Here is a 47175-nt window from a genome sequence, read left to right as displayed (position 1 = left end):
CAAAATTAATCTGCGGTAATTTTGAATATTTTCAGAAATTTTTACAGTATTATTTTTTAACTTAAATGCAATACTTATTCAGATAGCCGCTATTTAAAACTCCCTTACCCAATAAAAAAAGAATTACATGTTGATGATTTGGCCGCCAATCAAATCAGAGTTTAATTCTTTTATACACACCTAAAATTAACACTTTAAACCGCCATTTACTTAATAGCCGGGTTTTAATACTAAATTAACTCACAATTATCCAGACCGGTCGTTTTTTCACTGTGGTTGAGGAACTTTCATTAGAAAAGGTAATATTTATCGCAACCGTTAAGGTCACAGGGTGCGAAGACGTTCCTGAAACATCGTTACGATGGTTCGCCAAGGAGGCAGTAAAATGGATCAACATAACAGGAAGGTTTTTGGTTATGTGATTGAAAGGGATATACAGGTCAATATTTTTCAAAACAGAGTCATCAATATCAGCCAGCTGAGTCGGGATAACTCGTCCGTGGTACAGATGAGAAAAACCATGATGCGGCTGTTTATTTATCTGTTGGAAAACTCTGAAGGAAAAATTATTCAACATGAAGATATTTTACTAAATGTCTGGGATAAACATGGCCTCAGTTCATCCTCGCAGCGCCTGTGGCAGGTTATGCAATGCTTACGCAATAAGCTTTCCCTTCTGGGGCTTTCGGATGATTTTATCACCCGAGTGGAAACAGGTCCTCTCCGGGGATATCAAATCGCCGAAAATAAAGTAAAAGCTATTTATTACTACGAATAGAAAATAATTTGCAGCCGTCTACCTGCAAATACCTCTCTGCGAGGAAAAATGTAGATTTCGTCCAGAAAAAATGGATTTACTTAAATCATCTGAAATTAAAGGATTGTCTATGAAATACGCAACGCTCTCGGCGGTCATTGTGGCTGCGCTCTCTTCAGTGAATATCGCTTCAGCCTCTGATGGCACCATTACCTTTAATGGTGAACTGCAGGCAACAACCTGTAATGTGTCTGTCGATGGGCTGGGTTCCGATGCCAACGTTACTCTTCCTGTGGTTGGCGTCAGCCAGCTTTCCACTGCCGGCGCTACCGCGGGTCAGACCAAATTCAGCATTGACCTGAGCAACTGTGAAGGCACGCAGAATACCGCCACGGCATTCTTTGAATCCGGCCAGAACGTGGACAGCAACGGCCGTCTGAGCAACACCGGCTCAGCTGGTACCAACGTATCCCTGCAGCTGCGCGACGGCAGCAATACCAATACACCGGTTATTATTGTTGGTAACACAAGCCAGGAAACCAATAACTTCTACGGTGATATCGCTAATGGCAGTTTAAGCCTGCCATACCTGGTTGAGTATTATGCCAACCAGGCGGCCATCCCAGGCCTGGTGAATAGCAGCGTAACTTATTCCATCATTTATAAATAACAGCAGTGGCAGAGGAGTTTATTCCTCTGCCTTTTTTACTGGATAAAGAAAAACGGCATGAATAAAATCATTTCATTCTCTCCCGCCCTCTGTTGTGCGATATTTTTTACGTTATTCAGTCCCCTGCTATCTGCCAGCATTGTGGTCAGCGGGACAAGGGTTATCTATCCGTCAGATTCCCGTGAAGTCAGCGTTAAAGTGACCAACATGGGCGAGCGTCCGGTGCTGATCCAAAGCTGGCTTGACGACGGCGATATGAAGAGCAAACCGGAAAATATCCACGTTCCTTTTGTTCTGACTCCCCCCTTTAACCGCATTGATGCCGGTAAAGGACAGACTCTGCGCATCAGCCAGACCGATCCAACCTTACCCGAAGACCGGGAGACTTTATTCTGGCTGAACGTGCTGGAAGTTCCGGCGAAGAATAAGCTGCTTAAAGAGACAAATTATCTGCAGATGGCCTTTCGTACCCGGATCAAGTTTTTTTACCGTCCTGCCGGGCTGTCAGGTCACGCCAGCGATACGGTGAAAACCATGAAGTGGTATTCCCGCGATGGACAAATTACTGCCAGTAATCTCACGCCTTATTACGCTTCGCTGGCGAGTATCACACTGGGCGGGAAAAAGGTTGACGGAAAAATGGTCGCGCCATTTCAGTCTCAGACCTTCAATTTGTCCGGCAAACAGGGCGATACAATTAACGGTGAATTCGTCAATGACTTTGGCGCAATCATCGATTTCAGCGCCACGCTGCAGGAGTAGCAGCCAGCATGATTTCTGTCCCAACGCCCGGTCACGGCAACGACTGACCTGGATGCTTTCTGAAAAGGATTTCAATGAAAACTTCCCTGCGAGGCAAGGGCAGAAAAGGAGCCCGGATGCTGCTTTTCTGTTTTCTGGTGCATTTTTCCTGCCCGGGCCCGGCGGCGACTGAACAGCCCTCCGTCCCCCCTGCAGATGCGGAAGACGTTGAGTTTGATAACTCATTTTTGTATGTCAGCGACAAAAGTTCCGTTGACCTGAGCCGCTTCGCCAAAAGCGCAGCGGCAATGCCCGGCACTTACCTCACGGCGGTCTATATCAATAACCGAACAACCGGACAATATAAAATCCGCATGGTCGCCCGCCCGGACGGCTCAATTTATGCCTGCCTTGATCAATCCCTGTTAAAAAAAATCCCCTTCGCCGCAAGCAGGATCCCGCCGGGTCTGTTCAGCGACGAAAACAAGCCCTCAGCCTGTAGCGATCTGCAGAAAAAATTCCCTCAGGCGCAGGTGATTTATGACAGCAATGAACAGCGGCTGGATATTAACGTGCCGCAGATTTACCTGACCAGAACCGCCCGTGGGGCAACCGATCCCTCCCTGTGGGACAGCGGTATCCCCGCCCTGCCGCTGGGCTATACCGTCAGTGCCTGGCGCAGTGAAAGCCGGGGAGAAGTTTATCAGTCCGCCTGGGGCACCCTTAATGCCGGGCTGAATCTTGGTAGCTGGTATCTGCGGCATAACGGCAGCGCCAGCTGGCAGGAGCATCAGCAAGGCAGCTACAGCTCGCTGAACACCTATGTCCAGCGGGATGTCCCTTTTCTGCAGGGCCGGATGCTGGCAGGCCAGACCTCCACGCCGGGTGAGATCTTCGATACCCTGCCCTTTACCGGAGTCCAGCTTGCCAGCGATGACCGCATGCTGCCTGACGCCCTTCGTGGCTACGCGCCAGAAATTCGGGGCATTGCGCGGACAACAGCCCGCGTCAGCGTCCGGCAGAACGACCGGCTGATTTATGAAACAACCGTCTCTCCCGGAGAGTTTCTGATTAACGACCTCTATCCTGCTGGCTATGGCAGCGATCTGGCCGTCACGGTCCATGAATCGGACGGAACGGAGCAAAATTTCAGCGTGCCTTACTCCGCCATTGCTCAGCTGTTGCGACCGGGCAATTACCGCTATGACTTCACCGCCGGAAAAATTCGCAGCAGCAGCCTGCGCAGTCATCCGGCCCTGTGGCAGGCCAGCTGGCAACAGGGTATCAGCAATGCCGTCACGGGCTGGGGTGGTCTGCAGCTCAGCGATCGTTATGCCGCGCTGCAGCTGGGAGCGGCGATAGGGACAGAGGTGGGAGCATTTGCGCTGGATGTCACACATTCCCGCGATACCGCCCCACTGCCAGGCAGCCAGCAGGCCTCCGGCGGTGAGAGCTATCGCCTCAGCTACAGCAAAATCATTGAGGCCACCAACAGCAACCTTTCCCTGTCTGCCTGGCGGTTCTCCACTAAAGGCTACCAGGATTTGCTGAGTACTCTGCAAGACCGTGAAGCGTTTGCAAGCGATCGGTTCTCCGCGCTGGCCTGGCGTGCCAGACAGCGGCTGATGCTGACCGCCATCCAGACGCTGCCGGACGGTTTTGGCCAGTTCACCTTCAGCGGCTACCAGCAGGATTACTGGAACCGGGATGGCAATACTCGTCAGTTCCAGCTCAGCTACAGCAACAGATTCGGCCCACTCAGCTGGGGGCTGAGCGCCAACCGGACCTGGTCCTCCACCGGGATTGCAGAAGATAACTATCTGCTGAATTTCAGTTTCCCTCTGGGCAGGAGCGACACGCATTCAGTGCCGCAGCTCCGGGTTGATTTGACCCGTGACGGCAGCGGGCGCTATGCCGAACAGGCCACTGTCTCAGGCTCGGTGGGCAGGGATAACCCCTTCAGCTATGGCGTAACCGCTGCCAGAACCGCTGCGGGTAGCAGTATGGGATCTGTTACCGGCAGCTATCGCAGCCAGCTGGCCTCCATCAGCAGTTCTCTCAGCAAGGGTACCGGCTATCAGAGCGGCACGCTCAGCCTCAGCGGGACGGTGCTGGCCCATGCGGGCGGCCTTACCCTGACGCCTTACACCTCAGACACCTTTGCCCTTGTCGAAGCTCGTGGAGCCGAGGGTGCCAGGGTCTCTTCGTATCCGGGCATTTACGTTGACCATGCCGGATTTGCCGCCGTGCCTTATCTGGATGCCTATCAGATTAATGAAGTCAGCATCGATCCCGTCGGCGCTTCCAGTGAGGTTGAGCTGGAAAACACCACCCAGCAGGTTGTCCCTCGCTCCGGCGCAGTGGTGGCAGTGAAGTACGCCACCCGCCAGGGCACTCCGCTGCTGATCAATGCTCTTTATGACGGAGAACCGGTGCGATTTGGTGCAGAGATCAGTGACAGCGACGGAACCCCTCTGGGGTCAGTGGGCCAGGCAGGACAGATTTATGTCCGGGTCAGCGAAATGCAGGGGCAGCTCAGGGTGAAGTGGGGAGAAGGTCAGGACGGCTACTGCACGGTGAACTATCTCCTGCAGCCTGCTGAAAAAGCCCGCTCTCCACGCCTGCAGCGTTTCGACAGTCCATGCGAAAAACCGGGACCGGCAGTCCGTTAACTACCGCCAGTTAACTAGCTGAATAAACGAGGAATTTAAGCATGAAAAACCTTATCAGACCTGAGATTCTGGTCCTCTCCGCCCTGCTACTGGCAGGCTATTCCTCCTCCCTGCTGGCGGCCTGCGGGATCAGGGATTCGGCGCTGCATGCCGCCGTTTTACCTCTGCAAAGCAGCGCTCTGACCATCGGTCCGGATGCCAGCAACGGAACCATTATTTATCGTCAACACTTCAGGCCCGGCAGCCCGATGATGATTGACTGTGACAACAGCGCCGGCCCCGATCAACCCGCGATCATTGGAGAATTCAGCGGTTCAGGCCGTGTCTCTGACTGGTCTGACAGCACTTTCCCTGCTGGAACAGTTTATCAGACAGAAGTACCCGGTATCGGGATGGCGGTGTATGCCTGGAACAGTACGCAATATACGGTCCCCTTTAATTACCCACTGACCAGTTTGCAGCAAAATAATGATTCCACATGGACACCCCAACCGGGAATTGAATTTGACATTGTATTAATTAAAACCGGCGTTATTATACCGGGCAGCATTGGCGGAGAACGTTTACCGAAGGTCAATTACAACTTTTATTCGGTTGGCCAGCCTCAGGTTAATATTGGCAGCCTGAGTTTTTCCGGCACTATTAACATTGTATCAAGAACATGTACCACACCGGATGTTTCCGTTCCGATGGGTAGCTATGAGATTTCAAACACTTTTAAAAGTAACGGCAGTGTCAGTCCGTGGCAGGATGCTTCTATTAAGCTGACTGGCTGCCCCCGGTTTTATGGCATGGTCGGCAGCGGCGTTGACGCGAATGGCCAGATGATACAAGGGAGGAAAATCAGTAACAGCATCAGCGTGACGCTTTCCCCTAATACCCAAATCCTCGACAGCGGGTTGGGCATTATGGGCCTCAGAAGTAGCAAGGAAAGCGCTACTGGCATCGGCATTCAGCTCGCATGGGGAGAGAAAAGCGATCCCTCACCCCAACCGGTTACCTTTGGTGTCAGCCGGTTGTTCACCCTGCCGGATAATGGCGCGGCTCAGCAGTCAGTACCGCTTGTAGCCCGCTATATTCAGACTGCACCGCAGGTCACTCCGGGTAAAGCAGAAGCGACCGCCACGTTCACTATTTATTATTACTGAACGAAAACCAGCAGCCCCACCGCATGTTTATGGATAATCAATAGCAGAGGGAATTATGTGCATCTATATTATTTCTGATGACAAATTTTTTGTCAGTGGACTCAAAAGCGTTATGGCCGCCAGCGGTACAGAGATGAAAGTGTTTAATTATGAGAGTGGCTTACTGCTTTTTTATTATTGCACTTTCAGACAAGAAGATATTGTTATTGTTGATGTGAATTACTCCTGTCATTTCCAGTCCCCCCAAATTACCTGCCATACCCGTTATTTCAACGTAAATGTTGTTTTTGTGGTCGATTTGCCTCTGCAGGGAGAATATAGCGGTTTTCATCCGTACTGGCTCATTTCTAAAAAATGTCCGTTTAAAAAAATCCTGCCGCTGCTGAAACAGTTGACCAGTAATGACCGCAATCAGACTGAGCATCTTTCCAGAAAAGAAAATATCGTGCTGCGGGAGCTGGCGGGCGGGCGCTCGCCCCATTTTATTTCCCGCAAACTAAACCTGTCGGCGAAAACCATCAGCTCCCATAAGCAGAATGCGTTTCGTAAACTGGGCATGTCCCGGCTCAACGATATGTCGCTGCTTTGCTACCGGCAGATCATCAATCTTTATGCCAGATTCAACTGTTTACCTGCGGGACCAGGCAGGGAGCGCTGACACCCGCCTGAGAAGGTCAGAAGCTATTCACTGACGCGATAACGATCCAGCCAGTGTGCATAAGGAGCAGGCAGCACCCAGGAAGCCTGCTCCTTTTTCAGCGCCAGCGCTGCCTGATAGGGCCAGTTCGGGTTAGAGAGGTGCGCCCTACCCACCATGACCAGGTCCAGCTCACCGTTTTCAATGGTCTGGTCAGCAATCAGCGGAGAGTCAATCCCCCAGGCTGAAGCCACCGGGATCTGGGCTTCACGGCGGACACGTTCAGCAATCGGAGCGAGAAAAGCCGGTCCCCAGGGAATAGTGGCATCCGGGGTGGAGAAGCCGACACTGACGCTGAGCAGATCCAGCCCACCGGCGCGGAACTGGCGGGTCAGCGTAATGGCTTCTTCCAGCGTCTGTTCATCGCGGCCATCATATTCAATTACGCCAAAGCGTGCGGTCAGCCAGCATATCCGGCATCTGGAACAGCAACTCGGGCCGCTGATCCTGCGCAGCAAACGGCCGCTGGAGCTGGTGATCCCACGCGGAGAGGAGGTGCATAGCTGGCAGGATCTGGAGCGTATCGGCTTTATCGATCACCCGGACGGGCATCCGATGGCCACCCGTCTGCTCAGCCGTCGGTTTCCCGGCAACCCTGGCATCCGCAATCTGCCTCAGCGCGGCTTCAGTAACCAGGTCAGCCTGTTCCTTGAACCCGTGGCCCGGGGGTTGGGTTTTGCGGTCATCCCTCAGTTTGCGCGTCTGGCCTTTTCACGCCAGCAGGAGATCAGCGTGGTGGAGTGCGGAGCACCGGTGATGGATACCATCTGGCTGATCCATCGCGCGGAGTGGCCTTTATCCAGCCGGGCAGTAGAGGCCGTCAGCTTTCTGAAGCAGCACTTCCAGACGCCGCAAGCGCTCTGAGACGTATTTCCGCCAGGGCTGACTCTGCCGCACAACAGACCGCTCATAATGACTCACCTTGTTACATCTTCAACAAATGTCACACTTTAACGGCCCGGGATGCATCTTTCGGGTCGTGATTTGTTGCGTAATCTTTATCATTAAGCAGGAAAATGAAAAATAATAACGCGATTGCCCGGTAATGAAATTCAGAGATTTTGAAGAAGAAGAGAGGCTGTTTGTTCGCAGGGCTTTAGTCGCCTTTGGGGTAGTACTGGCAGGATTCGTCACGTTGGTGGTGAATCTCTGGCATCTGCAGATCGAGCAAAATCAGTATTATCAGACACGTTCTAACCAGAACGACATCAAGATGATCCCTATTGCGCCAACGCGCGGCATCATCTTCGACCGCAATGGCATTCCACTGGTTAAAAACGTCACCTGGTATGACATCGAGATCCTGCCGTACAAAGTCCAGGATATGAAGGCATTGCTGGGCCAGCTGGCACCCATTGTCGATCTCTCTCCAGACGATATCGATACTTTTACCCGTGCGCTGCACGCCAACAGCCGCTACAAGCCAGTGGTACTGAAAACCGAGCTGACTGATGAAGAAGTCGCCCGCTTCTCGGTGAACCAGTACAAGTTCACCGGCGTGGATATCAACAGCTACGAAGATCGCCAGTATCCTTACGGTCCTGACCTGGCGCATGTGGTCGGCTACGTCTCTAAAATCAACGATAACGATTTTAAACGGCTGGACAAAGAAGGTATCGGTGAGAACTACGCCGCCGATCACAATATCGGTAAGCAGGGCATCGAGGGCTATTATGAATCGGTGCTGCACGGCAAAACGGGTTATCAGGAAGTGGAAGTGGATAACCATGGCCGGGTGATCCGCGTACTGAAAGAAGTCCCTCCGGTTGCGGGTAAAAATATTTATCTGACGCTGGATCTGCACCTGCAGCAGTATGTTGAAACCCAGCTGGTCGGGCAGCGTGCCGCGGTGCTGATCGAAAACCCCAAAGATGGCGAAGTATTGGCAATGGTTTCCAGCCCCAGTTACGATCCCAATCCGTTTGTGAAGGGCATCAGCTATAAGGCATATAAAGAGCTGCTGGGGAATAAAGATCTGCCGTTGATTAATCGCGTCACCCAGGGACTTTATCCACCGGCTTCCACCGTTAAGCCTTATATGGCGATGTCGGCGCTGTTAACCCACGTGATCACGCCTTCAACCTCCTTCTTTGGCGCTTCCACATGGACACTGCCGGGCACCCAGCGCAAGTATCGCGACTGGAAAAAATCCGGCCACGGCATGCTGGATGTCACCCGGGCGATTGAGGAGTCAGCGGACACCTTTTTCTATCAGGTGGCGTTTATGATGGGCATTGACCGTATTCACACCATGCTCAGCCAGTTCGGTTACGGTAAGTCTACCGGCATCGACCTGAACGAAGAGTACAACGGGCTGTTGCCAAGCCGGGAATGGAAGCAGAAAGTGCATAAAAAAGGCTGGTATCAGGGGGATACCGTCTCGGTGGGGATCGGCCAGGGCTACTGGATTGCCACACCGATCCAGATGGTGAAGGCGCTGGATACGCTGATCAACAATGGCCGGGTGATCCAGCCACACCTGATGTACGAAGAGAAACAGGGCAAAGAAGTGGTGCCGTGGAAGCAGACAATCCCTGCCCAGCAGATTGGTGATGCCAACTCGCCTTACTGGAGCCTGGTACGCCATGCGATGTTTGGTATGGCGAATGCGCCAAACGGCACCGGTTATAAGTATTTTCATACCGCGCCTTACGGCATCGCGGCGAAAAGTGGCACCTCGCAGGTATTTGGTCTGAAGCAGAACCAGGTCTATAACGCTAAGATGATCCCGCAGCGTCTGCGCGACCATATTTTCTATACTGCCTTTGCGCCGTTCAATAATCCTAAGGTGGCGATGGCATTGATCCTGGAAAACGGTGGAGTTAACGGTGTAACCGCTGCGCCGCTGGCAAGGAATATTCTTGACCATATCTTCCTGCCACCTGACGTCGCACCGATGCCGGTGACCGCCGATCCTTCCAGTAATATCACAGCACAGTAGCGGGCAGTTTCAGGCTGCCCGCCTGCATCAGACTCCACTTCACAACGCCTTTATCCTGCTCGTTTCGTGTTCAGCCTCACAGAACCCCGATCTGCTTTGCCTCGTTGCTTGACGTGAAAATCCGCCCCTTCTACGTTGTGTACAATTCATATACAAATTAAATGCAACACATTAACAATGCCACCAGGCGTTATCAGACAAGGGGTTCCGCTATGCATCAGCAGCAGGGTGACCAGAAAGTTTTTCCGCTGACGGAAGGCGCACTGACAGCAAAAAAGACCAATACCCGCTGGGTAGTGGTTTTTGTGCTGTTCTTTATCACGCTGATTAATTACGCCGACCGGGCCACCATCTCCCTCGCCGGCCCCAGTATGGCGAACGAGCTGGGCCTCAGCCCGGTGGATATGGGCTTTATCTTCTCCGCCTTCGGCTGGGCCTACGTGATTTTTCAGCTGCCCGGCGGATGGCTGCTTGACCGCTTTGGCTCGAAAAAAATCTATGCTTTCAGCATCTTTTTCTGGTCACTGTTCACCCTGATGACCGGGCTGGCAGGCTTCGTGACCGGCGCGGCGGCAGTGGCAGTGCTGTTTGTGCTGCGCTTCCTGGTCGGCGGCTCAGAAGCCCCCTCTTTCCCTGCCAACAGCCGGATTGTCGCCGCCTGGTTCCCTGCTGCGGAACGTGGCACCGCTGCCGCCATCTTTAACTCGGCGCAATATGGCTCCACCGTGTTCTTTGCGCCGCTGATGGGCTGGCTGATCCACAGCTACGGCTGGCACGCCGCCTTTACCGTGATGGGCCTGCTGGGGATAGCGTTTCTGCCAGTCTGGAAAAAGTGGATCCACAACCCGAAAGATCATCCCAAAGTCAATGACGCGGAGCTGGAGTACATGACCAGCGGCGGTGCGCTGGTGGACATGGATGGCGGCGGGCGTGCAGACCAGAAAGGCCCGCATCTGGGCTACCTGAAACAGCTGCTGACCAGCCGGATGATGCTGGGTATCTATCTGGCGCAGTACTGCCTTAACGCCATCGGCTTCTTCTTTATTACCTGGTTCCCGGTCTATCTGGTTCAGGAAAAGCACATGAACATTATGAAGGCGGGCATGGTGGCCGCGGTTCCGGCGATTTGTGGCTTCCTCGGCGGCTTGCTGGGCGGGTTTGTATCCGATCTGCTGATTAAGCGCGGCACCTCCGTTTCCGTGGCGCGCAAAATCCCGATTGTCAGCGGCATGGTGCTCTGTACGGTGATGGTGCTGTGTAACTATACCTCTTCCGAAAGCGCGGTGGTCTTTATTATGGCGCTCTCTTTCCTCGGCAAAGGTATTGGTGGCATGGGATGGACGGTCAACGCCGACACCGCGCCGTCGCAGATTTCCGGCCTGTCAGGCAGCGTGCTGAATACCTTCAGCAATGCCTCCAGTATCACCACCCCTATCGCCATCGGCTTTATTCTGCAGGCGACCCATTCGTTCAACGGCGTCCTGCTGTTCGTGGTCGCTCATGCGGTAGTGGTGGTGCTTTGCTATCTGTTTATGGTCGGCAAGATCCAGCGCTTTCAGTTGAAAGAGATCCCCCCTGAGCAAGATGCCAGATAAAAGAAGGAGTGTGACAATGTCTCCTGCCACAACGGGCAATATCAAAAAATCGCTGAGCTTTATCGCCTACGAGAGGATCAAAGAGATGATCCTCAATATGGAGATCGCGCCGGGCAGCTCGCTGACGGAAATGGGGCTGATTGAGCAGCTGGCAATGAGCCGCACGCCGGTACGTGAAGCGCTCTACCGGCTGCAGCAGGAGAGCTTCGTTGAGCTGGCCCCGCGCAAGGGCTGGTTCGTCGCGGAAATTAAGCTGCGGGATATTCAGGAGCTGTTTCTGATCCGCGAGGCGCTGGAGGGCATCGCCACCCGCAACGCCACTCACCGGCTGAGCGAAGAGCAACTGCAGCAGATGCAGCACTATCTCGCCTCGATTGAAACCAGCCTGCTGGCAGATGAGGCGGCGGTCAGCGATCCCGGCGATTCGCTGCACGAGATGATTTTTACCTGCATCGACAACCACTACATCAATACCATCATGACCAATTACATCGACCGGCTGCGGCAGTTTCACATCATCGCCAGCCGCCTGCCCGGTCGCAAATTGCAGTCCTATTATGAACATCGCGAGGTGCTGCTGGCGCTGATGGCACGCGATGAGAACCGCGCGGAAGAGGCAATGCGCCAGCATATTCGCAGCAGTATGAACAGCATACTGGACTGCATCATCAATAAAACGCCGCTGTATGGCCAGTCCGTTTCCATTTCAGTTTCTGCCCGCTGAAGGCACTTATTCAAGGAGAAGACATGCGTAAAGTCATCGTATTTGGGGTCGACGGGCTGACGATGCCCCTGCTGAAAAGGTACTCCGACGAGGGGATCCTGCCCCATATCCGCACTCTTTTTCAGCAGGGTGCCGCCTGCGAGCTGCTGCCGTTTATTTCCGCCTGGGGCGACGTGAACTGGGTGACATTTATGGCTGGTCAGTGCCCCGGAACCTCATGGATTGGTCAGGGCAGTCCGACCGACAATGCAGCGACCGGTAATCTGCTTTCACTGATGAAAAATAAAGGGCTGCGGGCATCTCTGGTGCATTTCCCGGAAACCGTCGCTGCGGACTCACCGCATTTCAGCTTTGCGCCCTACTGGGGACGCGCGGCGGCATGGCCTGCCGAGCAATTTAAAGCAATGGGCCACACCACCCTTTATGAACAGCGCACCGGCAATAAGCAGGCCCGGCAGCAGAAGCTGGGCTGGCCGCCCTCCTCCTCGCTGGCCTATCACGAAAAAGGGGCCTGGCAGCCGCTGGAGCAGCACGAGGGCACCACCCGCCTGACCATGCAGGCGCAGCAGGGGCTTTCGCTGGCATTTACCCTCGACGAGTCCGCCAGCCAGCCAGTGCTGCGCCTGGCAGATGAACATGTCACTCTGACTCTGGGCCAGTGGAGCGACTGGCTGCCGCTGAGCAACCACGGCGTGGAGGGCAGCGTGCGCTTCTTCCTCGGACGCTATCAGCCTGCGCTGAATGAGATTGAGATCCTGCAAAGCCAGGTCACCCGCAAGGATCGCCTGACGTCCGACCAGGCGTTGGGCAACGAGTTGCTGAAGAATTTCGGCCCGTTTTACAGCAAGTGGGTGGTGAAGGCATCCCCGCAGGAGAGCTATCTGTCAGCCACGCTGCAGGAGGGTGATGAGCAATCCCTCTGGCTGTGCGACACCGCCATCAGCCTGACACAGAAACATGACTTCTCCCTGTGGGCCACCGTGCACCGCCTGGCAGACGAGTCGCACCATAACTGCCTCGGCCAGGTGGATCCACAATCACCATTTTATGAGGCAGACAAGGCGCAGGCTTACGATGATGTGATGCGCGAGTGCTACAAGGTACTGGATAAGAGCATTGGTAAACTGCTGCAAGAGATGGATGACGAGACCACGCTGATGCTGGCTTCTGACCACGGCGCGGTGCCAAACGAATATATGTGTGACATCAACCGCTACCTGCAGAAGCATGGCCTGGTGACTCTTACCGATCGGGGCGACCCGATTGTAGAGCAGAGCAAGGTGTACCTGAAGGACGACCGGGGCGGGCTGGAGATTTTCGCCAATCTACAGGGACGGGAAACCCACGGCTGCGTGTCAGCGGAGGAGTATGACGCGGTTCGTGCGGAAGTGCTGCTGGCGCTGGGCAGCTGGAAGGTGCAGCACCACGGCAAACCGCGCAACGCAGTCAGCCTGGCCTTGCTGAAGGAGGATGCCGTGGGCATCGGCTTCTGGGGTTCCTGCGCCGGGGACATTGTTTTCGCCTATAACGCGGGCTTCGTCTGGGGCACCAGCCGTACCGGCGAAGATATCTGTCCGGTGGAAGTTCCGGGCGCAAACCACGGGCCGCAGAAACCGACGGCGGAAACCAGCATCGCTTCTAACTACGGCGTGCTGCTGGCTTACGGTGCCGGTATCCGCCAGGGCTATTACCGCGATCGTCAGCAAAAAGGGCCTTACCGCATGGTCGATCCGGCCGCCACCATCGCCCACCTGCTCGGACTTGAACACGCCTCGCTGGACGGCACCGTGATGCACGATTTGCTCAGCCCCAACGCTTAACTGGAGAACAGAATGAAGATTACCCGGATTACCCCTCACCTGCTTTCGGCCCGCCTGCGGGAACCGTTTTCCTACTCGCGAGCCTGGTATGACACCCGTACTGCCATGCTGGTTGAGATTGAAACAGACACCGGCCTGACTGGCTGGGGCGAGTGCTACGGCCCGGCACGTATGACCCGGTCGGTGGTGAAAGAGGTCGCCACCACGCTGATCGGCAGCGACCCGCTGCGCAGCGAATTTCTCTGGCAGGATGTTTATGCCCGCTATCGCGATCACGGGCAGAAAGGGCTGCTGATTCAGGGGCTGAGCGGCATTGATATCGCGCTGTGGGATATTCGCGGCAAACACTTCAACGCTCCGGCTTATCAGCTGCTGGGTGGAGCGCTACGTGAGGATGTTCAGGCTTACGCTACTGGTCTATACCGGCGCAAAGGTGGCGATCCGCTGCAGTATCTGGCGGAGGAAGCGGCTGGTTATGTGGCGGAGGGTTTCCGCGCCATGAAGCTGAAGGTGGGCTTTGGCGTGGCAGAAGATGTCGCCGTGACCCGCGCGGTGCGTGAAGCGATTGGGCCGGATGTCGCGTTGATGATCGATGCCAATCATGCCTACGATGCGGTTTCCGCCATTAAGCTGGGCCGTCAGGTGGAAGAGCTGGATATCAGCTGGTTTGAGGAGCCGGTGCCGCCGGAAGATCTGGCCGGGTATCAGGCGGTGAAAGCGGCGCTGACCATCCCGATTGCCGGGGGCGAATGTGAATTTACCCGCCAGGGCTTTCGTGAGGTGCTGACCCACCGCGCGATGGATATTCTGCAACCGGACATCTGTTCCGCTGGCGGCCTGTCTGAGTGCAAGAAAATTGCCGATATGGCGATGGCTTTCGGCATCCGGACTAATCCTCACGTCTGGGGCACCGGTATCGGCATCGCCGCCTCGCTGCAGTGGATGGCGCTGGTGCCGTCGCACACGCCGGTATCGCTGTCCCCCACCGAGCCTCTGCTGGAGTTTGACCGCACCGAGCACCCTATCCGTCAGGCCATCCTGACCACGCCGATAACCCATCATCAGGGACGGGTGGCAATCCCGACAGGTCCAGGGCTGGGTATCGAAATTAACCGCGATGCGCTGCATGATTTTAAAGTGGACTGAATAATTTCCCGTAAAAGAATGGGTTACCCTTTGCCGATAACAGACTATGGAGGAATGTCTTTACTTCATAAGAGCCTGATATCGCTGCGGGGAAAAAGATACCGGATCGCGCTGAATAATTTTGGCACCGGCTATTCCAGTCTGAATTACCTGACGCAGTTCCCGAAGATTAACCGCTGCTTTACCCGGATGCCCGGCATCCAGCCGAATGCCACCACCATAGTGGAAAAGGTGATCCGGCTTGGGCATTCGCGGGAGACAGATCGGTATCCTGCTTTTATCGCCGCAGGACGACTTGCGGCACTGCGTCCTGGCTGTGGTGGTGAACCTGCAGATCGGCCTGATACCAGCGGGTTAGCGTCTCTTCGGTCATCACCTCTGCTGGCGTGCCACTGGCCACCAGTGAGCCCTGATGCAGCAGTAACATTCTGTCTGACCACAAGGCCGCCAGATTCAGGTCGTGCAGGACGCAACATACCGCCAGCTGGCCCTTGCGGGTCAGTTGATGCAGCAGTCGTAAAGCGTGCTGCTGGTGATAGAGATCCAGCGCCGAGGTCGGTTCATCCAGAAACAGCCAGCCCTGTGGGCCATCATCATGCCACAGCTGTGCCAGTGCTCTGGCGAGCTGCACCCGCTGCTGCTCGCCACCGGAAAGATAGCGATAGTCGCGGTTTGCCAGATCGTCGCAGCCCGTAAGCTGCATCACTTCGTCGACCATTCGCTGGCTGGCCCGTCCCGGCCAGGGCGCACGGCCCATTGCCACAACGTCCCGCACCGGCACGGCAAACTCAACGTGGCTCTGCTGACGCATCACCGCCCTGCTGCGGGCCAGACGATCGCGCGGCCAGCTTTCAATCAGCCGGTTATCAAGGGTACAGCTCCCCTGGCTTGCTGGCAGAAATCCGGTCAGCATCCGCAGAAGCGTGGATTTACCTGCACCATTCGGTCCAATCAGCGAGACCATTTCGCCCGGCTGCAGCGTCAGTGACACATGGTCAATCAGCAACCGCTGCCCTGCCCGATAAGAAGCGCCAACCGCCTGTAAAATTCTACTCATCCCGACCTTCCTGGCGACGCAGGATCAGCCATAAAAACCACGGAGCACCAAGCAGGCTGGTCAACAACCCTACCGGCATTTCAGCCGGAGCCACCATCGTGCGGGCCAGGGTGTCAGCCAGCAGCATCAGAATAGCCCCGAGTAATGTCGCGCCCGGCAGCAGCCAGCGGTGATCGCCGCCCATGCACAGACGGATCAGATGTGGCACCACCAACCCGACAAAACCGATGATGCCACTGACCGCCACTGCAGCAGCAACCATCAGCGCGCTGAGCACCAGCAGGATCCGCTGGGTGCGGCGAACATCCACGCCGAGGTAATGCGCTTCTTCATCGCCCAGCTGCAGTAAATTAAGCCGACGCGCCTGCCACTGAGTCGCCAGCATGGCAGGCAGGATCACCGCAGCACAGGCCAGCACCGTTGACCACTGCGCCTGGCCCAGTGAGCCCATACCCCAAAGCGAAAGCTGGCGCAGTTGCTGATCGTTGCTGAGCCACGACAGGATCCCTACTGCCGCACCACAAAGAGCATTGATGGCTATTCCGGCCAGTAACAGCCGGGAAAGCGTGGCACTGCTGTGGCGGCTGAGGATAAAAATAATCACCGTTACCGTAATACTGCCCACAAAGGCGGCCAGCATCGGCCACCACAGTGCCAGCGCAGCGGGCAGAGCCACAGGGATAACAATGGAAAAAGCCAGCATCAGCGAAGCGCCGCTGCTGATCCCCATCAGGCCGGGATCGGCCAGAGGGTTACGAAACAGGCCCTGCATCATCGCGCCGGAGAGTGCCAGCGCGGCACCCACCAGCACGGCAAGGAGAACGCGCGGCAAACGGATATTCCACCAGATCTTCCAGATCATGCTGTCAGCCGGGGCGTGCCAGACCACGGGCAGGGACAGTCGCATCGCGCCGATATTCGCCGCCAGCAGTACCATCGCCACCATCAAGACCAGCATCACCAGCAGCCCGCGCTGCACGTTCACCGTTTTCATTGCGCCACGGCTTCTGCTGCGTTACGCAGTCTGGAAATCGCGCCCGGGGTTTGCAGACCAAAACCCAGCAGCGACATCTCGTCCACCACCAGCAGGTTGTGATTTTTTCCTGCCGGAGTCAGCGCCAGGCCAGGCAACTGCCAGATTTTATCTTCGTTGCCCATCGCCTTCAGCCCGTCTTCGCCAATCACCACCAGCTGTGGCGCACTCGCTACAATGCCTTCCTGGGTCAGCGCCTGATAGTGCGGAATGTTGCCCATGGCGTTCTGCAACCCTGCGCTGCGGATCGCGCCATCTGCGGCGGTATCCGTTCCGGCCGCCATCGCCTTCATGCCGGAGTGATTAAGGATATAGAGCACCTTAACCGGCAGCGGCTTGTCCGACACGCCAGACAGCTGGCTGTCCATCTTCGCTTCCAGCGCTTTGCCCTGTTCTTCCCGGTTCAGCGTGCTGGCGATGGTGGCAATTTTCCGATGGATGGCGTTCAGCGAAGGTTCGCCCGTCACCGTCACCACCTTCACGCCAGCCTGCTCAACCTGTTGCAGCGCAATCGAGGGTTTTGCCAACTCGCTGGCAATCACCAGCGTCGGCTTCATCGCCAGGATCCCTTCCGCATTCAGCTGGCGCATATAGCCTACGTCAGGCAGTTTAGTGGCCACGGCAGGCTGGAGGCTGGTGGAATCGCGGGCCACCAGGCTCTGCTGCGCATCCAGCGCGTAGATGATTTCCGTCACGTCACCGCCAATCGACACTACCCGCTGTTCCGCCATCAGCGATAAAGGCAGCGCCAGCAATGCTATCAGCCACGCTTTCATGCGGCGGCTCCTTCATCAGTCAGGATGGCGATCTGTTCGCGCCAGCGGGCTTGTTCCGGCTCACCTTCGGTGCGCTGACCGTACAGCTGGGCAATCTGCGTGCCATCGGCGGCAAAGAGTTCCAGACTGGTCACCGTGCCGTTTGCCGTTGATTTGCGGGTTACCCAGCTCTCGGCGATGGCGTCTTCCATCAGGTGCAGAGTGAATGTCGGGTTGAAGATGTTCAGCCAGTTCTCCATCGGCATCAGCTTCTCCACCACGCCGGTGAAGATCTGCACGCAGCCGCGGTTACCGATGAAAATCATGATCTCGTTGCCATCGTTCTGCGCCAGCTTCAGCAGCTCGCTCAGCGCGCTGTTATCCACCCTGATTGCCAGATCGCTGGCCACGGCACGAAATGCCTGCTGACGGGAAATGTTGTGGCGTTTTAACAGGCCAAAGAACTGATGTACGTCCGTCATGGCACGCCATTCCTGCTCGATCAGCGCGTTGTCCGGCTTCTGATTTAACGCCACCGGCTGCGCCGGAGTAACGGTCAGCGCAGAGGACTCTTTGGCGGTGAACTCCGCCACTAACGCCTGCCAGGCCGTCATGTTAGTTTCTGGCGTGGTGTAAATTTTCAGGATGGCATCACCGTGCGCATCGAAAATCTGGATGCTGTGGCGATCGCCACGCGCGGTTTGCTCCAGCAGCGCAAAGGCACTTTTCCACTGTGAAGGGAATATACGCTGGTCAAGCGCACGTGGGTTGAGGATCAGCCCGGCATGCCCGCCCAGATGTAAGTTTTCATAACGCCCTATCTGCTCATGCACGGCATACTCGTTACGGGTAATAGATTTGGTTTCACCCACCGCTTTCAGCGCCGGTAATAACGCGGTGAAATCGGGCTTCAGCGCCACTGCATCATCCTGAGTGCGGGCCTGAGTCAGCTCAGCTTCACTGACGCCAAGCAGGCCAGCCAGCTCACGGGCATATTTTTTCGGCTGCTCTGTCTTCAGCGCCTGATAACGTTGGTATAGGGTACTCCGCATTTGCTCTCCTTTGAGCCCTGCGAAGTGCGCAGGGCAACGTGTGGTTAATTAGAAGGCGTTACGATCAGAAGTCGACATTGACGCCCAGCTGGAAGGTGCGGCCGGGCATCACTGCCAGCGCTTTATCATAAGCATCCTGATTGGTGCTTTCTGTCAGGTTACGGCTGCTCAGATAATCCCAGTATTTACGGTCAGTAAGGTTATAGATCCCCCCGTTCACCCGGACATTTTTCGCCACCTGCCAGTAAGCCGTCATATCCACCATACCGTAGCCCGGCACGCGCATATACTCGCTGGTAGAGTCCGTCAGAGCAGTACCGTTGTTGGTATAGCTTTCACGGTTAGTGTCGGTGGCGCGCTTGCCTTTGACAAAGGTCGCGGTCACGGCAGCCCCGTAACGTTTGGCAGGATCGTCCCACGCCACGCCGACAATAGCTTTCACCGGAGCCACGCTGTCCAGGTCGACATAGCTGTCGCCGGAGTAGCTGGATTTAGACTTCCCTTCACTGTAGCCCAGCGCGAAGGTGGCGCTCAGGCCGTTGACCTCTTCAAACCAGGTGCCGAAGTTCAGTTTAGTGCTGAGCTGACCACCATAGATATAGGCCTTATCACGGTTCTCAGCCTGGTAAATAGTGTAGATATTCGACGGAACATTACCGAACATCGACGGGTTGCCGGAGCGGGTATAGCGGGTGTAGGCGATAAAGTTCTTATAGGTGTTATAGAACATCGCTGCGTTCAGCGAGACGCCCTCCACCGGCTCCCCTTTCAGGCCCCATTCGTAGTTGTCGCTGGTTTCTGTTTTCAGATCGCTATTGCCGATTAATGCGTACTGCTGCGATCCGGCATAGCTTGAACCGAGGTTCCAGGAACCATACAGCTGGCTGGCATTCGGGAACTGTGCGCCGCGCTTGTACATCACGTAGGTCATCAGCGTTGGCGTCAGATCGTAGTTAAAGCTCAGCGATGGCAGCAGCTGGGTATCGGTGTTCTCTTTGCCATACAGGGTTTGCAGCTGGTCTTCCGTCAGCACGCTGCTACCGGTGGTCAGGCTGCTGAGGTTTTCAGGTTTAGTGGACTGATGAGCCACACGAACGCCCGGCACAACGCTGAAGTCATGACCGTCGAGATCGAAGTGGATTTTATCCTGCACATAACCGCCCAGCGTGTAGCTGCGGCTGTTGGCGTCCGGCTGCATGATCACGCTGTACTGGCTGGCCGGCGGCTCCTGGCGGAATGGACGTTTGGTGTCGCTGATGCTGCCGTTCAGGCCGCCGCTCAGCTCATGACGCCCAAGCATTTTTGCCAGCTGGGTGTCAAAGCCCCAGGTATCGACATCATAATCGGAATAAACCCGCTCCATCGCCGTGGCGCTGGAAGGCATATAGGTGTTGTCGTGCGCCTGGGTCTGCTGCCAGAACACCCGTGAAGTCAGGCTGTCGATAAACGCATTGGCAGGCGTCCACTCATCCTTGAGGCTGACGCCCCAGCGGCGGGTGTTACTCTGCTGCTGCGCGGTGCCCCAGATGGTTTTGCCAGTGCTGTCCCAGGCGTCGTAATGGGTATGGTTGGTCTTGTCGTAATAGTCGACGGTGCCGGTCAGCTTGTGCTCATCGTTGGGCTGCCAGATACCTGAAGCCATCAGCGCGTTGGAATGCCAGTTGACCGGATACGCATCGATCGTTCCGCTGTTATTACGGGTTTCCTGACCGTCGCGGCGGCTGTAGACGAACACGCCACGCAGCGTTTCATCACCGGCTGCGGCAGTGATGCCGTTGTGCCAGCTACGGTTGGAGGAGTCATAATCCGACTGATAGCCAAAGTAAGTGGACTTATCCGGAGACAGATAATCATCCGCCGATTTCGGCACGAATGAAACTGCGCCGCCGATGGCGTTATTGGCCTTCGAGATTGAGGTGGCACCCGATTCGATATCCACCTGACCATACATATAGGGGTCAATGTAATCGCGCCCGATACCAAAGGTATTCAGACCGGCACGCCCGACATAGCTGCGACCGGTTGCAGCAGGTTGTGGAATGCCATCCACATCCAGCCCGACACGGTTACTTTCCAGACCACGAATGTTATAGCCAGTGTAACCACTACGGTCGAAGCCGCTCTTGCCTGCCGAAGAGCCGCCGCTGGTCCCGGTAGCGCTGATCAACGGTTCATAGCGCATGATGGAGCCAAAATCATTGGCACCTTTGTTCTGCATCTCTTCGGCGGTGACGGTGGTTTTGCTGCCCGCTTCTTGCTCCTGCCGTGGGGCGGTAACAACCATCAACGGTTCAGAAGGCGTGGTTTTTTTTGCGGAGACTTTTAGCGGCTTGCCAGAAGTGGTGGTCGCTGGGGTGGTATCGGTGGCTGTTTCAGCCCCGACGGAATAGCCGGAGGTCACCAGCGTGCCGAACAGCACCGTGGTGTGGACAATTCCCTGTGAGGAAAAGAGTTTACGCATTTTAGTAAGCCTTTATTCTTTATTAGTATCGACTCATACATTGCTGCCGCTGGCGTGAAAAACCGCGAAAAAAAAGCCTGCGCCTGCTGCGCGTTATGGATGTCGATCCCTGACCCAGAGTTACAAATGAGAATGATAATCAGATTGATTCTTTATATCAACGATCTCCATAATTTATTCACAATTCTGTAAACCACCAGGTTGACAGCCCTCGTTCGTCACCAGAAGATGAGGGCCTGATTTTTTGAGGACACCCACCATGAAAACGTCTCCCGCCTTGACTATTGAGTACTGTTCCCAGTGCAACTGGCTGCTGCGTGCCGGCTGGATGGCGCAGGAATTGCTGCATACCTTCAGCACCGATCTGGCCTCGGTTACCCTGGTACCGGGCACGGGCGGTATTTATCAGATCGCCATCGACGGACAGCTAATTTGGGATCGCAAAATCGATGGCGGTTTTCCGGAAGTGAAGGAGTTGAAGCAGCGGGTGCGGAATGTCTGTTTCCCGGAGCGGGATTTAGGGCATATTGATAAAGCCTGACGCCCTGATTTAGCCACAAGATAAGGAACGATATGTCCACGCCGCCCTCATGGACCGTTGGTGAACTGAAAATCACTAAACTCATTGAACAATCGTTCAGCCTGCCCGCAGCAAAACTCCTTCCGGACCTCGCTGAAAGCCAGCTACCGAAAGGTATGACGCTGGAAAGCCCGCTGCAAATGAGCGTCCACAGCTGGTTGGTGGAATCACCACAGGGGCACTTTCTGATTGATACCGCCACGGGAAACGGCAAATCGCGCCCGTTCAGCCCGCTCTTTGATCAATTGAACAGTCCGTGGATGGACAATCTGCTGGCAACCGGCCTGCGTCCGGAAGATATCGACTGTGTTCTGCATACTCACCTGCATACCGATCATGTGGGGTGGAACACCATCCGGAACGGCGAGCGCTGGGTGCCTTCCTTCCCCAATGCAAAATGGGTGATCCCTGCAGGGGAAATCGCATGGTATCAGACGGCTGAAGCAGCCCCGCGCGCGATCGTTTTTGCCGACAGCGTGCAGCCGCTGATCGATGCCGGGAAAGTGGAAACAATAGCCGAGGACGGTGGGGAATATTTGCCGGGTATCCGCTTCCTGCCGACTCACGGCCACAGCACCAGCCACATGAGTATTGCCTTTGAATCGGCGGGACAGGTGGCGTTATTTACTGGCGATGTGATGCACAACAAATTGCAGGTACCCCATCCCGGGCTCTCTTCAGTTTTCTGCCGCGATAAACCGGCGGCCTGCAGCGCCAGAGCCTGGCTGCTTGATTTTGCCTCACGCCATCAGGCCACCCTTTTCACCGTCCACTTCTCTGGTAGCGCTGTCGGCCAGGTCAACCCGGCTGCTGAGGGATATACCTGGACAGAATTTTCGCACAGCTGAGAGAAGTAGCCGACCGCAAGAATACTGCCGTCAGCTCCACTGATGGGATCTGACATGTTGGCCGGGCGAGTTTATTGTCCGACCAGTTCTCCCGCCTGGGGGCGAACAGTTCCCGCAGCCTGTTCAGGCGAATCTGAACACCCCTATCGCCTGGTTTACCGCATCCGCCTGCTGCTGCTGAAGCTGCGCCACCTGGACCGTTTCCGCCACGTGCTCAACGTTGTCCTGAACGCTGCGGTCGATGCTGGCAATACTGTCACGCATCTGGGCGATACTGCTGCGCTGCTGTTCGCTCATCTCTGACAGCTCACCGACCAGCTGAGCCAGCTCCTCAATACTGGAGATGATCTCCTCCATTGTTTTTCCGGCATGTTCGACCTGCTGCGAACCGTTATGGGTCGCTTCGACTGAGTTGCCGGTCGTCTGGCGGATATCCTTTGCAGCCTCTTCACAGCGAATTGCCAGCGTGCGAACTTCAGAAGCCACCACCGCAAAACCTTTGCCGTGCGTACCGGCGCTGGCGGCTTCTACTGAGGCATTCAGCGACAGAATATTGGTCTGGAAAGCGATGCTGTCGATCAATTCCAGAATGGCGTTGATGCGACGGGATGCGTCGCTGATTTGCGCCATGGAATCCACTGCATCGTAAATATTACTGCCGCCTTTTAACGCCAGTTTGCTGGCTCCCTTCGCCAGCTCACGAGCTTCCTGCGCTTTTGCACTGGTCAGTGTCGCAGCGGAATTCATCTGCTCCATCGCACTGGCGGCTGAGTCCAGCGCCCTCGCCTGCTCATCGGTTCGCGCTGACAGGGCCGCGTTACGTTTAAGGATGCTTTCCGATGCCGTCAGCAGTTCACCGACGCCGGAACTGACCCGACAAAGCGTGCTGCCCATGGTGCCGAGGGTATTGTTAAAGGTTTTGCCAAATTCGGTCTTTGTCGCCTCCTCATCCTGCGCCAGCGTCAGCTTGCCCGGCTCGCGGGTGATCCAGGAGGCCAGATGCGCCACTTCGCTGGCGGAGCGGGCATCGGCGGCCATATTCAGGGCGATGTAAATCAGAATAGCGGTCTGCGCCACCACAAACAGCGCATGGAACACCACCATATGAAATCCGGGATGCATAAACACCATCACGCCAAATAAATCGTGTTCCTGAAGATAGTTAAACAGCGCGTGATGAACTGCGGCGGTGGCAGCCCCCACCAGTAACGGTCTGTAATCGCGATAGGCCAGCAGCGCGGAAAGCAGCACAAAAATGGAGAAGTGATATTCGGTATCGCCCTCCCCCAGTTGGATCAGCAAAGCGGCGTAGGCCAGCAGGACAAAGGAAAAATAGAGGCGGGTAAACAGGCTTCCCGGCAGCAACACTTTAACAACAGTGGCGCTGAGCGTCAGGATCCCCCCCGCGATCAGGGCCAGCTGCAGTTCAGCAAAAAACCAGCCCAGGAGTGCCGAAACCAACAGCAGACCCCAACAGATAAACAGCATCAGCACATCTGCCTGGTGATAAATCCGGGCAAGAGAAACCCGGTCTGCCTGCTGCTGTCCAGCCAGCATTTTCGTTGTTGATACCATGATTTTTCCAGAAGTTATATCCACGTGATTGCCGGGAGAGTACGTGGGGCGTGGCTTGTAACCTCAGATTAGGTTCTCTTCACTATTATCGTCAACGTAAATTGCCGAAAGTTGTCAGACCAGCGGACGAGGATGCTCGGGGAAATTGCCTGTTAGGATAAGAGCAACGCCGGGAAAATGGTTTCCCGACGTTATTTTCAAGCGAATTAAGTATTGCTGGCCGCAGGAAATAGCCTTTCTGCTGGCCGCAAAATCAGTCGCTGTCGGCAGTACAGACGGAAGCGGTTTTCGGGCGTAATGCAGTCAAGATGATCAGCGTGGCCACCAGCAGCGCCAGCGCACTGCCCATAAATACGCCTTTAGCGCCGGTGGCATTGAACACCACGCCTCCTGCAGCCGCACCGACAGTAATTGCCAGCTGGATCGCCGCCACCAGCAGACCACCACCACTTTCAGCCTCTTCCGGCATGGTGCGGGTGATCCAGGTTGACCAGCCCACCGGGCCAGCGCCAAAGGCCATGCCCCACAGCGCCACCAGGATCGCGTCGCTGACTGGGGCAGCTCCCAATCCGACCAGCGCCACGCCAAGCAGCCCCATCGCCAGCGGCATGCCGATCAGCGTCAGGTGCAGATTACGCTCCAGCAGCATCCCGGCTATCAGCGTACCGGCAAAGTTGGCAACGCCAAAGCCCAGCAGGATCATCGATAAACCATTCACTCCCACGCCGGTGACGCTTTCAAGGAACGGTCGCAGATAGGTAAAGAAAGCGAAGTGGCCGGAGAAGACCATGATGATCGCCAGCAGTGCGGTCTGCATGCCAGGACGCCCAATCAGCGAGAGGATCGAGCTACCTTTGCTCAACGGATTCGGCGGCATTTTAGGCAGAGTGATCGTCTGGCAGACCAGCGCCAGCAGGCCCATCAGCGAGGCGGCGATAAACACGTTGCGCCAGCCAATCAGATGGCCAAAGTAGCTGCCCATTGGCGCGGCAACGATTGTCGCTACCGAGACGCCGCTGAAGACGATCGATAAAGCACGCGGGATCATCGCTTCGGGCACCAGCCTCATTGCCGTGGCGGCGGCCAGCGTCCAGAAGCCACCAATCGCAATCCCCAGCAGCACGCGGGCAACGAGGATAAAGGAGAGGTTCGGGGCAAAGGCCACCAGCAGGTTCGAGACAATCAACATCGCTGAGAAAGTCAGCATCACCCAGCGGCGATCCATACGACGGGTCACTGCGGCGCTGAAAAAGCTGGTCAGCAGCGCGAAGACGGCGGTCACGGTTACGGCCTGGCCGGTTATTCCTTCAGTTACGCCAAGGCTGGCGGCCATCGGTGTCAGCAGGCTGGCCGGCAGGAACTCTGCGGTGACCAGTCCGAACACGCCAAGCGCCATGGAAAAGACTGCGCCCCACTGGGGCTTTTCTTCAGCCGGTATGGCCTGTTGTCGTGTGTTCATCTGGAATTTTCCGTCAGGATTAAGTTAGTCTAAGCGTAAAAGGCTGGCACCGGATGGTCTATGATGTAAAATCCGCAATTATTGATTAATCGTCCGGAAGGTGAAAAATGGCTGCAGAAAACCACGATCTGGCCAGTGAGCTGCTGCTGGGCATGCGTCTGCTGGGTGTGCAATACCGGCGTATTGAACTGACCGCGCCGTTCGGCATCGGTTTTATCAATGCACCAGGTCGTGCCCAGTTTCACTTTGTCAGCCGGGGCCCGGTGCTGTTGCGCACCGGTACCGGCACCGTTTATTCCCTCAATACGGGCGATGCACTGCTGCTACCACAGGGGATCGATCATGTGCTGCTCTCTTCGCCAGATGTCCCCTGTAAGGACATTCGCGCCTTCGATACCACCCCGGTCTGCGGCAATGTCTGCTGCGTTAAATCCTGCCCGCAGGAACCACAGGAATTGCAGGGATCCACTACGCTGATTTTCAGCGGCTGCATGGAGTTCGACCTCGGCGGCATGCAGATGCTGGTCAGCGCCATGCCGGAGGTACTGCTGGCAGATACGCTGATGCGCAAATACCCGGAACTGCAGCCAATGCTGGAGGCGATGGAGCGGGAGTCGCTGGCGAGACGTGCGGGCTATGCGGGGATCCTCTCAAGGCTGGCTGACGTGGTGGCAGCATTTATCGTCCGTGGCTGGGTGGAATCTGGCTGTGGCGATGCCGGTGGCTGGCTGCAGGCGCTTCGCGATCCACGGCTGGGCAAAGCGCTGGTTGCCCTGCATCGCGAACCGGGAAAAAACTGGACCGTAGCGCAGCTGGCAGCTGAAATGGGCAGCTCGCGCTCGGTGTTTGCCGAGCGGTTTCTGGCGGTAACGGGTATGACGCCGGTGCGCTACCTGACCGAGCTGCGCATGCAGCTGGCAATGCAGTGGATTGGACGGGAAGGTGAAGCGATTGAAACCGTGGCATGGCGACTGGGTTACGGCTCGCTGGCCGCCTTCAGCCGGGCATTTAAACGCACGACAGGTTCCACGCCGGGTGCACTGAGGGTCCGGGAGAGTAAACGGACAGTAGCGAAGGCTTCGTGATATGGGACGCCTTTGGCTTCTTAAAAGGCTTTGCGTCCGGCGCGCATCACACACCATAACGGCAGTGGCAAAGTGGTCACCAACAGCACCCACAGCAGGGCATAGACGGAATCAACGCCGTCATTTTGCAGGTTGATAAAGAGTTTCACCGGGATACCCTGCGGGAAGTAACTGAACACCAGTACGATGCCGAATTCGCCAATCACCCTTACCCAGGTGATTGCCAGCGCAGCGGCCAGCCCTCTTGCCGCCTGCGGCAGGGTCAGTCGCCAGAAGATCTGCCAGGCTGAAGCACCCAGTGTCTGCCCGGCTTCTTCAATCTCCACCGGCACGTTTTCAAAAGCGGCCCGGGCTGCCAACACAAAATAAGGCAGCCCGCCATAAATCTGCGCCGTCACAAAAGCGCCAGCATTGTTATTCAGCGCCAGACCAATCGCGGAAAGCGCCTCACCCATTGACCCGTAAGGCCCGTATACCGAGACCAGCAGGATCCCCATAGCCAGAGGCGGTGCCAGCAGGGGGATCAGAACCGCCACCTCCATCGCCCCGCGCCAGCGGGAGTCGGTTCTTGCCAGCCATAACGCCAGCGGCAACCCCAGCAAAATAATCAGCGGGAGAGCAATCGCACTCATCCCCAGCGATGTGGCAACGGCCTGACCGTCGCCATAAGCAAGATGAAAGCCGGACCATGGCGTCAGCCATGCCAGGGTCAGAAAGGGGATGAGCAGCAGAAGAACTGCCGGCATCCCCAGCCAGAGCGAACGCAAATTACATTGCCCCGCCTTTTGGCGCGCCATAACCGTTTTTCTCAAACAGCGCCTGGCCTTCTTTGCTCTGCATAAACTTCACAAACTTCTGCGCCAGCTCCGGATGTGGCGCGTTTTTCAGCACTGCTGCATAAAATACCAGCGGCTGAGTGTGCAGCGTTTTTTTCTGGCCTTTAGCATCGGTAATATCAAAACTCACCTTGCTGTACCAGCTGGCATCCATCTCCGGATTGCTCAGGTTAATTTCATCCGGCAGCCTGATGTAGGGCAGATGGGCGGAACGGGTGGCGCTCTCATAACCGGAAGCGGCATCAACCTGTCCGGCTTCCAGCCGCGTCAGCAAGCCGCCCTCAGCAAACACCTGCTGCGGATTCTGTGTTTCACCCAACACTTTTTCCGCCAGGTCCGGCTGCTGGTAATAGCGGCTGGCCAGCATCATGGTGAAAATGATGTTCTGCCCCTGCGGATCGGTAGCCGGATCGGTGCGCCCAAAGCGCAGAGAAGGCGTTTGCAGCACTTTCCACCACGGCTCCGCGCCAGGCTTGTTGTCACGGATAGCGTTGAAGGCTTCCGCGTATTTCCCTTTGGGGTTATACGCAATCACCATGCTGGTGCTGGCAACCGGTTCAGCTTTCTCCACCAGTCCGGCTTTTTGCAGCACGGCAATCGGGCCTGGGGTGATAGAAACAAACACGTCTGCCACCACTTTTTTCGACGCAAGCAGGTTCGCCATCCCATAGGCACCCTGCCCCTGCCCCTGATAATTCACCTGATTGCTTTTGGCAAAGGCCGGACCCAACGCTTTGTCCATCACCACGCCCATTGAACCCGCGTAGGTGACACGGAAATCTTCTGCAGCATGGGCGTAGCCGGAAAGAGACAGGACAACAGCAACGGCACCCGCCAGGCGGGGCGGAGTTAATACATTGAATCTGGAGATCATGAGGTGCTCTTCGTTATATATCTGGTTACATTACGATAAGCAATTATCGGCTCCCGTCAATCAACCTTTTTACAACGAGCAGGTAATCAGTATCCAATCTGAAGTGCGGGCGTTAGAGCCAGTTAAATCCCCTTGCCATAATCCCGGCCAGCGTGACAGCAATGGAAATCAGATCGGCGAATTTTTCAGCAGTAACAATCAGACACATCGTGTCACTCCGTCAAGCACTGGTAACAATTTCTGGCGGAAAACCGGCCAGCCATGCGATTTGTTTACCTTTGACCGCACTTTTTAGCCGGTCACTCTCCGTCTGTTCCGGGGTATCATTTTTTTTATTAACAGCATGCCTGCTGATTCATAACACTGAGCCTGATTTGACTAACATCCTGAACCCAAAGTCTTCCGTATCTCTTCAGCCTGTCTTTGACGGCCATAACGATCTGCTGCTGCGTCTGTGGCTGCAGCCGTCTGCAGATACCGCCGTGGCTGATTTCCTTCATGGGTCGGCGAGGGGCCATCTTGATCTGCCACGTATGCGTCAGGGCGGTTTTGCTGGCGGTTTGTTCGCTGTTTTTGTGCCACCAGCTCAGTACGTTAAGCAGAATAATGCAGCTTATGATGAAGCGCAGCACAGCCCGTTAGCCATCACTGAAGCACAGATCGCCCTGCTGCAAAGAATTGCAGACCAGTCAGAGGGGATGGCCCGTCTCTGCCGTACCGTCGCTGAAATTGAACAGTGCCTCTTGCAAGGCGTGCTGGCGATGGTGTTACATATCGAAGGGGCTGAAGCGCTGGACGAAGAGTGCAGCCAGCTTGATAGCTGGGTCGCTGCCGGGCTGCGCAGCATCGGTCCGCTGTGGAATCTGCAAAACGTCTTCGGCACCGGAGTGACAGGTGATTTTCCCGGCTCGCCGGACAGGGGTGAAGGTCTGACGCCCGCCGGACTGAATCTGCTGCGGCTCTGCAATCAGAAGAGACTGCTGATCGACCTGTCTCATATGAATGAGAAAGCCTTCTGGCAGACCGCTCAACACAGCTCCGCACCGCTGATTGCCACCCACTCCAACGTGCATGCGCTGTGTCCGCAGCCGCGTAACCTCACCGCCCGTCAGCTGGCGGCCATTGCCGAAAGCGACGGCTTTGTGGGCGTGAACTTCGGCAATGCGTTTCTTCGTGCGGATGGCAAGCGTGACAGCGACACGCCGCTCGGCGAGATCGTCCGGCATCTGGATGGCCTGATGGACAAGCTGGGCGAAGATCGGATCGGCCTGGGATCGGATTTTGACGGCATCAGCGTACCCGCCGGGCTGGGCGATGTCGCCGGGCTGCCGCGGCTGATCGATGCAATGATTGCAGCGGGATATTCAGATCGGCTGATTGAAAAAATCTGCTGGCGCAACTGGTTACGGGTTCTGAAAAAAACATGGGGAGAATGAACCACCTGGAACGTTCAGGCATTTTTTCCACCCAAATCCCTGCCGAACACAGGGTTGATATCGATGTGACATAGGCGCAACATCTGCGCCGCCGAATCTTCGATATTTGACAATAAGCTGTTTACCTGCCGAACTTAAAGGCGGTTCTTTCGTTAACATCAAGAGGAACATGACTATGTGGACTAAACCTAAATTTGTTGATTTACGCTTAGGTCTGGAAGTTACGCTGTACATCTCTAACCGCTAATCCCCCATGCCCACGGCCAGCTGTGGGCATCTTCTTTTTCACCTGGTAAACACATGCAGATTAACGTTCTGGGTTCTGCGGCGGGCGGTGGTTTCCCTCAGTGGAACTGCAACTGCAGAAACTGTCAGGGGGTACGTAACGGCACCCTGAAAACTTCCGCGCGCACTCAGTCTTCCATCGCTATCAGCGATGACGGCATCGACTTTGTGCTGTGCAACGCTTCTCCGGACATTGCCCATCAGATAGCGGCCACGCCTGCGCTGAACAAAGAAGGCGTACTGCGCGGCACGGCGATTGGCTCTGTTATCCTGACCGACAGCCAGATCGATCACACTACCGGCCTGCTGAGCCTGCGCGAAGGCTGCCCGCATCAGGTGTGGTGCACGCCGGAAGTACATGATGACCTGACCACCGGCTTTCCGGTGTTCACCATGCTCAGCCACTGGAATGGCGGCCTCGTGCACCATGCCATCCAGCCTGGTGACCCCTTCTCCGTCGCCGTCTGTCCTGCCCTGAAGTTCACAGCGATCCCGCTGCTGAGCAATGCGCCGCCTTACTCGCAGTATCGTAACCGGCCGCTGCCGGGCCACAATGTAGCGCTGTTTATCGAAGATACCCGCAGCGGCAAGACGCTGCTGTATGCGCCAGGCCTGGGCGAACCGGACGGTGAGCTGTTGGGCTGGCTGCAAAAAGCCGACTGCCTGCTGATTGACGGCACGCTGTGGCAGGATAACGAGCTGGCTAACACCGGCGTAGGCCGCAATACCGGGCGGGATATGGGCCACCTGGCGCTGGCCGAAGAGCAGGGGCTGATGGCGCTGCTGACCTCGATGCCCGCTGAACGAAAAATCCTTATTCATATCAATAACACCAACCCGATCCTCGACGAAGAGTCGGCTGAGCGTCAGGCGCTGACGCGCGCCGGGATTGAAGTCAGCTGGGACGGAATGCAAATTGACCTTTAGCGAGATGAAGATGAAGCCAGACAATACTGTGGCAGAACCGATGACGCCAGAGGCGTTTGAACAGGCACTGCGCGCCCGGGGCGCTTATTACCACATCCATCACCCGTACCATATTGCGATGCACAAAGGCCAGGCCAACCGCCAGCAGATCCAGGGCTGGGTGGCAAACCGCTTCTATTATCAGACCAGCATCCCACTGAAAGACGCGGCGATTATGGCTAACTGTCCGGACCCGAAAACCCGCCGTAAGTGGGTACAGCGCATCCTCGACCATGACGGACACCAGGGCAGCGAGGGCGGTATTGAGGCCTGGCTGCGGCTGGGTGAAGCGGTGGGCCTGGATCGCGAGACGCTGCTGTCGGAACGGATGGTGTTACCTGGCGTGCGTTTCGCCGTGGATGCTTACGTCAACTTTGCCCGCCGCGCTGTCTGGCAGGAAGCGGCCTGCAGCTCGCTGACTGAGCTGTTTGCCCCGCAGATCCACCAGTCACGCCTGGACAGCTGGCCACAGCACTACAAATGGATTGAAGCGGAAGGCTATGGCTATTTCCGCAGCCGTCTGAGCCAGGCCAACCGCGACGTCGAGCACGGTCTGGCGCTGGCAAAAGAGTACTGCACCAGCGTGGAGAAACAGCAGCGGATGTTGCAAATCTTGCAGTTCAAGTTGGATATTCTGTGGAGCATGCTGGATTCGATGACCATGGCTTACGAACTGCACCGCCCGCCTTACCACACCGTGACCGACCAGCCGGTCTGGCACCATGAGAGACTGTTGTAATGGACATTAACAACCAGCACATCCCGGTATTTCGCCGGGGTTATCGCCTGCAGTGGGAGCCGACTCAGGATTGCCACGTGATCCTCTATCCCGAAGGCATGGCTAAACTGAATGAAAGCGCCACTGCAATACTGCAACGGGTGGATGGGGTTCGCTCTGTTGCCGCGCTGATTGCCGAACTGAACACGGAGTTTCCGGATGCCGGTGGCGTGGACGACGATGTGAAAGAGTTCTTCGGCCAGGCTTTTGAACAAAAGTGGATAATCTTCCGTGAACCTGCTTAAACCTCAGGTCAATCCGCCGCTGTGGCTGCTGGCGGAGCTGACTTACCGCTGTCCGCTGCAGTGTCCTTACTGCTCTAACCCGCTGGATTTTGCGCAGCAGGAGAACGAGCTGAGCACGGAGCAGTGGATCGAAGTCTTCAGGCAGGCACGCCAGATGGGCGCCGTACAGTTGGGCTTTTCCGGCGGCGAACCGCTGGTGCGCAAAGATCTGCCGGAGCTGATCCGTGCCGCGCGCGATCTGGGTTTTTACACCAACCTGATCACCTCCGGTATTGGCCTGACTGAGAAGAAGATCGATATCTTTGCCGAAGCGGGTCTGGATCATATTCAGATCAGCTTCCAGGCCAGTGATGAGACACTGAACGCCGCGCTGGCGGGATCGCAAAAAGCCTTCCAGCAAAAGCTGGCGATGGCCAAAGCGGTGAAAGCCCACGGCTACCCGATGGTGCTGAACTTTGTGCTTCACCGGCATAACATTAATCAGATCGATCGCATTATCGATCTGGCAATCGAGCTGGAAGCCGATGACGTTGAGCTGGCGACCTGTCAGTTCTACGGCTGGGCGCAGCTGAACCGTGAAGGCCTGCTGCCCACCCGCGAGCAGATTGCCAGTGCCGAAGCGGTGGTGAAGCGCTACCGTGAGAAGATGAGCGCCACCAGCAATCTGGCCAACCTGCTGTTCGTCACTCCGGATTACTATGAAGAACGGCCAAAAGGCTGCATGGGCGGCTGGGGAGCGATCTTCCTGAACGTGACGCCGGAAGGCATGGCCCTGCCCTGCCACAGCGCACGCCAGCTGCCGGTACAGTTCCCGTCGGTGCTGGAGAACACGCTGCAGGAAATCTGGTATGACTCTTTTGGCTTCAACAAGTATCGCGGCTTCGACTGGATGCCGGAACCCTGCCGTTCCTGCTCCGAAAAGGAGAAGGATTATGGCGGCTGCCGCTGTCAGGCCTTTATGCTGACCGGCAATGCAGATAATGCCGACCCGGTATGCAGCAAGTCGCCGCATCATGGCAAGATCCTCGAAGCACGCAAACAGGCCAACTGCACCAATATCCAGATCGATCAGCTGCAGTTCCGTAACCGCGTTAACTCTCAGTTGATCTTCAAGGTCTGAAGCCATGTCCGGGAGCATGCAGGAACAGCAGCACCTCCGGCTTAAAAACGGATTAAGGGTCACATTGATCCACGATCCGCAGGCCACACAGGCAGCGGCACTGATCCAACTGGCGGCGGGAAGCCACCAGGAGCCAGGGAAGTGGCCGGGGCTGGCTCACCTGCTTGAACACGTATTGTTTGCCGGAAGCCACGACTACCAGGGCGAACAGCGTCTGATGGCCTGGGCTCCGGCACAGGGTGCCCGGCTGAATGCCACCACGCTGGCGAATCAGACGGCATGGTTTTTTGAGGTCGCGGCCCCAAAGCTGGCTGACGGGCTGCGCAGGCTGGCCGATATGCTGGCAAAGCCGTTGCTGGCTGAAGAAGCCGTGACGCAGGAAGTGGCGGTCATTGAGGCAGAATACCGCATGCTGACCAGCCACAGCGACACGCTGTGTGAAGCGGCGCTCAGTCAGGCTTTTGTCGCCCCTCACGCTTTCGCTGATTTTCACGTTGGCAATCAGGCGCGTTTTGGCAACGATATGCCCGCATTACGTCAGGCTTTGCTGGCATATCATCAGCGTTACTTTCACCCTCAGAATCTGCAATTGTGGCTTCACGGCCCGCAATCGCTGACGACGCTGGCGGCTCTGGCAGAAGAGCTGGGACAGCACTTTGCCACGGAAAAAGCTGCATCAGAAATTGGCACGGTCCCCAACACTACTCAGGCACAGCAAGGCAAGGAACCTCAGACCGTGGCTGAAATTCAGTCTGGATTCACTCTTTCCCTGCGTCCGGAACGTACATTTGCGCTGCAAAGTTCAAACACTGAACAGCTGATGCTGAGCTTCCCTGTAACGGCAATGGCAGCTACACAGCTGTCTCTGCTGCAGGAGCTGTTGACTGACAAAGCCACCAGCAGCTTGCTTGCCACCTTACAAGAGCAGGGATTGTGTGATGATATCCGGTTGCTGGAACCCTACCGCAGCCCGCAGCAATCGCTGCTGAGCGTGGTGTTTCAGCTCAGCGAAGCCAGCCCTGAACAGGGTGCCGCTGTTGAAGCGCTGTTCTGCCGCTGGCTCCAACTGCTGCACGGCATTACGCAGCAGCAACTGATTCACTATGACAGCCTGGCGCAGCATGGGTTTGCCCGCCAGCCTCCTCTTGACCAGGTGCGCGCACGGGCCTTTGGCTTCCCGCCGGATGGGCTCCATAATGAAGCGTGGCTTACTCTGCTGGCTCAGCTTGAGCCGGAAAATATGACCCGTCTGTGGGTCAGCCCGCAGGTCAATTTGCCCGTCAACATCGCCCAGGGTTTCACGCTGAAATCTGGCCCGATTGACTGGCCTGCCATGCCGTCAGGTCCATGGCCGCAGATGGCCTTTTATCAGCCCGACGCGGAGCTGCTCCTGCCCGCTCTCCCCGCTGCGGCAGCGGCAATAAAGGCTGTTCCAGCCACGGGTGACGCAACCCTGCTGTTAAGTCCGGTTCCCGGCCTGCGGCTGGAAGAGCGCAAAGCAGCGATAATGAAAGCCGCTTTGTCTCCCCTCATCGCAGAATGCCGGCACCGCGGCGGCGAGCTGAACTTTTCGCAGCAGCAGGGGAGCTGGCTACTCCAGCTCAGCGGCGGCAGGGAATTGCTGTTGTACAGCCTGGATAAAATGCTGACCGTCCTGAACACCCACACTGAGGCTGCGACAGTCCAGGGTGAGCGACTATACCGGCAAACTCAGCAGGCGCTTTTTAACGATTTTGCGGTCCGCTGCCTGCTGAACCGGCTGCCGCTGGTTATTCAGCCCTCAGCGGCTGATTTGCATAACGCAGCCACTGACTCAGGCAAAGAGGGAATGAATACAGCGACATCACAGGAGGCGCTGACCGGCACCGTATGGCAGGCGGCTCTTTATGGTGGTGACGAGGCTCTGCATCAGGATCTGGCCCGCCTGCTGTCGCGTTTTCCCGCAGAGTTGCAGGACAACCAGATGAAACGGGAACCTGCCCTGCCGGACCTGAAGGACAACACTTTTGCCACGCAAAGCAGCGATGCGGCAGTCATCGTCTTCTGTCCGCTGCCAGAGATTAATCTGTTAACACTGGCTGCATGGCAGGTACTGGCTGCCCTGTATGAACCGCAATTTTTCCAGAGGTTACGGGTTGAGAAAAATATCGGCTATGTGGTCAGCTGCCGCTTTCACCGTACCGCCGGTCAGGCTGGTATATTATTTGCGCTGCAATCTCCGACCTTGCAAACAGCAGATCTTTACCGTCATATCGACTCTTTTGTTAACGGGATGGAAGACGTTGTCCACGCAGTGACTCCGGAACAGCTGCAGGAAGCAATCCTCTCTCTGCAGAACGCCTGTCCCGTACACCCCGTCAGCAGCCCGGCAAAATGTGTTGAGCACTGGCTCCACCAGCAACTGAATCTGCCGCCGTTAACCCGGGAAGTTTATGACCAGCTCAGGCCAGAACATCTTCACCAGGCGCAGCGTTATTTAAGCAAAAATCCTGACCGCTGCTGGCACCTGAACAACACATCCGCCCCCTCTCATCGCTGAGTCTTAATAAGAACGCCTTGCTTTGGAATATCCTGTTCATTTCCGGACGCTGATAAATACCCCGTGAATAATATTATTAATCGCAGAAAGGAGGTGATCATCCTCTTTTTGTTCACAATAATTTGATTATCACCGTGGTTAACAGAATAGCGATTTTCGTACGAGAAATATATTCCTTAACGAGACTGCCATTGCCCTTTAAATAAAAAGAAACCGATTACAGAATTATATTCTGTTTTCATATTTGCGAGTGACATCACATTCTTATCCTGTTATAGCTAGAGTGGATCTGAAATAACAGAGAGCAGTGCCAACAGAAGTTCTGTCGCATCCATCCTCGCTACCCTACTGATTTTAATACATTACCAGGCAAGGATAATTATGACAGCTTTAAAAAAAGAACCCGATAATCATCAGGACCCACGTCTGACAGCAGCCGCTAATAATGAAAAGACTTCCGCAAGTTCGCCCAGTGAAATTATCCCTTTCCTGAGCGCAGAGGCCTTTTTATTAACAGCAACGATGATCTCCGCCATTGCCGGTTTTCTCTATGGTTATGATACCGGAATTATCTCCGGCGCGCTGCTGCAAATAAGCCACGATTTTTCCCTGTCACCGCATGCACAGGAACTGGTGACCAGTGCCATTCTGGTGGGTGCCGTTATTGGTGCACTGACCTGCGGTAAACTTTCTGGCGTGCTCGGCCGTCGCTACACGGTGATGATCGTTGCGGGAATTTTTGCCGCAGGCGTTATCGCTTCAGGCATATCTCCCAGCGCGACCTGGCTGGGCGTTGCCCGTCTGGTGCTGGGCTTTGCCGTCGGCGGCGCTTCGCAGATCGTGCCGGTCTATATCGCAGAGCTGGCCCCGGCTGAAAAGCGCGGCCGCCTGGTGACATTTTTCAATATATCCATCGGTATCGGCATCCTGACTGCCGCACTGGTCGGCACCTTTATGCAGGATATCTGGTCGTGGCGCGTGATGTTTTCCGTCGCGGCTATCCCTGCGCTGATCCTGCTGCTGGGGATGATCCGTTTACCGGAAAGCCCACGCTGGCTGGTCAGTAAAAAACGCCTGAAAGAAGCCCATATCGCGCTGGATATGGTACGGGAAACCGAGAGTGAAGTCCGCAGAGAGATCCGTGCGATCCAGCGGGTGCACGATAAAGTCGAACGTAAGTCCCGTGGCGGCTGGAAAGATCTGAAACAGCCGTGGCTGCGTCCGGCGCTGTTGGTCGGACTGGGGATCGCCGCGTTTACCCAGCTCTCCGGTATTGAGATGATGATTTACTACACGCCAACGCTGCTGACCAATGCAGGTTTCAGCCGTGATGCTGCCCTGCACTCCGCACTGGGTATTGCGGCTATCTATCTGGTGCTGACGGTGATCGGCAAGCTGGTTATTGACCATGTGGGCCGCCGCACATTAACGCTGTGGATGATGCCGGGAGCGATTATCAGCCTGATCCTGCTGGGAGCCGTGTTCCGCATGCCGGGTGGCGTCAGCCATCACAGTTATCTGATCGTGACCTGCCTGTTCGGCTTTATGATCTTTAACTCTGGCGGGATCCAGGTAATTGGCTGGCTGATCGGATCGGAAGTTTACCCGCTGGGGATCCGTGAAAAAGCCAGCAGCCTGCATGCGGCGATGCTGTGGGGCTCGAACCTGCTCCTCACCGCCACGGCGCTCTCCACGGTTAACCTGCTGGGGATTGGCGGCGCGATGTGGTTCTATGCCCTGCTTAACCTGCTCGGCTTCCTGTTTATCTTCTTTATGATGCCGGAAACCAAAGGCCGCTCGCTGGAAGAGATTGAAACCTCGCTGAAAGAGGGCAATTTTTATCCACGCGGAGAACAGCAGTACAAGCAGGTTTCCCGCCAATAATTATTCCGCCCCGGCATCAGTCGGGGCGCTCTTCTTAAAGTTCCCGCCACTCTCTACCGATAACCATCTTACCGGTCCCCCCCCTACACAGAGTTCGCACCATGATTAAAAATATGAAGGTCGTCACCAGCATTGTCATCATGCTGATTGTTTTCAGTGGGCTGCTGTTAATCTCCAGCGGGCTCTCTTTTAATGCCATTAACCAGGACAAAAACAACTTTATCCGCGCCAGCTATCTGACCCGTCAGCAGGGCCAGCTCAGCGATACCTGGCAAACGCTGGTGAAAACGCGGGTCACCATTAACCGGGTTGCCATCCGCCTGCTTAAAAAGCAGACCGATGCCGCTTCCCAGGCGGCAATTGCGCAATTGCTGTCCACCGCTTCCGCTACGCTGGACGATGCGGCTCAGCATTTTTCTCTTTATAAAAATTCCCCGGCACTGGCCGGACAGAGCAACGAACTCAGCAGCAGCGTTGCCAGTCATTATCAACAAATGTACGACACCCTGAAAATGTCGATACAGTATCTTGGCGCCAACAACTACGAAGCCTATGGCAACCTGGATGCGCAGAAAGCGCAGGACGATCTCGAAGCCAGCTACAACCAGTGGCGTAAACAGAACGCCGGGCTGCTTGCCGTTGGCATGGATGAAAACCAGCAGGGCTACAGTCATATGGTCTGGACCCTGGGCGGGGTGGTGATCATGCTGCTGCTGCTTGTTGCCGTCGTCTGGGCCGTGATTAAAGGCGTGCTGCTGGCCCCACTGAAGCAGGTAATGGCACATATTCAGGGTATCGCGGCGGGCGATCTCTCGGCCACGCTGGTGGTAGAGGGCCGCAGCGAAATGGCCTTGCTGGCAACGAATCTGACGCAGATGCAGCAGGCGCTGATCGTCACCGTCGGCCACGTTCGTGACAGCTCTACTGCTATCTACAGCGGTGCCAGTGAAATTTCCATGGGCAACAACGATTTGTCTGCGCGCACCGAACAACAGGCCGCCTCGCTGGAGCAGACTGCAGCCAGCATGGAAGAGCTGACCGCAACGGTTAAGCAGAACGCCGAAAACGCCCGTCAGGCCTCACAGCTGGCGAAGAGCGCTTCCGAAACGGCAGAGAAAGGCGGTCAGGTGGTGGATGGCGTGGTAAAAACCATGACTGAGATTGCCGACAGTTCGCGGAAAATTGCCGATATTACCAGCGTGATTGACGGGATCGCCTTCCAGACAAACATTCTGGCCCTCAACGCGGCAGTGGAAGCTGCCCGTGCCGGTGAGCAGGGCAGAGGATTTGCCGTGGTAGCGGGTGAAGTGCGTAATCTGGCCCAGCGGAGCGCGCAGGCTGCGAAAGAGATCAAAACGCTGATTGAAGCCTCGGTCAGCCGCGTCAATGCCGGTTCCCTGCAGGTGACCACCGCCGGGGAGACCATGAACGATATTGTCGGTGCCGTGGTCCGCGTGACCGATATCATGGGCGAAATTTCCTCCGCCTCGGATGAGCAAAGCCGGGGTATCGACCAGATTGGTCAGGCCGTCACAGAAATGGATCGCGTAACCCAGCAGAACGCCTCGCTGGTACAGGAGTCAGCCGCCGCTTCCGCTTCGCTGGAAGAGCAGGCCAGCCGCCTGTCTCAGGCCGTGGCGGTGTTCAAAATTGGCACCCGCAGCGTTGCGCCTGCCGTGAGCAATGTGGTCACCACAGTACCGAAGCCGCTCATCACGCCGCGCAAAGCCGCAGTGGCCGATGAAGGCAACTGGGAAACGTTCTGATTTGAGCCCCCCTGTTGCCGCAGGGCGGTGATTATGCCGGAGCCTGCGTTCCACCGAGCGCAGGCAACACTTCCCGCATCTGATCCAGAAATTTACGCAGTCTGGCAGGATAAAAACGCGCCCACGGGTAGACCAGATACACCGGCAACGGCTGCGCGTGCCAGTCCGGAAAGAGATGCAGCAGCTGGCCTGCGGCAATGTCTTCCTTCACTACCCAGGATGAGGCGATCCCCACTCCCATCCCCGCCAGTACGCTGTTTCGTAGCGCATACAGGCTGTCGGTAAATAATCTCGGGCGGATGTCGATCTGCAGCGTCTCTCCTGCAGCACTGCTCAGCAGCACCTGCTGACGATAGAATGTGCTTAACGCCACCCACGGCAGATCCGACAATTCTGCAGGATCATCCGGGACCGTTCGCCCGGCAAACAGCTCCGGCACGGCCACCACAATTCGCGGAACTTCCGCTACCAGTAACGCTACCACCGAGGGATCGGTTATCGCGCCCACATGTACTGCACAGTCAATACCCTCGGCAATAAAGTCCGGCCGCCGGTCACTGAGCATCCACTCCACGGTCATCTTCGGATAGCGCCGCAGATACTCCTGCAGCGGCGCAATCATCTGGTCCTGACCAAATGCATGAGGAACCAGCACCCTTAATACCCCTCTGGGCTCCTCGGTAGCCCCACGCAGATCGTCTTCGATTTTGCGCCAGCTCTCAATCAGCGCCTGCGCATGAGCAAAACAGCGCTCGCCATCCTCAGTCAGTTTCATCACGTGGGTGGTGCGCTGGACCAGTCTCAGGCCAAGCAGCCGCTCCAGCGACTGTAAACGGCGGCTGATGGTGGGCTGAGTGGTATTCAGACGCACGGCGGCGGCAGACAAACTGCCCGCTTCCACAATGCGAATAAACGTTTGCATCAACTCTATACGGTCAATGCCTGACAGCTGCGAATCTTTCATGCGCAAAGCGTATAACAGTTTTACCGTACAGGCAACTACCGCTTTCCAGTTATTGCGGTAAAAATGTGATCATATTCTCATTTAAATCCAGAGACCCTCTCCATGACACAGACAATCGAACGGCCTGTTGCAGGAAGCACCGTTCTGATGCTCGCCACCGGTGCGGGTTTCAGCGTGGCCTCCCTTTATTACAGTCAGCCAATGCTGGGGATTTTAGTCAACGAGCTGCATGCCGCCGTAACCACCGTGGGGCTGGTCCCGACGCTTACCCAGATTGGCTATGCTCTGGGGATCCTGTTGCTCGCCCCACTGGGTGACCGCCATGACCGGCGGCAGATTATTTCGCTGAAAGGGGTGATATTAACTCTGGCACTGCTGCTCAGCGCTTTCAGCGGTGGCATCGGCATGCTGCTTACCGCCAGCCTTGCCGTGGGAATTGCGGCAACCATGGCGCAGGATATCGTGCCAGCCTCCGCCATGCTCGCTCCCGCCGCGCAGCGGGGCAAAACCGTCGGAACAGTGATGACCGGGCTGCTGCTGGGTATTCTGCTCTCTCGCGTGCTGAGCGGTTTTGTGGCGGAATACTTTGGCTGGCGCACAATGTTCTTCACTGCTGCAGTGATGGTGGCAGGGATCACGCTCATCCTGAGCAGGCTGCCCTCCATCCCACCGGCAACCACCATGAGTTATCCGGCGCTGCTGGCCTCAATGCGTCATCTGTGGCGCGATTATGCTCCTCTGCGTCGCGCAACTCTGGCGCAGGGGCTGCTGTCAGTGGGTTTCAGTGCCTTCTGGTCAACGCTGGCAGTGATGCTGCATGACACCTATCAGTTGGGCAGCGCCACTGCCGGAACCTTCGGTCTGGCCGGGGCTGCAGGTGCGCTGGCTGCACCGCTGGCAGGCTCGCTGGCCGACCGTCGCGGCCCGGAGCGGGTCACCCGCATTGGCACCACTTTAGCCACCGTGTCGTTTGCGCTGATGTTCATGCTGCCGCTGCTGCCTGCGCCTTACCAGCTGGCGTTGATCGTTGTCTCCGCTATTGGCTTTGATTTTGGCGTCCAGTCGACCCTGGTATCGCACCAGTCGATTATCTTCAGTCTTGAACCCGCAGCCCGCAGCCGGTTGAACGCGCTGATGTTTACCGGAGTGTTTATCGGCATGGCGCTGGGTTCAGCACTTGGTAGCGCCATCCTTGAACACGCAGGCTGGCAGGGCGTGGCAATCCTGCTGACGGTAAGCGGTTTTGCCAGCATGATGGTGCGCATGAGGGGAAAAATAACCCCTGCGGCAGACCGCCAGCCCTCAGCTGAGTAGCGACGGATGCCGGAAAGCGCCTGGCTTTCCGGTGCCTGCAGACCAAATTTTACGCTCAGCGCTAACAGCAGGAGCAGGAGCAGGACTATGCGGCATCAGTCCGCTCTTTTTTTCAGATAGCGTGTTGGCCAGATGTTTTCCGGCTTTTCATTCAGTGCCGCAGCGATTAACTTTTCCCCTTTAGGCCACGGACGACGCAGTGCATTAGCCAGAGTAGACGATGCCAACCCGCAATCCCGGGATAATGCAGACAACGTGGTTCCTTTTTTTCGCAGTCCCGCAATTATATCTGCGGGATGCCAGTCCTTTGTACTCATAATTCATCTCAGTATTAGTCTAAAAAAAGATCCTGATTGTGGACTATGAGTCACTATTATTCCAAGACACTTTTCAAATGTGACTGATAGTCCGTGGACTAATAGACTTCAAAACGCAATGCTGAGCGCATGGAAAAATTGCATACTACAAAAATCCTTTTTGGAAAAAGGGTGAAATTTCTCAGACTGCAGGCGGGCTTGTCGCAGGAAGCATTTGCGCATAAATGCGGACTTGATCGCACCTATGTCAGTGGAATTGAAAGAGGTTTACGTAATCCGACGCTGGAAGTGATCGCCATTCTGGCCGACGGATTAGGTATTGAAATTAAAAATCTGATTGAATTTTAAATAGCCTGTCATAACAAACAATCAAAAAACAAATCTGATAAATCCCATAAATTCCAAAACAAATGAACAATAACTCTCTAATAAAAAATGAAATGGCCACCTGTAATCCCGCCCACAAAATTCCTTATCACTGTTGCAATCTCAAACATGCCTGAGAGAGCTTAAAAGGGCCGGTTCTTAATTCATCAACCGGCTCGTTTAAATATCATCAACGAAAAAGCTGAGCGGTAGAGTGGCCGCTCAGCTTTCTTTCGGCTAAAAACCGTAGCGGATAGCGTCTTTGCTTTGCTGCATCAGACCATCAATTTTGACCGAATAGAGTTCAACTCCCGCGCTATCGCCCGTTTGTGAGCATTCACGACGTTTGGCATTGTAAGCCTTCATCAGCTGCGCCTGGGCAAAACCGGGTTTGCCATAACACTCGACGCTTTTTTCCCAGCAGAGGATCGCACTGTCGGTCTGCTGCTGCTCCTGATACTGTTTGCCCAGCTCGTTGAGGGCAGTGGCACACTCTTTTGCCGGAAGCCCCTGCTGGATAATCTCTGCAATTGCCTGATCCATAACGTCTCCTTAATGGAAGAAGTTGAGTATGTGCCCGAATATCAGCCCGACACTGATCACATCCGAGTCACTGAAGGTCACGTTGGACATACCGTACTGGCCCAGCAGCGGCAGCAACAGCGCCGGCAGCAGGGTGATAAACAGCCCATGGAATACACCGCCGATAATCGCGCCACGACGGCCGCCAACAGCATTGGCAAAAATACCCGCCGTACCGCCAGCAAAGAAGTTAGTCAGCATACCCGGCAGGATCATCGCCAGCCCCACCCACGGGAACAGGAACATGCCAATCACCGAGCCAATGGTAGTGGAGATAAAGCCGATAATGACCGCGTTTGGCGCATAGGGAAACAGCACCGGGCAGTCGAGCGCCGGAACGGCATTAGGCACGATGCGCAGCGCGATACCCCGGAACGCCGGAACGATTTCGGCCAGCAGCAGACGAACACCGGACAGCAGGACATAGACACCGACCACAAACTGAATCGCCTGCAGGAAGGAGTAAACCAGATAGTTTACGCCGTTAGAGGACGCCGCCACCACTTCCGGACCCGCCGCAATGGCCGGGATCAGATAGATCGGGATCATCACTACCATCATCGACAGGTAAGTATCCTGCAGGAAAGAGAGCGCCTGCGGCAGCTCCAGATCCTCGGTACTTTTGCTGGCATCCCCGGTTACCTTCGCCACGCCAGCCTGCACGATGTAGCCGACGGTACAGAAATGCCCAAGCGCGATATCGTCGCCACCGGTAATTTTACGCACGATTGGCTGTGCCAGCGCAGGCATAAAGACCGCCATCAGACCGGCAATAACCCCGCCCAGCACGATCAGCTCGACGCCGCGTAAGCCGCCCATATAGCCGATCACCGAACAGACGGTTGCCATCCACAACGAGGCCTGCCCGGTCAGGAAAATATATTTGAAGCGGGTGAAACGGGCGATGGCAATATTAACAATAAAGGCAATAACCATAATTAACGCCGTCTCACGCCCCAACGTTTGCTGTGCTATCCCGGCGATAGATCCCACATCGGTCACCACACCGCGCATATTGAAGCCTTTCTGGAATATTTCCCCCAGGAAGGTTAAGGTCGCCACAATAATGTTGGCACCGGCCAGTAACACTAAAAAGCCCAGCAGCGTTTTCAGCGTACCGGTGATCACCTGACCGGGACTTTTCTTCAATGAAATCAGGCCAATCATCGCAATCAATGAGATCAGTATTGATGCCTGCCCGAGTACGTCGTGTACAATAAAGGTAAGGAAAGACATAGAGAGTCCCCTGTTTTCTTCCACAGTAAACGGATAAATTAATAAAAAAATTAATTCAGATAGCCTTTTTCTTTTAGGATCGGTTCCAGCTTGGTTTTGATTTCATTTTTATCGACCAGCCGTTTGAGATAAATAATGGTCGAATTAATGGTGTAGTGCTGAAACTGCGAGCGGAAGTTTTCACCGGTCATAATAATATCGGCCCGGGAGGACGTCGCGCTGGAGATATCACAGTGGGATAAATCCGCATCGACACCCAGATCTTTCAGGGCGGCTTCAATGCTCATTTCACAGGCGAAGCTGCTGCCCAGCCCGGCCCCGCAAACTGCAAGAATAGATAACTTTTTCATCAGGTATTCCTTAGTTGATCATCTGTAGGTTTCTTGCCGCTACCACTAAATGCGGATCTAATTGCCGTTTCTCTTTTGCGATCTCCCGCAGCGGCACGCTCAGCGTTCTGCCCCTCGCCATCCCGATCGCGACTCCTGTGTTTCCCTCCCGCACCGCCTGCAGCACAGAGTGACCCAATGCCACGGCGGCCAGCCGATCTTCCACCACCGGGATCGCTGCACGCTGACAGTAACCCGGCAGCGTATGCCGCACCGGCGCATCCAGCGCGGCAGCAATCTGTTGACCCAATGCCAGAGATCCTCCCTGACTCCCCACTACCGCCTTGCTGGCTGCACTGCCTTCCGCGCAAACCACAATTCCATAGCCATAAGGCCCGGCCATGCATCCCTTCAGCCTGGTGAGCAACCACAGCCAGTCAACCGGATGCTCCGGCAGGATCACCGCGTGTGCCGCACCTGCCAGTGCTCCACTGAGCGCGACATGCCCGCTTTCCGCACCAAACGCTTCCAGCATATAAATGCGTCCCGGCATGTTATGAGCCGTGCCGTGCAGCTGATCCAGCGCCTGAGTGACCACGGCCACCGCGCTGCCAAAACCCAGCGTGTACTCCGTGTAACCAATGTCGTTGTCAATCGTCATCGGTAACAGCAGCGTTGGCTGGCCCTCTTCATTCAGCAGATTTGCCGCCTGCAGCGAGCCGCCACCGCCAAAGACCACCAGCACATCAATCGCCAGACTCTTCAGCCGCTGACGAATTTGCCGCCGACCTTCGGCCTGCCAGGGCAGCTGACTGCGGGCGCTGCGCAACAAATTGCGGTTGCTGGCAACGGCCTCCCTCACCTGCTCCGGCATCAGGGTAAAAGCGTCCTGCTGCACAATGCCGTCATAGCCTCCATGAAATGCCACTACTGCATAATTATCCTGCTGGATAAGCGGTAAAATGGCCGAATTAATCCCTGCGGCATCTCCGCCGCTGGCAATAATAGCGATTCTTTTCATGATGACTCACATTCAGAACTGGCCAAGAATAGCCAATACGTCCTGCTTAGTTCGGGCATTTCTTAATTTCACAACCGTTTCTTCTTCACAAAAAAGCTGTGAGAGACTGGCAATCATTTCAATATGAGAATGACTGTCAACGGCGGCCAGAGCGAACACAACATAAACCGGATCATTGTCAGGACTATTAAAACTTACCCCTTCTGAAATAATCAGGAGAGACAGTGCCGTCTTAATTACGCCTTCCTCTGGTCTGGCATGAGGCATCGCAATGCCCTCGCCTAAAACATAATAAGGACCTATTTCCCGATGCATATCATAAATCGCTTGCAGGTAGCGTGGCTCTACGTCACCGGCCTCAACCATCGGTTGGAGCGCCAGCGACACGGCCTGCTGCCAGTCTTCAACATATGTTCGCATATTTAGATTAGTTTCATTAATCCAGTCAGTCAGCATAGTCATCCTTATATTAAAATCAGGCGTTTATTTAATATACTTACCGGACGTAAATAAAAACGTGATCTACTTACCCATTTGAAAATTAAATAAAACATTTTCGATGTCGAAAGGGCAATTAATTTACTATAACCACTGTATCTCGCTGGTTATAAAACAAAACCAGCACGGAGAATATTAATAAATAAATTTATTTAGGATGTTTCTTACTCACTATTTCAGTGAGAAACTAATTATTTATAATTAATTGTTGATAACACCTCGCGGGTCCAATTCAGTAAATTATTGGGTTCCGCTGTTTTGGTCTGATCGGCAATATAAACAGGCCCCAGTCGCATCGGCTCAGCACGTTCTGCCAGTGCAATCAGTTCCGGGATATACTCCGCACCCGGATGACCAGGCAAGCGATTTGCCAGTCGCGACTCATACCGCTGAGCGGCCAGTTCACCAGGAAGCTGGCACCAGATCTCCGCCACCGCAGTCACCTGCGCTTCATGCAGAAAACTGACCAGGTTCTCTTTTGGCTGGAAGCCAAACCAGGCATCAACAATAAAGGTACAACCCTGCGGGGCGTTGGCAATCACAGACCAGATGGCCTGATAGCTGGCGATGCCGAGACGACGGTTCAGCGCGCGATCCACATGCTCAAGCTGGCGCATAAAAGGCTCCTTGATCCCGTCAACAGACAGGATGGGCCAGCCTGTCGCTGTTGCCAGCTCTCTGGCTATGCTGCTTTTACCCGAGGCGGGGATGCCATTCACCATCACCACGCGCTTGCCATTACGCAAGACGTTACTCTGGCTTGCCAGTTGCCCTTCAGACATTCACCTGCTCCTCGCGGGTTGCTGATTGTTGTTCCGATGGAGAGAAATACTTTCCGATTACCGCCTGAATCTCTCTCAACCTTGGCACCGCTAAGGTTTCCAGTTTTTCCCGCGTCACGTTACGATCCAGCGAAATGCAGTCTTTCCATAATGCCCTGCCGGCAATGACTCCGGAAGCCCCGTTGCTCATTGCATCGGCGACCTGTCCGAGGAAGGTGGTG

At 55.7% G+C, this 47175-nt stretch carries 44 protein-coding genes and 1 pseudogene (1 of these 45 running past the window's edge); 26 read left to right on the top strand and 19 right to left on the bottom strand.

All coding sequences use genetic code 11. The features are described from left to right. Positions 1-385: 385 nt before the first annotated feature. The 6 genes from GSQ70_RS22640 (at position 386) to GSQ70_RS22615 (ending at position 6646) form a co-directional block, all read left to right on the top strand. Positions 386-778: a hypothetical protein gene (locus tag GSQ70_RS22640; protein ID WP_158784614.1), complete on the top strand. Its 393-nt coding sequence runs from the start codon at positions 386-388 to the stop codon at positions 776-778. 109 nt (positions 779-887) lie between these two features. Then, positions 888-1427 carry a fimbrial protein gene (locus GSQ70_RS22635; protein ID WP_158784613.1) on the top strand — a complete coding sequence of 180 codons (540 nt, stop codon included), beginning with the start codon at positions 888-890 and terminating at the stop codon, positions 1425-1427. 57 nt (positions 1428-1484) lie between these two features. Beyond that, on the top strand, positions 1485-2189 hold the full coding sequence (locus tag GSQ70_RS22630; protein ID WP_158784612.1) for a molecular chaperone: 705 nt from the start codon (positions 1485-1487) through the stop codon (positions 2187-2189). Between the two features lie 116 nt (positions 2190-2305). Continuing rightward, positions 2306-4840: a fimbria/pilus outer membrane usher protein gene (locus GSQ70_RS22625; protein ID WP_233268450.1), complete on the top strand. Its 2535-nt coding sequence runs from the start codon at positions 2306-2308 to the stop codon at positions 4838-4840. Between the two features lie 41 nt (positions 4841-4881). Beyond that, the gene (locus GSQ70_RS22620; protein ID WP_158784610.1) at positions 4882-5988 is read left to right on the top strand and encodes a fimbrial protein; all 1107 of its coding nucleotides are present in this window, start codon (positions 4882-4884) and stop codon (positions 5986-5988) included. Positions 5989-6277: 289 nt separating this feature from the next. Next, on the top strand, positions 6278-6646 hold the full coding sequence (locus GSQ70_RS22615; protein WP_158784609.1) for a response regulator transcription factor: 369 nt from the start codon (positions 6278-6280) through the stop codon (positions 6644-6646). A gap of 23 nt (positions 6647-6669) precedes the next feature. Here GSQ70_RS22615 and GSQ70_RS22610 read toward each other — a convergent pair. After that, positions 6670-7089 (bottom strand): annotated as a pseudogene (locus GSQ70_RS22610) (NADH:flavin oxidoreductase/NADH oxidase); the annotation flags it as partial. 70 nt (positions 7090-7159) lie between these two features. Between GSQ70_RS22610 and GSQ70_RS22605 the strand changes: the two are divergent. From GSQ70_RS22605 to GSQ70_RS22580, 6 genes are all read left to right on the top strand, one after another. After that, the gene (locus GSQ70_RS22605; protein WP_233268448.1) at positions 7160-7549 is read left to right on the top strand and encodes a LysR substrate-binding domain-containing protein; all 390 of its coding nucleotides are present in this window, start codon (positions 7160-7162) and stop codon (positions 7547-7549) included. Between the two features lie 181 nt (positions 7550-7730). Further along, positions 7731-9626, top strand: a complete 1896-nt coding sequence (gene mrdA, locus GSQ70_RS22600) for a penicillin-binding protein 2 (protein WP_158784607.1) — start codon at positions 7731-7733, stop codon at positions 9624-9626. 212 nt (positions 9627-9838) lie between these two features. After that, positions 9839-11221 (top strand): MFS transporter, encoded by a 1383-nt coding sequence (locus GSQ70_RS22595; protein ID WP_158784606.1) that lies wholly within the window; start codon positions 9839-9841, stop codon positions 11219-11221. Positions 11222-11237: 16 nt separating this feature from the next. Next, a complete protein-coding gene (locus GSQ70_RS22590) occupies positions 11238-11945 on the top strand; it encodes a GntR family transcriptional regulator (protein WP_158784605.1) in 708 nt (235 codons plus the stop codon). A gap of 23 nt (positions 11946-11968) precedes the next feature. Beyond that, positions 11969-13765 carry an alkaline phosphatase family protein gene (locus GSQ70_RS22585; protein ID WP_158784604.1) on the top strand — a complete coding sequence of 599 codons (1797 nt, stop codon included), beginning with the start codon at positions 11969-11971 and terminating at the stop codon, positions 13763-13765. 12 nt (positions 13766-13777) lie between these two features. Continuing rightward, on the top strand, positions 13778-14911 hold the full coding sequence (locus GSQ70_RS22580; RefSeq protein WP_158784603.1) for a mandelate racemase/muconate lactonizing enzyme family protein: 1134 nt from the start codon (positions 13778-13780) through the stop codon (positions 14909-14911). A gap of 277 nt (positions 14912-15188) precedes the next feature. On the opposite strand, the gene GSQ70_RS22575 is transcribed toward GSQ70_RS22580, so the two are convergent. From GSQ70_RS22575 to GSQ70_RS22555, 5 genes are all read right to left on the bottom strand, one after another. Further along, the gene (locus tag GSQ70_RS22575; RefSeq protein WP_158784602.1) at positions 15189-15968 is read right to left on the bottom strand and encodes a heme ABC transporter ATP-binding protein; all 780 of its coding nucleotides are present in this window, start codon (positions 15966-15968) and stop codon (positions 15189-15191) included. Beyond that, a complete protein-coding gene (locus tag GSQ70_RS22570) occupies positions 15961-16962 on the bottom strand; it encodes an iron ABC transporter permease (RefSeq protein ID WP_158784601.1) in 1002 nt (333 codons plus the stop codon). Before GSQ70_RS22570 ends, GSQ70_RS22575 begins: the two co-directional genes overlap by 8 nt. Then, positions 16959-17777, bottom strand: a complete 819-nt coding sequence (locus tag GSQ70_RS22565) for a hemin ABC transporter substrate-binding protein (RefSeq protein ID WP_158784600.1) — start codon at positions 17775-17777, stop codon at positions 16959-16961. Before GSQ70_RS22565 ends, GSQ70_RS22570 begins: the two co-directional genes overlap by 4 nt. After that, positions 17774-18808: a hemin-degrading factor gene (locus tag GSQ70_RS22560; protein WP_158784599.1), complete on the bottom strand. Its 1035-nt coding sequence runs from the start codon at positions 18806-18808 to the stop codon at positions 17774-17776. Before GSQ70_RS22560 ends, GSQ70_RS22565 begins: the two co-directional genes overlap by 4 nt. 64 nt (positions 18809-18872) lie before the next feature. Next, entirely contained in the window at positions 18873-21269 is a 2397-nt protein-coding gene (locus GSQ70_RS22555; protein WP_158784598.1) for a TonB-dependent hemoglobin/transferrin/lactoferrin family receptor, read from the bottom strand. 259 nt (positions 21270-21528) lie between these two features. On the opposite strand from GSQ70_RS22555, the gene GSQ70_RS22550 reads away from it, so the two are divergent. Both GSQ70_RS22550 and GSQ70_RS22545 read left to right on the top strand, forming a co-directional pair. Beyond that, positions 21529-21810: a SelT/SelW/SelH family protein gene (locus tag GSQ70_RS22550; protein WP_158784597.1), complete on the top strand. Its 282-nt coding sequence runs from the start codon at positions 21529-21531 to the stop codon at positions 21808-21810. A gap of 32 nt (positions 21811-21842) precedes the next feature. Beyond that, the gene (locus tag GSQ70_RS22545) at positions 21843-22697 is read left to right on the top strand and encodes an MBL fold metallo-hydrolase (RefSeq protein ID WP_158784596.1); all 855 of its coding nucleotides are present in this window, start codon (positions 21843-21845) and stop codon (positions 22695-22697) included. Positions 22698-22820: 123 nt separating this feature from the next. On the opposite strand, the gene GSQ70_RS22540 is transcribed toward GSQ70_RS22545, so the two are convergent. After that, positions 22821-24272, bottom strand: a complete 1452-nt coding sequence (locus GSQ70_RS22540) for a methyl-accepting chemotaxis protein (RefSeq protein WP_158784595.1) — start codon at positions 24270-24272, stop codon at positions 22821-22823. A gap of 253 nt (positions 24273-24525) precedes the next feature. Continuing rightward, positions 24526-25731, bottom strand: coding sequence for an MFS transporter (locus tag GSQ70_RS22535; protein ID WP_158784594.1), 1206 nt, complete (start codon positions 25729-25731; stop codon positions 24526-24528). A 107-nt stretch (positions 25732-25838) separates the two neighbouring features. Between GSQ70_RS22535 and GSQ70_RS22530 the strand changes: the two genes are divergently transcribed. Beyond that, the gene (locus tag GSQ70_RS22530; RefSeq protein ID WP_158784593.1) at positions 25839-26816 is read left to right on the top strand and encodes an AraC family transcriptional regulator; all 978 of its coding nucleotides are present in this window, start codon (positions 25839-25841) and stop codon (positions 26814-26816) included. Positions 26817-26836: 20 nt separating this feature from the next. On the opposite strand, the gene GSQ70_RS22525 is transcribed toward GSQ70_RS22530, so the two are convergent. Together GSQ70_RS22525 and GSQ70_RS22520 are read right to left on the bottom strand one after the other, a co-directional pair. Continuing rightward, entirely contained in the window at positions 26837-27562 is a 726-nt protein-coding gene (locus GSQ70_RS22525; protein WP_233268446.1) for an ABC transporter permease subunit, read from the bottom strand. Positions 27563-27584: 22 nt separating this feature from the next. Then, positions 27585-28526 (bottom strand): extracellular solute-binding protein, encoded by a 942-nt coding sequence (locus GSQ70_RS22520; RefSeq protein ID WP_158784592.1) that lies wholly within the window; start codon positions 28524-28526, stop codon positions 27585-27587. Between the two features lie 374 nt (positions 28527-28900). Here GSQ70_RS22520 and GSQ70_RS22515 point away from each other — a divergent pair, with 374 nt between their 5' ends. The 9 genes from GSQ70_RS22515 (at position 28901) to GSQ70_RS22475 (ending at position 39545) form a co-directional block, all read left to right on the top strand. Continuing rightward, positions 28901-29962: a dipeptidase gene (locus GSQ70_RS22515; protein WP_233268444.1), complete on the top strand. Its 1062-nt coding sequence runs from the start codon at positions 28901-28903 to the stop codon at positions 29960-29962. Between the two features lie 175 nt (positions 29963-30137). Then, positions 30138-30209, top strand: a complete 72-nt coding sequence (gene pqqA, locus GSQ70_RS22510) for a pyrroloquinoline quinone precursor peptide PqqA (protein ID WP_071822147.1) — start codon at positions 30138-30140, stop codon at positions 30207-30209. 53 nt (positions 30210-30262) lie between these two features. Then, positions 30263-31174, top strand: coding sequence for a pyrroloquinoline quinone biosynthesis protein PqqB (gene pqqB / locus GSQ70_RS22505; RefSeq protein ID WP_158784590.1), 912 nt, complete (start codon positions 30263-30265; stop codon positions 31172-31174). A 28-nt stretch (positions 31175-31202) separates the two neighbouring features. After that, positions 31203-31952, top strand: a complete 750-nt coding sequence (gene pqqC / locus GSQ70_RS22500) for a pyrroloquinoline-quinone synthase PqqC (RefSeq protein WP_199257349.1) — start codon at positions 31203-31205, stop codon at positions 31950-31952. Continuing rightward, complete coding sequence (gene pqqD / locus GSQ70_RS22495; RefSeq protein ID WP_158784589.1) at positions 31952-32236, top strand: pyrroloquinoline quinone biosynthesis peptide chaperone PqqD; 285 nt, start codon at positions 31952-31954, stop codon at positions 32234-32236. Before pqqC ends, pqqD begins: the two co-directional genes overlap by 1 nt. After that, positions 32223-33356, top strand: coding sequence for a pyrroloquinoline quinone biosynthesis protein PqqE (gene pqqE / locus GSQ70_RS22490; RefSeq protein WP_158784588.1), 1134 nt, complete (start codon positions 32223-32225; stop codon positions 33354-33356). Before pqqD ends, pqqE begins: the two co-directional genes overlap by 14 nt. A 4-nt stretch (positions 33357-33360) precedes the next feature. Further along, the gene (gene pqqF / locus GSQ70_RS22485) at positions 33361-35895 is read left to right on the top strand and encodes a pyrroloquinoline quinone biosynthesis protein PqqF (protein WP_158784587.1); all 2535 of its coding nucleotides are present in this window, start codon (positions 33361-33363) and stop codon (positions 35893-35895) included. A gap of 381 nt (positions 35896-36276) precedes the next feature. Beyond that, positions 36277-37779 (top strand): sugar porter family MFS transporter, encoded by a 1503-nt coding sequence (locus GSQ70_RS22480; RefSeq protein ID WP_158784586.1) that lies wholly within the window; start codon positions 36277-36279, stop codon positions 37777-37779. Between the two features lie 101 nt (positions 37780-37880). Continuing rightward, entirely contained in the window at positions 37881-39545 is a 1665-nt protein-coding gene (locus tag GSQ70_RS22475) for a methyl-accepting chemotaxis protein (RefSeq protein WP_304623059.1), read from the top strand. Positions 39546-39576: 31 nt separating this feature from the next. Here GSQ70_RS22475 and GSQ70_RS22470 read toward each other — a convergent pair whose 3' ends face one another. Then, a complete protein-coding gene (locus tag GSQ70_RS22470; protein WP_158784585.1) occupies positions 39577-40509 on the bottom strand; it encodes a LysR family transcriptional regulator in 933 nt (310 codons plus the stop codon). Positions 40510-40611: 102 nt separating this feature from the next. Here GSQ70_RS22470 and GSQ70_RS22465 point away from each other — a divergent pair, with 102 nt between their 5' ends. Then, positions 40612-41823, top strand: a complete 1212-nt coding sequence (locus GSQ70_RS22465) for an MFS transporter (RefSeq protein WP_233268443.1) — start codon at positions 40612-40614, stop codon at positions 41821-41823. Between the two features lie 95 nt (positions 41824-41918). Here GSQ70_RS22465 and GSQ70_RS22460 read toward each other — a convergent pair whose 3' ends face one another. Further along, positions 41919-42140, bottom strand: a complete 222-nt coding sequence (locus tag GSQ70_RS22460) for a helix-turn-helix transcriptional regulator (RefSeq protein WP_158784584.1) — start codon at positions 42138-42140, stop codon at positions 41919-41921. A 129-nt stretch (positions 42141-42269) separates the two neighbouring features. On the opposite strand from GSQ70_RS22460, the gene GSQ70_RS22455 reads away from it, so the two are divergent. Further along, positions 42270-42488, top strand: coding sequence for a helix-turn-helix domain-containing protein (locus GSQ70_RS22455; protein ID WP_158784583.1), 219 nt, complete (start codon positions 42270-42272; stop codon positions 42486-42488). Positions 42489-42743: 255 nt separating this feature from the next. Here GSQ70_RS22455 and GSQ70_RS22450 read toward each other — a convergent pair whose 3' ends face one another. The 7 genes from GSQ70_RS22450 to GSQ70_RS22420 all read right to left on the bottom strand — a co-directional run. Then, positions 42744-43049: a hypothetical protein gene (locus GSQ70_RS22450; RefSeq protein WP_158784582.1), complete on the bottom strand. Its 306-nt coding sequence runs from the start codon at positions 43047-43049 to the stop codon at positions 42744-42746. A 9-nt stretch (positions 43050-43058) separates the two neighbouring features. Next, positions 43059-44324 carry a PTS sugar transporter subunit IIC gene (locus GSQ70_RS22445; RefSeq protein ID WP_158784581.1) on the bottom strand — a complete coding sequence of 422 codons (1266 nt, stop codon included), beginning with the start codon at positions 44322-44324 and terminating at the stop codon, positions 43059-43061. A 50-nt stretch (positions 44325-44374) separates the two neighbouring features. Next, the gene (locus GSQ70_RS22440) at positions 44375-44674 is read right to left on the bottom strand and encodes a PTS sugar transporter subunit IIB (protein WP_034890987.1); all 300 of its coding nucleotides are present in this window, start codon (positions 44672-44674) and stop codon (positions 44375-44377) included. A 10-nt stretch (positions 44675-44684) separates the two neighbouring features. Beyond that, positions 44685-45674, bottom strand: coding sequence for a 6-phosphofructokinase (locus GSQ70_RS22435; RefSeq protein WP_158784580.1), 990 nt, complete (start codon positions 45672-45674; stop codon positions 44685-44687). Positions 45675-45686: 12 nt separating this feature from the next. Then, positions 45687-46130, bottom strand: coding sequence for a PTS sugar transporter subunit IIA (locus tag GSQ70_RS22430; RefSeq protein ID WP_158784579.1), 444 nt, complete (start codon positions 46128-46130; stop codon positions 45687-45689). Between the two features lie 233 nt (positions 46131-46363). After that, on the bottom strand, positions 46364-46954 hold the full coding sequence (locus tag GSQ70_RS22425; protein WP_158784578.1) for an AAA family ATPase: 591 nt from the start codon (positions 46952-46954) through the stop codon (positions 46364-46366). After that, positions 46947-47175: the end of a tagatose-bisphosphate aldolase gene (locus GSQ70_RS22420; protein WP_158784577.1), read on the bottom strand. 713 nt of this gene lie beyond the right edge of the window; the window shows 229 of its 942 coding nt (coding positions 714-942); its start codon lies beyond the right edge, outside the window — the gene reads right to left on this strand; it ends in the stop codon at positions 46947-46949. The genes GSQ70_RS22425 and GSQ70_RS22420 overlap by 8 nt, the downstream gene beginning before the upstream one ends.

This window comes from Pantoea sp. BAV 3049 (assembly GCF_009765445.1).
Taxonomy (GTDB): domain Bacteria; phylum Pseudomonadota; class Gammaproteobacteria; order Enterobacterales; family Enterobacteriaceae; genus Erwinia.
Note: the sequence above shows the minus strand (reverse complement) of the source record. Positions and strands in the feature narration are given on the sequence as shown.

Coding starts and splice junctions, on each gene's coding strand:
- GSQ70_RS22640 (WP_158784614.1), top strand. CDS start 386: ATGGATCAACATAACAGGAAGGTTTTTGGTTATGTGATTGAAAGGGAT.
- GSQ70_RS22635 (WP_158784613.1), top strand. CDS start 888: ATGAAATACGCAACGCTCTCGGCGGTCATTGTGGCTGCGCTCTCTTCA.
- GSQ70_RS22630 (WP_158784612.1), top strand. CDS start 1,485: ATGAATAAAATCATTTCATTCTCTCCCGCCCTCTGTTGTGCGATATTT.
- GSQ70_RS22625 (WP_233268450.1), top strand. CDS start 2,306: ATGCTGCTTTTCTGTTTTCTGGTGCATTTTTCCTGCCCGGGCCCGGCG.
- GSQ70_RS22620 (WP_158784610.1), top strand. CDS start 4,882: ATGAAAAACCTTATCAGACCTGAGATTCTGGTCCTCTCCGCCCTGCTA.
- mrdA (WP_158784607.1), top strand. CDS start 7,731: ATGAAATTCAGAGATTTTGAAGAAGAAGAGAGGCTGTTTGTTCGCAGG.
- GSQ70_RS22595 (WP_158784606.1), top strand. CDS start 9,839: ATGCATCAGCAGCAGGGTGACCAGAAAGTTTTTCCGCTGACGGAAGGC.
- GSQ70_RS22590 (WP_158784605.1), top strand. CDS start 11,238: ATGTCTCCTGCCACAACGGGCAATATCAAAAAATCGCTGAGCTTTATC.
- GSQ70_RS22585 (WP_158784604.1), top strand. CDS start 11,969: ATGCGTAAAGTCATCGTATTTGGGGTCGACGGGCTGACGATGCCCCTG.
- GSQ70_RS22580 (WP_158784603.1), top strand. CDS start 13,778: ATGAAGATTACCCGGATTACCCCTCACCTGCTTTCGGCCCGCCTGCGG.
- GSQ70_RS22575 (WP_158784602.1), bottom strand. CDS start 15,968: ATGAGTAGAATTTTACAGGCGGTTGGCGCTTCTTATCGGGCAGGGCAG.
- GSQ70_RS22570 (WP_158784601.1), bottom strand. CDS start 16,962: ATGAAAACGGTGAACGTGCAGCGCGGGCTGCTGGTGATGCTGGTCTTG.
- GSQ70_RS22565 (WP_158784600.1), bottom strand. CDS start 17,777: ATGAAAGCGTGGCTGATAGCATTGCTGGCGCTGCCTTTATCGCTGATG.
- GSQ70_RS22560 (WP_158784599.1), bottom strand. CDS start 18,808: ATGCGGAGTACCCTATACCAACGTTATCAGGCGCTGAAGACAGAGCAG.
- GSQ70_RS22555 (WP_158784598.1), bottom strand. CDS start 21,269: ATGCGTAAACTCTTTTCCTCACAGGGAATTGTCCACACCACGGTGCTG.
- GSQ70_RS22550 (WP_158784597.1), top strand. CDS start 21,529: ATGAAAACGTCTCCCGCCTTGACTATTGAGTACTGTTCCCAGTGCAAC.
- GSQ70_RS22545 (WP_158784596.1), top strand. CDS start 21,843: ATGTCCACGCCGCCCTCATGGACCGTTGGTGAACTGAAAATCACTAAA.
- GSQ70_RS22540 (WP_158784595.1), bottom strand. CDS start 24,272: ATGGTATCAACAACGAAAATGCTGGCTGGACAGCAGCAGGCAGACCGG.
- GSQ70_RS22535 (WP_158784594.1), bottom strand. CDS start 25,731: ATGAACACACGACAACAGGCCATACCGGCTGAAGAAAAGCCCCAGTGG.
- GSQ70_RS22530 (WP_158784593.1), top strand. CDS start 25,839: ATGGCTGCAGAAAACCACGATCTGGCCAGTGAGCTGCTGCTGGGCATG.
- GSQ70_RS22525 (WP_233268446.1), bottom strand. CDS start 27,562: ATGCCGGCAGTTCTTCTGCTGCTCATCCCCTTTCTGACCCTGGCATGG.
- GSQ70_RS22520 (WP_158784592.1), bottom strand. CDS start 28,526: ATGATCTCCAGATTCAATGTATTAACTCCGCCCCGCCTGGCGGGTGCC.
- pqqB (WP_158784590.1), top strand. CDS start 30,263: ATGCAGATTAACGTTCTGGGTTCTGCGGCGGGCGGTGGTTTCCCTCAG.
- pqqD (WP_158784589.1), top strand. CDS start 31,952: ATGGACATTAACAACCAGCACATCCCGGTATTTCGCCGGGGTTATCGC.
- pqqF (WP_158784587.1), top strand. CDS start 33,361: ATGTCCGGGAGCATGCAGGAACAGCAGCACCTCCGGCTTAAAAACGGA.
- GSQ70_RS22480 (WP_158784586.1), top strand. CDS start 36,277: ATGACAGCTTTAAAAAAAGAACCCGATAATCATCAGGACCCACGTCTG.
- GSQ70_RS22475 (WP_304623059.1), top strand. CDS start 37,881: ATGATTAAAAATATGAAGGTCGTCACCAGCATTGTCATCATGCTGATT.
- GSQ70_RS22470 (WP_158784585.1), bottom strand. CDS start 40,509: ATGAAAGATTCGCAGCTGTCAGGCATTGACCGTATAGAGTTGATGCAA.
- GSQ70_RS22465 (WP_233268443.1), top strand. CDS start 40,612: ATGACACAGACAATCGAACGGCCTGTTGCAGGAAGCACCGTTCTGATG.
- GSQ70_RS22460 (WP_158784584.1), bottom strand. CDS start 42,140: ATGAGTACAAAGGACTGGCATCCCGCAGATATAATTGCGGGACTGCGA.
- GSQ70_RS22455 (WP_158784583.1), top strand. CDS start 42,270: ATGGAAAAATTGCATACTACAAAAATCCTTTTTGGAAAAAGGGTGAAA.
- GSQ70_RS22450 (WP_158784582.1), bottom strand. CDS start 43,049: ATGGATCAGGCAATTGCAGAGATTATCCAGCAGGGGCTTCCGGCAAAA.
- GSQ70_RS22445 (WP_158784581.1), bottom strand. CDS start 44,324: ATGTCTTTCCTTACCTTTATTGTACACGACGTACTCGGGCAGGCATCA.
- GSQ70_RS22440 (WP_034890987.1), bottom strand. CDS start 44,674: ATGAAAAAGTTATCTATTCTTGCAGTTTGCGGGGCCGGGCTGGGCAGC.
- GSQ70_RS22435 (WP_158784580.1), bottom strand. CDS start 45,674: ATGAAAAGAATCGCTATTATTGCCAGCGGCGGAGATGCCGCAGGGATT.
- GSQ70_RS22430 (WP_158784579.1), bottom strand. CDS start 46,130: ATGCTGACTGACTGGATTAATGAAACTAATCTAAATATGCGAACATAT.
- GSQ70_RS22425 (WP_158784578.1), bottom strand. CDS start 46,954: ATGTCTGAAGGGCAACTGGCAAGCCAGAGTAACGTCTTGCGTAATGGC.